The following is a 56955-nucleotide window of genomic DNA, read 5'->3' on the forward strand; positions in this document are numbered from 1 at the left end:
CCCGCTTGCTCTGTCGTCCAGGCATACGGACGCTGATAGGGAGGGATCTCATAATCAAAATCAGAGCTGAATATTTTTGAGAGGGCATATTCTGCCCCCGTAATATTTTTTGACATTTTATAATCCTTTATTTTCTCTGGCTTCTCTTTTCTCTGCCAGCGTCAAATGATGATCATTGATCCTATCACCAAGATTCCCTCCATATTGTAAACCAAGATGATACCACGGTGCAGATTCGACATCGGTACCACGGTCTTTCTTCCAGAGGATGTTAGGTTGTACACGGAGTACACCAGCACCTTTTTTACCAACATCTTTTGCAAGCATAAATGGGCGAATATTTAACCGCACCCCATCATTGAGATCAGGGTTCCAACCAATAGGCTGCTCTTCAAGTGGCTTCCAGCGCACAAAAATATCAAGTCCCTTTTCACCCTCAAGAATAGCCTCTAACTGTACTTTTAGATTTTCTGCCGCAGTTAATCGAATATCAGCTCCATCAACACCATCAGCAATATTGCGTTTTTGAATACTAATCCAGTCATCCAGATAAGTATAAATCAACCGTTCCAGGCCTTTGTAATCCAGCTTATGGTAATTGACAAGTGCAGAGAAACCATCTTTAAGCCCATCCCAAATATGCCAAATGAATGGGCGGTGTTGGAATAACTTACAGTGTTGCTCAAAGAACTTATCGCGCAACCAACTATCCCAATCTTTGGCTTTAACGGATTTAAGCAAGTTATCTTCTACAGAACTGCTCCAGGTATCACCGTAGGATTTGTATAAAATCTCAGCTAAGCGTTTTGCGGCTGCTTTCTCACCACGGACGGCAGGGATGCAGACTATTCCATCACCATCAACTAATTCATTAAAATTATCATTCTCCTTCATTACTTGGCGCATTTCTGGCGCTAACTCCATATCAACATCCAATTCAGCTGGCCATTGATAACCAAGTAAACGGGCTACTGCAACTTGTAATACTGAATCGTCTTGACGTAATTTCCCAATAGAAATCGTTTTGTTTTTTTCATCCCAAATAACATTCACACATGGATGCCCATGAAAAATCCATTGGCTAGGATCATTTGAATATGGCTGAGGGAGACCATTCGGATAAGATTTATTAGCTACATTCACCCACTTTTCCTTATCAAATGAAACTTCTATTAACTGCCTACGAACTTTAAGAGCCTTAGTTATATTTCTTACGTTATCGTGATACTCATCTGAAGAAAGATAGCACCATATAGCCGTAAGCAGATGTATATCAGTAGGATAGATTACAACAGTATTATCGTCATAATATGTACCGCTATACATTGAAACATATAATTTCCCCATAGCACTAACCGCTATACCTTTCTTTCCCCATGCCTGCCTACCACGAATCACTGCAGATGGAGATACAATATTCAACCAATCTTCGCCTTTCCATTTTAATATTGAATTAAGACCTGAATAAATATTTGAATGAGAAACTGTACCTTGGAAATAGTTTAGTTTGTTTGTTGCTTCCAGCTCCCAAAACTCGGAGCTAAATCTAACAAGATCCCCTGTTTGCATCCCATTTGCAAAATTTACATATAAACTAAGCGGAGGCAATCCTTCATCTTTTTCGAAAGAAATTCGTAAGTCCTCTCTAGTTTTAACATTAGAGAAATCACCTTCTAACACTTCTAAGCACTTCAAATTACGAGCTTTCTCTTCTAGCCCATTTATATTAGAAACATCTATAGCCCGTAATGAGTGAACTCTATTTTTACTATTAATCAATGTAAGAAGTTGTATATTAAAATCCCACATTGGAGTACTAAATGATTTTGCCCCTAAAATTGCCGAGAAATTGAACTCTGATTTTGATAAAATGTGCCTACGAAATTCCAAATACGAAGGTTTTGTCAGCCAATCTAAAGGAACAACGATATTTACCATACAATCAGACTCAGCAAATTCCAACAATTTACTTAAAAAAGCAGTTTCTAAGGAAGAACTAGCATAAGGATAAGTATTATCAATAAACTTCTTCAGTAGAAATGTTAAATCACCACTAGTTCTGTAAGGCACATTAGTAATAACCCACTGATACTTACTAGCTAATAGTCCAGCAGCTTTTACTAACCCTTGAGCTACAGTCCTAGATTCAGTGCTTGCATCGGACTTATTCATCATGGCTTGCTGCAACAATTGCCAAGGAGCAGTTTGTCGGTCTTCCAGCGCAATGGTTGGGTCAATCAGACTCCCCAGTGTTGCTGCGTCTTTGAAGGTACGCATCATCCAAGTAATTGCATCAGAAAATGCATCATCCCCTTTAGCAAGCTCCTTCCAATCTTTCTGCGCCTCAGTAATTGACATCCCTGAACAAGCTAATTGCAACTCAGGCAAAATACGGTAGCCACCTGCGTTAGGGTAGCGCCAAGCTTCAAGCGCCAGAGCAAATGCGGCCAGTTCCACGCACCGCTGATCAAGTTCTAAACCATGAATATTGTCAAGTAGTACAGCATCAACAGCATCCCTTGCGGTTAGATCTTCAAGCTGCATACGCATCGGCACCAGCATCAAGAATACCGCTACCAAGAAGTGGCCAGAACCACAACAAGGATCCAACATTTTCAGTTGACTAAGATGTTCTGGCCACCTTTCATAACCACCTACCGCAAGAGTCCATTTATTTCTTTTACCATCAGACTCGTCATTTTTGATAAAGCGTAAATATTCTAATGGCACGCTAGGAATGGATACTATATCTCGCAACTCCTGCTCATTGTTAGAGCGAATATAGTCATCCTGGGTGAGATGTTTAGCTGCCCACCAAGCCCCTAAGGCATTATCAAGTAAGAAGCTCACCATATAGGGTTCGGTAAACAGTTGAGTTACCGGCCCCAACTCCTGGGCACCGATTTTTACGCCGGATTCATTGACCTGCTTTTTCTTTTTGTTTTGCCAGAATTGATAACACCAACCTAAACTATCTTGCGCTTGATAAATAGCAGGCTCAAGTGCTGATATTAAGTTTTCCAGTTCATTGATATAATTGATGGATAGCTTAACTGCAAATACTGGCGAGTCAGCACGGAAAATTTGTGGCAACATTTTTTGCGCTAAACGGCCAGCCAACTCCCAACCATCTTTACAATCTGGTTCTTCTTCAGCCAGTTCAAAACACTCATCAAGCGTAACTGGTGTGTATTCGTCATACATCAATAAATTGTTTTGCTCTAAGTAACGCGCAAATAACATTCGGTGCCAATGCTCATACGCCATCTCATTGGCTAAACGTTCAATTTCTTGCTTACCATCAGTGAGCTTATCCCCCAACTGGCGGGCATGGGCACGTAAAGTATTACGAAGTGCGCGCTGTTCGTCATTGAGGTAACCCGGTGCCTGACTATCAGCAACACCTAAACGCTGTAGAGCTTCATTTACTGCAATTTCAACGATATCGCGAGCTTTAACGACCGTATCTTCTAGTTTTTTACGTAATATTTTATCGAGTGGTTGTCTCATGAGATCTTCTTAAATCGTTGTAAACTTAAACCCGCCGGTCGGCGGGTTATTTTTAGGAATCAAACATTAGCTTGGTACGACTGGACCGTTTTCTAACTGAGAGCGCAATTCTTGCTCAACATAAGCTAACCAGTCTTGTAACTCTTGCTCGGATTTGATGATTGGTTTATTGAGTTTCGCATATCGAGTCTTTGGCTGGAGTTCGCTAATAGCATCTTTCAAAACCTGATTAAAAATACTTGGTAGTCCTGCCGTTTTATCATTCCAACGCGCAAAGCTGATATCATCCAAGGAACTCAAAACAGAATCCAAATCGCTGATATTAATTTCAGGCACGGCATCCAAGTGACGTTTCTGCAAGAAACTATTCCGTTTAGCCTCATCTAGTTGCTGCCAGTTTTCGTCATCCAGCAGTTCAGCCATGCAGGTGCGATATTCTTGCTCGTATTGTTCACGATGGCTGGTGAGAGCATCACGTAATACATTGGTTGCTTTTTTTAACAACGGATCCACCGGGCATGGCTCATCTAACAAGCTACGGTTAGCCAAGATGGCTTCTTTTTCTTTTACGAGTTCGTTATAAATTACCAGACCAGAACAGTAGCCCATTAGGGAGTCCAGCTTTCGCCAAAGTTTGGTACGTAAGCTGGCTTTATGAGCCTGCTCTTTCCAGGATTCAAAATCACTTTTTAGTTGATCTTGATACTCAAATGCTTTTTGCAACTGATCATTGCCTGAATACATTTCCAGTTCAGTAAGCATTGCGGTACTTGGTGCTATCGGTAATGGGGCTGAGCCGCCAGCTTGATTCGCAACATTCTTCGCGTTGATAATTGCCAGAGGCAATTTAGCTGCTTCTTCGCCTGCATTACATGCTTGTTCAAGCAGCGTTGAAACAACACCGCGAACTTTGATTAATTGCATTTTCGAAAGCGTAACGGTTTCAGGACGGAACTTAGTTTGAGTCAAAGAACTACGATCAAGGCTTTTAGCATCAATAGCGCGCTCTTGAATATCAGAAGCTTTTAATACACCGGCTGCTAACATGGCATACAAAGCTCCATCAATCACATCGTTGCCCCATCCATAAGGCGCATCTTTGAAGTTTTCACGGATTTCTTTACCTGTCTTCATCGTACCAATAAAGCGGTAAATTTCGGCACATACGGGTTGTTTGTCCGCTTCGCCGCTGTAACCCACTTTTTCTAACGCATTGGGGTCTGCCAGGCGACTAGCAACTTCGTAAACTTTGGCCCAACCACGATCATCTGCCATTTTAAATTTATGGTACAGACGTTGGCAGGCTATTTCGCCAGCACTTTGAATCTGAGCCGCAAGAGAGTCCCCTTCAACTTCCTGCCCACCTGCCAAACGGACTTGAATCGAACCAAAAATCTCTTTAAGTAAGCTATTCTTTGTTTTCTCCGCACTTTGCAAAAGAGTTTCCATTGCTTGTTTCGCATCTTTACCAGGCCCGGTAGCTGCACTACCGCGAATTTCCAAGGTATTTTCAGCAGCTTTCAAGCTCACTATGGCTTTTTGCAAATCACTACGGTGGTTCGTTGGTACGTAGATATAAATGGTGGCACTATCAGGATCAGAGCCGCGCGATAAATCATTAAATTGCTTTTCTGTTTGTTCTGGGGCCCACGCACAAATACGCTTATCTGCATCAGCAGGTAACTCAGATTCAAAATAGACAGCTATAGGTCTTGGCTCAGCTACGGTCCCTTGAGCAATACGCGCTTGTGCAACCTGTTTACGAATGTAGTTCTGAATCTCTTTTGTTCGATACGCTTCTAAGGTTTGTGGGTTTCCTAGCAAATCATTTTCCTGACGCCTTAATTCGTCATACCACGCCTGGCTTTCTATAGTTTGTAAGCTGAATTCACGCCCGTTTTCTGTGTCACGAGACATGATCAGATGCTCTGCCTCCAGTGCTTGAAGCATCTTTGGAACTAACGGACGCAGCTTATGTTTATCGTTGTTCAGATCTTCCAGAAGTAAATCAGCTAAGGTCTCCACTGTCGGGTGAATGCCATATTCCATCTCCGCAGGCAGTTTTCTGATTAAGAGAATCAAAGCCAATAGACGACCTTGTAATTGCTCATCCTCATTACCGCCGCGTTTACGGCTGATAGTTTCATAAATATCTTTGGAAATGACACCGGTTTGTAGCAAATTAGTGGAGATCTGGTCATAAAGAAAATCTGCAGGGACGACATAACCAAGTTCTTTATCTGCTGTCGCTTTTAATGCCTCGTGGACCACACGCAGTTGGTTTCGTAGCTGGGAACCAGAACCAGTTCTATCTAAGGCCGGTAAAATACGTTCCCAGAAACGACGGCGTACGGGAAGTAACGGATAATCTGGCACGATCCACTTTTCATCATCTCGATGATGTTCAATGGTACTCCCACGCAAATGACGGGAGATCTCCCCTAAGTTATCATCAACCATTGCTCTAACTACTGGCTTAGCCGACTCTTTCTTTTGCAAAATAACTTTACGGATAACTTTATCTACATCAGTATCTTCCAGTTGAACTGGAACCTGAAAACGGCCCATCAAGCGCTGCAAGTTGGTCATCCCAGTTAATGCACTCTGACCTGTTGCAACAAATAAGACTTTGGATTTTAAAGCACTTGCGCCACTACATGTCTCCACCACTTCTTGAACATCAAAAGCCCTTTGAACGTTATCACCAATGTATTGCTGCACTTCATCGAGAACCACTAAGGTTAATGGCAGCTCACCGTTTTTAGATATGGCATCAACAATCGCTGAAACCATTTCATCATTGGTGACATCATCGACAATCTTGTATTGCGCACGCAGCATTTCTCGGACTTCTTTAATATCCGAGCCCATTCCTGGAATTGACTGCAATACTGCTTCATGCAAAATTGGCGAAACATGCAGGTTTTTCAGTTCTTTTGTCCAGGTGTCCACACCATCTTTAGCTTTTGCTTTGCTTTCGACAAATTCTTTAACCTGATCAAATACGCCAGCAGACTTCAACCACATCACAAAGCGAGCTAAGTGATACTGTTCAGGTAGCCCTGCTGATTTGAAAATAATTCCTAATAAAGCTAAGCGAACTTTATCCGCCGTTCCGGCACCCAATGTGCCAGAAGCGGCATACAAACCACCGTTAACTTCTGCGATAGTAGATAATTCGTCTAATTGTTTTGCAATGCTCTCAGGCAAATCAGCAATTGAGCGTGCATCGGATCCATTGTTGAGTGTTTGATTGGTCCATAATGTACGCAGCATTTTAGCAAGGTGAGATTTACCTGAACCAAAAAACCCACTGATCCAGACTCCTGGCTGCTCACTATTCGACTTAAATGCCGAAAGGTAGTTACTCAGAATTTTATCTAAACCTTTTTCGTACGCACCATCACAAACAAAGGTGCGCAGTTCATATTCCAGCGTATCCAGAGCCCCTTTAGATACATCATCTTTAACTTGTGCAACCCCGTTGTTTGCAAGGCGGCTATTGACTGGATCATTGACAAAAATTTCGCGATTAAGCATGGCTATTCCTTAAGAGGTCGCAGAAATGGCCGTGGCGTGATATCCCCAGCCGTCCTTTGCGTCTAATAATTGATAATTGTTGTTTTGAACTTCACCGGGGAAAAAGACAACTAGTCGACCTGACACTTTTTCAGCCAATGCCTCAACGACACCAGAAACGGAAGCAAAACCAAATAACGTTCCACATCCCAATAAAGCAACCACACCATCCTCAGTTTGAGATGCTTCAACTTGAGCAATGAGCGTTTCAACTAACTCTTCCGCAAAATCACCGTACAAACCTTTCAAGTACTCAGGATCTTCAAAATAAGTTTCTTTGTAATCTTGTGCAGCCATCCAGTTTTCGAAACTGAGTGTTAGGTCGAGTAACTGCCATGGATGATTATGTTTTGTACAAGCTTGTTCAAACTCTTCGACACGGGCACGAAGTCTTAACTCATCTTGCTTGTTGTACACCAAAAAAATACTGCGTTCGTCTGCAGAAACTGCTGCTGGCCATGGAATGCTGATATGGCTCTCAAAACTAGAGAGCAATTTCGATATTCTGTCTGACATGCCTACACCTCAGGTAACGCAATATTCGGAAAGGTAACTTCGACGATCTCACTCGCCTGCTTAAAGTTAATCAGTCCTCTTAATGAGGCGCTATGCGCTAATTCAAAGAGTCGCTCTTTATCTTGAGATAGCATCCGACACCACAAGCTATCGAATAAACGCTGACCACTTAAACCATGACAATGACCAAGAAAAAGCGCATAAGCGACATTCACGTAGCTGACATTAGGGTTCTCTCGGTATTTTTTTGCTCTGCCAGATAGGAAACCTGCTTGAGTCCAGGTGCCATTAAGATTTTGAGAAATTGACCTAAGAGATGTAGCACTGAACCGTTCTGGATTGTCCTTAGCCAAAAAAGCTTCCATACACTCCCGGGGTAGATGTTCCCTAGGTTCAAGATGCAAAATGACCTCTGTAGAGGCTCGCAGCAATGGATCTCGAGCGACAGCAAGCTGCAAAGCAAGAATCGCTTGGGTACTTTCGCTCAATCCCCACCATTCCCTAAATACTTTAAAAAGTGGAATATGATTATCTAGCCCATAAAGATCAACAAGATAGCGATATGTTAACTTCCGAGACTTTTCTGTCGGCTTAAGCAAAAAATTAAAGTTTACAATGTTATCTTCATACTCAGCCCGAGTAGCATTTTCATCGTGAGCAATGAGCAATACTTTAAGCTCTTCTATCATCATGCTACGAGCTGAATGCGCACCGCTTTTACCAAACTTGAATCCAAGACAGACTAATTGTTGTTCATTTCTCATTATTATTTTCCTGATAGCCGGGAGCTAAATGAGCGTTTTCGACTCCAAAAAGTGCAGCATTTTCTTTTAATGCTAATTGATAATGAGTCGAATCCAGGTGATAGCTTTGAGAGCAATCGACGTTTAAACGATTCAACAAATAACCTACCAATGCAGCCCGGCACTCTACATCCAGCTGACCATGAGCCATATCGTAATCAAGCTCTATGGCTTCGGGATAGCTGGAATTAGGATGAGGTATAAGGGTTAAATCGACAATTCGGTTCCATTGCTTATCAGCTGAAATAGATTCTTTCCCCACATACATCTCATCGCCCAAAAGTGTGGCCGATTTAATCCGTGTGATAACAAAATCCCTAAATGATGATGTCACTCGATCATAAGCACGAATGTGCCAACGGCTGCCATTATTCGCCAAACTATGTGGCACGATTATTCGACAACTATGGCCTGAAGATAAAGAAACATAGCTTATCTCTAATAACTGCTTTCGTTTAATCGCACGCATAACTTCCGATAGAACATCGACAGAAGGTTTATTGAGTTGTGGCGCGTCAATGCATAATTGGTTTGGTTCAAACAACGAGGAGAAACCATCTCCAAACCCTCTTGCCAGAGTATGCAGAATTTGTACAGGATCATGACCAAAGAGCGGTTTAAACTGACTCTTACGATGATAAGTCTTTGATTGATGGATGAGTTCAAGATTGTCAGGAGCAAGCTCTTTATAAGTGGAAAAATCCCTTGTTGCTGCAGCTAAACCCGTTTGGAATCGATTGTTCAAATCAGAGCGGCTGATCTCACCAAAATAATTCAAACTAAAATCAATAAATGCCAATCGTTCTCTCTGAGCATGGGAGAAGTGCTGGAGGTTTTTCATCTGATCTTTTTAATAAAAACTTTGTTCATGACAATATCAAATCTGTCACAAGATGCAATCAAAATGATTGCATCTTGTGACTAAGTGCAGGATGTAGAAAGAGGCTCTTGTTTCTATCAATTCAGAATTTACGTACAAAATACTAAGATGTAGTACAGTTAAAATGCAGTTCTCTTCCCAAAATCAAACGGACTAACCCCCTTCTCCCGATTTGCATCCAAATAATCAGCCCACCATTGCAACATCAGCCTCCTCTCCCCCAGATGCTCGGCCTTATGAATATAAGCCGCACGCACAGAGTTACGTTCCTGGTGACTCATCTGCCGCTCTACTGCATCCTTCGACCACAATCCAGACTCGATCAATGAACTACATGCCATAGTTCTGAAACCGTGACCGCAAACTTCCACTTTCGTATCGTAGCCCATGACTCGTAGAGATTTGTTAACCGTGTTTTCACTCATCGGCTTACGTGGATCATGATCACCAACGAAAATCAGCTCACGGTTTCCACTCATACTTTTGATCTTTTCCAAAATGGAGAGAGCTTGTCGCGACAAGGGAACAAGATGCGGAGTCTTCATCTTAGAGCCGCGCTGAGAGTGTTTGACTCCTTCCAGCGGTTCACGCTCGCCCGGAATCGTCCACATAGCTGTTTCAAAATCTACTTCTGTCCAGCGGGCAAAACGTAGCTCGCTTGAACGAATGAAAACTAACAAAGTGAGTTCCACGGCCAACCTGGTTAACGGTCTTCCGGAGTAGTGATCAATGCGATGAAGTAATTCAGGAATGCGATTAAGCTCTAGCGCAGCGCGATGCTGCCGTTTAGCCGTAGCTACTGCACCAGCGATCTCTTGTGCGGGGTTGTAATCGATTAAACCGCTCTGCACGGCAAATCGCATAATTGCTGTTGTTCGTTGTTGTAGACGTGCTGCCACCTCAAGACGTCCAGACATCTCTACGGCCTTGATGGGAATAAGTAAATCTCGGGTCTTTAGTTCAGCGATATTCCGCTTACCAATTGTAGCAAAGAGATTGTCCTCCAGGCTTTTCAATACACGAGCACTGTGCGACTCAGACCACTTCTGATTGCTAGCGTGCCAGTCTCTGGCTACCACTTCAAAAGTTATCGCTTCTTGTTCCTGCTCTACCTGAACGGCTTTCTTGTTCTCACTAGGATCTACACCGTTAGCTAGATGCTTACGGGCTTCGTCGCGCCGTGCCCGGGCATCAGCCAATGACACTTCAGGGTATTTCCCCAACGCCAGCATCTTCTCTTTGCCGCCAAAGCGATAGCGTAGCCGCCAGTATTTTGAGCCGTTAGGATGAACCAGCAAAACCATGCCGTCACCATCGGTAAGCTTATAGGCTTTTTCTTCAGGCTTGGCCGTACGAACCTTCACATCACTCAGAGCCATGTTGAGTATCCTTTCAAGGGTTCTGTGTGGGTACAAACATTATCGAACCGGGATATACCCGCATTTGTACCCGCATCAGTAAGTTGATGTAGATTGAATCAGGTTGACTTATGTTGACTGAAAAAGCGAGGGAAGCCTTGCGGGGACTGGATTTTAGACATAAAAAAAGACCTCAGTTGAGGTCCATTTACATACTAATGGTGCCGAAGGCCGGACTCGAACCGGCACGTCTTTCAACGGTTGATTTTGAATCAAAAACAAACAGGTAACTCAACCTACTAACAAATCAGCGTTTTTGCAGTGAAGTGCTTTTCAGACAACGAAAAAGGCACTGGTTATGAAAAACGCAGATGCACCAAGTTTACCCACGCTGATCGCCGCTATTCTCTCCACCAAAGGTGGTGTGGCGAAAACCACCGATACGGCTAACCTCGGCGGCTATCTGGCCGATCGGGGGCTGAAAGTCCTGATGATTGACGCCGATATCCGCCAGCCAACACTCAGCAGCTATTACCCTCTTGATAATGAAGCTCCCGGCGGGATCTACGAACTTATCGCGCAGAACAAACTGGATCCAGCAACGATCATTTCACAAACCTCCGTTGCAAGACTGGATATCATCATCTCCAACGATCCACGCGGCGAGCTGATGAGTCTGCTCCAGGCTGCGCCTGACGGTGTGATCCGCCTGCGCCACCTGGTGCGCCAGATCCCCGGTTATGATGTCATCCTGATAGACACCATTGGCGCACGCACTATTGCGCTGGAAATGGTGCTGTTAGCCAGCGATCTCATTATCTCCCCGGTTCTACCCGAAATGCTCTCCGCACGCGAGTTCCTGCGCGGTACGCTGCAAATGTATCGGGATCTCCAGCCCTTCACCCGCTATGGCATTCCGCTGCCGCCGCTAAAAGCAGTTATCAACAAGCTCGACCATACCAACGACGCCCGTGAAATCCATCACAACCTGCTTCAGGTTCTCCAGCACAAACAAAAAGAACAGGAACTACTAGTACCCACCGAGATCCTGATGACGCCGGTTTACGCAAGCGTGGCCTATCGCCGCGCGGCATCGTTGGGGTTACCGGTACATCGACTCGATGCCTCCCGCGCCAAAGGCCGGGCAACGCCCTGCGCCGCTGAAACCATGCAGATGCTGGCCGAAGAGCTGTTTCCGCAGCTTCTCGCCCTGCCTCACCAGCAGATGGAGGGCATCGCATGAAGCGAAAAATCTGGCGAGCATTTTGCTCCTATTACGCCCGGTATCCATCCGAGAAAGACGATGAGGTGATCGTATTCTTTGAAGCCGCCGATCGTGAAGAAGCGCGGGAAACACTGCCGGTGTTAATGTCGCTGCTGTGGCATATCCCACCGGAAAAGGTGGATTGCTTCAACCTGGAAGATGAGAACGAGTTGCGTGATAACTCCGGCTCGGAGCGCGCGCCCAGAGACTGGCCGCTATTTGAAATCGGCTGGTCCAGTGATAAACCCCTCTACTCCAGCGAGTTACCGCTTTTGCTGTTACCCCCTCATCAACAGACCCGGCTGTGGGAAGCCTTTGTAGCCTGTCAGGAGGGTAATCGGGATGAGTAAGCGCAAGCGGCCACAACCACCCCATTCCGTCGAAGCGGAGCAATCGGTGCTCGGTGGGCTGATGCTGGATAACGATCGCTGGGATGATATCGCCACGCAGATTTCCGCGCAGGACTTCTTTATCTCCGTGCACCGCACTATCTATAGCCATATGCGAAGTCTGGTCGAACAGGGAAATCCCATCGACCTGATTACCCTGAGCGAATCGCTGGAGCAGCAGGAACAGCTTGAACAGGTGGGCGGCTTCGCCTACCTGGCTGAGCTTTCTAAAAACACGCCCAGCACCGCTAATATCATTCCTTACGCGCAATATATTGCCAGCTACGGTGAGCTGCGCCAGTTGCTGTTACTGGGCAATGAACTGAGCGATATGGCAGGCCAGCCGCGCAGCAATGTGGCTGATGTACTGAACTTTGCCGAACAAAAGCTGTTTGCCATTGCGCAGTCGCATCAGGATGGTGGTCTGACCGATATCAGCGCCTGCTTTGACAGCGTGCTGGCAGGCATCGCTCAGCGCTATGAGGCTGAACGCGGCAGCCTCAGCGGCACGCCGTCCGGGCTGGAACAGCTAGATGCCCTGACCTGCGGCTTCCAGCCTGGCGACCTGATTATCGCCGCCGCGCGTCCCTCGGTCGGCAAAACCGCTTTCGCCCTGACGCTGTGCGTAAACGCGCTCATGCTACGCCCCACGCAGCCGGTGCAAATCTACAGCATGGAGATGTCGGCAGAACAGTTGTTGTTGCGGTTGATTTCTCTGATTGGTCGTGTCTCACAAACCCGGCTACGCAGTGGCGATCTCAGTGATGATGACTGGCATCAAATAGGCGTCAGCGCCAGTATCCTGATGAATGAATGGAAAGATCGCCTGCTGCTCGACGACTCCGGGATCCTCACTCCATCGCTGTTACGCAGCCGGGCCAGACGATCGCTGCGCCAGTACGGACTTCCTTCGCTGATCGTGGTTGATTACCTGCAACTGATGCGCAGCGGCGGCGCAGAAAATCGCAATCAGGAGATCTCAACGATCTCCCGCTCGCTGAAAGCACTGGCGAAGGAACTCAACTGCCCGGTACTGGCGCTGTCGCAGCTTAACCGGGCGCTGGAATCGCGCCTTAATAAACGCCCCTGCAATGCCGATCTGCGCGATTCCGGCTCTATTGAGCAGGATGCCGACGTGATCTTATTCCTCTATCGCGACGAACTGTACGATCCCAACACGCTGGCTCGGGGCATTGCTGAAGTCATTGTCAGCAAACAGCGCAACGGCCCGGTTGGCACAGTACGCACCCGCTTTATCAGCGATCAAACCCGCTTCGAATCGCTCAGCCAACAGGGAGTGGGAACATGAACAACAAACTGACTTCGACGGAACTCCAGTCCCGCCTGCTACAGGGCAATTTTGATCGGGAAAGATCGCCCGATGAACGGTTTGCCGACCCGCTGATGGAAACTTCGATGATCGTCACGCTGGAACAGCTTCGCCCTTACGATCACAACCCCCGGCTGATGCGCAACCCCAACTATGACGATATCAAAGCATCAATTCGCAATCGTGGCCTGGACACGCCGCCGCCAATCACCCGCCGTCCCGATCAGGAATGGTTTATCATCGCCAACGGCGGCAATACTCGCCTGTCGATCCTCAACGAACTGTGGCGCGAAACGCATGATGAACGATTCTGGCGCATTCAGTGTCTGTACAAGCCATGGGCCGGTACATCCGATCAACCCATGCTGGGCGAACTGCGCTGTCTGATCGGCCATCTGGCGGAAAACGATATGCACGGCAAACTCAGTTTCATCGAGCGTGCACTGGGGATCAACAAGGCGCGGGAACTGTACCAGCAGGTGGAAAAGTGCCAGCTTTCGCAACGAGAACTGGCGGAGCATCTGAAGAACGACGGCTACCCCATTAACCAGTCACATATCAGCCGAATGGAACAGGCACTGGAATATCTGCTGCCCTGTATCCCCGACGTGCTGTACGCCGGAATGGGGCGCTCGCAGGTGGAAAAACTGCTGTCACTGCGGGCGGCATCATTACATCTCTGGCAGCGTCATGCAGCCGAAGACGCCGATTCCTTTGATAACCTCTTTTCTTCCGCTCTTTCGCTGTTTAACGACCAGCCTGAAGACTTCGCCATCGAGCGGGTGCAGGATGAGCTGCTGGGGCTGATGAGCCAGCAACTGAACGTTGACTACAACCTGTTATTGCTGGATGTCGATCCTTCCGAGCAAAAACGCCGGGCCGTACTCGGCCCCACGCCGGAACCACCGCCCTATATTCCACCGGAAGAACCCGAACCGCGCCCGGTAACACGCAGGCGTAAACCCGAAACTGAGGAAGATGGCATTGGTTCGCCAGCTCCTGTTCCTTTACCTGAGCCAGAAGAAGCACCATCGCTATTATGCGAAGGGACTGAACCCGTTACGGATATCTGGCGTATCCCACAACTGTGGGATACCACGGAGTCCTTACGATCGGTCAGCGATCGCCTGGCGTGGGATCTTGCTGAATATTACGCCATCGATGATCGGGTGAATTCTAATACCGACGTAAATGGCATTGGCTTTCAGGTGATGCCATTTACATCAGATCACCCCATGTTCACCCGGCCACAGTCCCGCGCCTGCTGGGCGCTGCTGGCGGCACTCAACGAGATCCCGCTGACGGAAGAGCTGGCCTCTGCGCTGACGCCTGGACTCTTTTTTCAACGCAATGCGGATGGCTTCTTCTTCAGCGATGAATTCCTTATTAAAGCATTTCGACTGATCCGTATTATCCGTCGGATCAAAGAATTACAGCAGGAGGCACAACATGCTGCCAACGATTAATCAGGCCGTTTTGTCACAGGTGATACAGGCCCTGAAGGACGGCAATTTGCGCTATTGCGAAGCGCTGGGTTTTGACCGCGAGGAGCTGAACGAACTGAACGCCCTGACCTTTGAGGAGCTGATGCACCTGGGAAACACCTCGGCGCAGTTCCTGAAAATCACCATTAACCACGATGTACTACGCAAGATGCTGGTTCAGGTGCGTCAGGAGCAGAAATTCCAGCAACTGGTCGGGCAGGCGGTGCAGCTTGGCGGCTCAATAGCGTTAATCAGCCACTACTTCGGGCTATCGACTGCTGAAATCAGCGCCCGCCGTCGGCTTATGGGGATCCACGTTCGTCAGGGGCGCAACCAGGTTCCCGGCGAAGAAGAGGAAGCCGCGCTCTGGAATCGCTGGCAGGAGATCAAAGTCGATAACATCGACTCTATTCCAGCACTGGAAGCCATGATGTTGCTGGCGCAGGAACGTTCGCTCTCACTGACCGTAGTCTGGAATCTGATCCGCCAGTGGGAAAAAAGCTGAGTGACCGAGGGGAAGATCATGACACCGTATATCCAGGCGCTGATCAACATGACCGGCGACAAACTCCAGCAACGGATGCAAAAGGATCCGACAGCCGCTTCCGATAGCCTGCTGTTTATGGGCAATCAACATGACACGGTTCCGCGTCGCCTTTTGCAGGATCCGCTGTTATCGCCCAGAGATAAATTCGCCTGGCAGGTAATCCGAATGCAGGCGCAGGGCAACGGCGGCGCGGTGTTCCCCTCCTACAGCGAATTGCAAATGCAGCTCTCGAACCGTCCGCAGGATGAAAAAGCCTCGCGCAGTACCGTCAGCCGGGCATTGCTGATGCTGCGCCTGACGCGCTGGCTCAGCCTGTGCCATAAGGCGCGGGATCGGGTATCCGGGCGCATCCTCGGGAATATCTATGCGTTACATGATGAGCCCCTGAGCGTACTGGACGCCGTGCGCTTTGATGCCAGCTATCTTCATTTGCTGGAGCACTGCTCGCGACATGAAAACAAAAGTATTCGCGCTACTGCGCAAGGCATTCTGTACGACATTCGCCAGGATACCAGCCTGCGTTATTTATCCTCGCGCATTGAACTGCTGGAAGAACGCGCCCGCTGGCAGCAGCGCCAGTCTCCAGAGAAGACTAAGCCAGAAACATCCGGTCCCAATACGGTACCAGGCAAAATTTCACCAGGTACCGAATCGGGACTAAGCCGGAAACCGGGGCCTGACGGCGTAGTCTCAAATCAGGACCCGGCTTCTGTACGTACTGTATCTACAGATATTTGTAATAGTACTACCGCGCGCGCGAACGACTCACCTCCGAACTGGCCGCCGGAAATTCCGTTAACCCATCCTGAAAAACAGCTTGTCTTACAGGCTATGCAAAACCTGCCGTCCCCGCTGCGCCAGGAAGTGCTTGATGACGCAGCACAACGCGTTGCTCGTGGCGGCATACAAAACCCGCTCGCCTATCTGCTGGCGACGCTACGAAAAGCGCAGGACGGTGAGTTTAATCAGTATCGGCGCGGCAAAGCGGCGGTACCGGAGTTTGTACCGCCTGTGGTTTCAGAGCCGGAAATACCGGCTGAGCCGCGTAAAAAACGGGATATTAGTAAGTTGGTTGCGGAGATTCGGGCGCAGTGTCTGGGCAGTGGCTGATACCAGCGGCATCGAATACGGATGCGGAGCGCCCGCTTCGCACGAAAAAGCTCACCGCGAATTGAAACCGGATCTTTGTATTATCGACGCTGAATGGATGATCGCTCAAGCGAGCGATCAGGCGGTTTTCAAGCAATTGATGATTTGTGGATCTTGCTCCAGCAACCTAAGCAGCTTCAAAGCGACGCCGGAAGGAATGCGGCGCTTTAGCTCCCATGACTGAACCAATCCAGTGCTGGCTCCGATAGCCGCTGCAAATTCACTTTGTTTCATGCCAAACTCAGTTCGCATCGCCTTTACATCAGGAATGTCATGGCTGTGAACACGGTCAGGGTGCGGCTGAATTTCGCCTTTTTCGATGGCGACCATTTCATTCACACCATCAAGTAATTCATTAAACAGTTTGTCGTCCATAAATTTATCCTCGTTATGGAGAGGTGATAACAACGCAGGCAGTGTTAGGTAAGTTTCTGTACTGCTGCTTTAATCAATGCTTTTTGTTTGTCGGTAAGGTTGTCCTGCACGTTTTTTGGGTACATAACGATGAGGTAAATTCTTCCGCTTTGCGCCGTGACATAATAGATAACCCGTACACCACCTGACTTTCCTGAACCTGGGCGACTCCAGCGAATTTTTTTACACCCGCCAGTACCTGCCACCGTATCCCCCTGGTCGTGATTATCCAGGAGATGGGTTTGAAACTCTCGCAATTCATCATCTTGCATGAGTCCTTCCCTGGTCCGGCTAAAGGCAGCAGTTTCAATAAAAAGGAATTTCATTGCCCAGCCCCTTACCTGATACATTGATAATATGCGTACATGGTACGCATGTCAATTCAAATGCGTACCATGTACGCAAAAACTCAATATACACTGACATGCCGACCGAGACAGCTAGCCATCCCTCACCATAAGGTACTGTTTGAGGCGTAAGCTGAACTGACGGGACGTGAACTATTGAGATAAACAGGAACAACTACTACCACCATACCCCTTATAAAAAACATATCCGGCAGTGGTCCGTCACTTGTCCAGCATCATCTCCATTTTTCTTGTCTGGCAGGTCAATCATTATATTTATCTGAATTTACGATGAATGAAACTAATAGAGAAGAAAGTTCTTTTCCAACTCTCAACAGAATAAAAACTTGAACAACCGTTTAATACTAGCGTTGCCGGCCCCGCTTCCAATCAATAAACAAATGATCATGCTACTTTTCAGTTTAAAGGGGCTGGAATGCTTTCTCACCTGGAAGAGATCCTGCAATGCCTGCCGCAGGAAACTGATGCGATTACAAGAGTTTCGTTTCTGACCAGTCCTGTTCCTATGGATGGCAAAGGTACAGTAAGAACACCGCTTGAGATCCTACAAAAGGTTCCATCGGATCAGGAATTGATGCTCTTACGCCGTGAAGCGAATCTTTTTGCTCGCCACATGGCTTCATAAAAATGGTTCACCGACCTGGGTCAGGTTGATGAATTCTGGCAGCATCAAAGCGTCACGTTGAAGTGCAATACATAACGATGAGATAAATCCTTCGGCTTCGCGCCTAATACAACTTCTCTGCTACGTAGTTTAAAAAAATGCCAATACAGGTACCTTCAGTACCGAAAAACAAAAAAATTTAAACCAGTTAGGTGTTCAAACCACCTTAAAATAGCTTTACTGTCATTAGCATCTATCAATCTGCCATCAATCAATAGGCAAAAGGGTGATGCCAGTGGCATCACCCTAACATCTATCAATCCACTATTAATTAATAGGCAATAAGAATGATTCAACGCAGGTGTACGATTGATTCAGGAGCACCTTCAAAAATAAATGGGTTGAGGAATACTCTCCCCCACAAGAAGTTGCGATCAACTTCGCTCAATGAAGCCTCACGACATACCTCTGCCCAGTTTTCGTGAACCGTTCGGATACAGTGTGTAATAACGTCAATGGCTTCCTGTTCGCTCAGCAGAAATTTAGCCGCTGCCGACAGACAAACCGCAAGATTGCTCATTCGGTTTTCACCAATAATTAGCATTTCCTGCGTTGCTTCATTACCAGAACGGCCCTGAGGACAAATATCATAAGCGGGCGTCAGGCTCAGTTTTTTACCATCCCAAAATGCTGCATGATTTCTGGCGTGATCGTCAGTGTTACCGCAAATAATATTAAAAACCAGACGTTCAAACAGTTCTCGTAATGTCTCTTTAGGTGCATCGAAGCGCTGGCGAATAATATCCGTCAAATCCTCATAGCTCGCATATCTTGCCATCATCTCATCAAGACCAAAAATGGTCAGCGCAGAAACCATCAGGCGGCGCTGCCATCCTGCATGGCTTTGTATACGATCAAAGCGTTCAATAAGTATGACGTCTTTACCCGCTGTATGGTGGAGAAGAACAGGCGCTACATTTAACCCAGCACAGGCAGCCAGTCGCATAGCGATATATTCAGCTTTAACAACATTATAGGTATCTGTGGAGGAGGAGAATTTTGCAATAAACTTACGATTCCCTGACTCAATCATTGCCTTTGGTCGCGCGCCGCCTAATGAACTACCGTGAAAAAGCGCTTGTTCCAGCTCAGGAGTTAGCGGTACGCCACTTTCAACCATTGATGCGGCCTGCATTAACTCTTCAAGAGATGCGCTTTGGGACGCACGCGGCACATACTCCGTTGCGGATCGCTGGAAGTCGAGTCCTCCAATACGGTCTGAACCAGACTCAAGCAAATATGTCATTTCGTCCAGTCTGTCAGGATCCGCATCCCTGCCCTGAGCCCCCATCAACTGGTTAAGGATAACACGACGCCCCTAGGCATTCGGGGCAGCATCACGTAATGCACTTGCCTGCTGTAGACCTGGTGCGGGAAAAATCGCACCTCGTACCAACGGGAGTTCCGGCTCATAGACAGGGATAGCATCTTCCCGTTCCAGGTAACTTCGCCCGTAGTTGAAGATGAACCTGTTACCATCACGAGTTATCGCACCTGCAACAATTGGTTGAGTTGCACCAGGCAACCAGATCCATACATATGCCAGATCGGGACTGTTATCAGAAGTCATCGTTTATCACCTTTTTGGAGTGATACACCGAGCGTGGCATTAGCGATAAAGTTTTCTCTGCGTTCGAGGTATATAACGTCATCAATGACTGGTCAGGTGTAAAGAGTGGAACACCGACAATAGTAGCCAGTTCAAATACCGCGCCAATTGCACACCCCATGTCTCCTTCTTCGGCACGATAAACGAGTCCACGCGATACACCTGCACGTTCAGCCAGTTCTTCAACGGTCAGTTTACGTTCAATACGCGCAGTACGAATCATCAACCCCAGCAGTCGCGCTGCATCACGACTATAACGAGAGTAGGTTCGGGTAGATGGTTTTGCCATTACACGCCTCTTTGTTCCATAAACAGATTATTTCGCCACACTACGATCTATTAATGGAACACGCAAATCTCGCCCACTTGATGCCAGCTATTGAGTATTGCAAGTGGCATCAGACGTCTGATATTGGCTAAGAGCTAAACAAATAGCTTTCTGACGTGTTCCAGAACAGACGGCTGTGGTGGCAACACAGATGAAGCGTCTTTTGTGGAGAGATAACGGCAAGGGTACGATTTGATGTAACAGCCACTGACACACATAAATACCTATCAATGCACCGCCAATCAATAGACAAAAGGGTGATGCCAGTGGCATCAAAATTTACGACAAACAATCTTCCCGCCTGCGTTTTCGTTTTCCCATTGCTCACAATCCCTCACGCTATCACTCTGCGCTGACACCCACCCGCAACAGGAAACAGATATGTCGGACTACACCTTCAACATGGGTCCCCTGCGTAGTGCGATCCATATTCAGCTTCACACCCACAATGCCACCCGGCTGTGGATCGGGCGAAGGGCGACCGAGAACGGCCCTGCGCCAATCATCGGGATGCCGCGCTTTATCGAAATCCTCAACCAGATACGCATTGCCGCAGAGCATAAGGATCCTTACGCCGACCTGTGGATGCTGCGTATGGAAGAGAAACTGGCGCAGTCGCGTAAGGAGATGCAAATGATGCTGGATCAGGCAAAAGCCATGTTCAGCGAATTGCCGGAAGGCATCGATATTGGAAACTGCCTGAATGTTCAGCCCGTCCGTTTTCCCCTGTTTATCAACGTACCGCTGGCATATCAGGGTGTTTATCTGCTGACCGATTTCGACCAGCTCGCCCGTCAGCTTTTGCTGGCCTCGCATATCGCCATCATCTCCCGCAGGGAAATGCACAACCGGTTGAATAACGGCGCAAAGGTTATTCGCAGCGCCTTTGGTCTGGCGCAGAAATATCGGGGTTCCGGTCTGACCCATCAGGACTTTATTGACAATACGCCACAGGCCAGAGCCGCTATTGAGCGTTTAGGCCCACTGCCGGAAGCGATACTGAGCGGCAAGCTGCGATCATCGTTTTCATCACTGCTGCCTGGCAAGGCCGACAATCCCGGAGCTGCCGATGATGAATAACCCCATAACCGGCTATCAGCCGCTGGCTGATGAAGACTATAAAATGCTGGCTTACGTCTCCTCGCTAAAAGGCCTTTTAAAGCCTTTTAAGAGTAAGGGGGAGCTGGAGCTGCTGGAGAGCAATACCCGAAGCGTGCGCGAGATGATGGAACCATTGATGCAACGTCTAATCCGGAGCGCCAGACGCTACCCCGTGCGCCAGCTTCCACTGATATTCACCATCGGACCGGCACCATCCGGTGCAAACTTTCTGCGCTGGCGTAACCAGCAAAACAATAAATCCGGCACCCCGGCATTCTGCAACCTGATTGGCGATCCCAAAATCCCGCAACGCGCCAGAGATGCCTTGCTGGAAATCGAGCGGGATCGCATAGTGTTCAATATGCAGATGTCAGTGCTGACCTTCATTATCCGCCAGGCGCGGGAGTGTCAGGAAAAGATGAACCATGCAGAAATGCTGTATCAGGGGCGGCAAAATAGCTGACGCAGGACATGAATTTCAGCACGACACTAAGCGGCAGCGCGATTACTCTCGATGCACTCCCAACAGCGCAGCATGTTTTGCTGGTTCGCGCTCGTGACGTTCCCGTCGGGCAAAGCATCCTTTACTTCTCTGTTCAGCATCACTCCGGGTGGATAGCCAGGCGACAACCGTCTCGCTATCTGCCCGGCCCCCTGCATTTTTCCGGTGCCCACCGGATAACGATGCACCTTAACAGGCTCCGAGCGGAACACGATTTTTAAGGTGCAGCAAACAGAATATCGCCTCGCAATTTCACTTTTTCCTCGCTTAAATCCCCTTGCTTATCCGGTAGCCGGAACCTGCGAGCTACCCGCCGTATGGCGTGGTTCCATCACCCTTTTATTCGTGCAGCATCATTCAGCACATTTATTTCACCCCGATGCACTCTGCATATCACTAAGCGTCGTGTTTAACCACGCGGGAGGATCCTATGAACGAGAAAACTTACTTCAACCTGTACACCAGCGGTCTGGGTTACGTTAACCGTGTCCGCACCGTCACCCCAAAACGCGGCGAACCCTTTTTATGCTGTGACATTGCCGCATTAAGCGGGGCTGCCGATGACGTGGACTATGTCCGCTTTGACTGCAAAGTCACCGGCAGCGAAGCGCGTAAGCTGATTACCCGCTGCGAGCAGGCGGTCAATGAAAAGCGCAAGGTGCTGATCCACTTCCGCCTGGGCGACTTATACGTCGATATGTTCACCTACAGCAAAGGCGAGCGTAAAGGCGAAACGGGCGTCAGCCTGAAAGCCCGACTGCTCTATATTGGCCTTATCAAAATTGACGGTGAAGTCGTCTGGCAGGCCGGAAATCAGGAGGCAGAAGACGATGCCGCCTGAATCTTTATCATGACGCCCACTCCGGGCGTCTTTTTTCATAACCGAAAAACAATTTCCCGTTGTCTGCCTTCTCACCATTGAGCACCCTCGGGCTATTCCTCAACAGATTCAGAGAAACAATGGTGCGAATAACAGGATGGGTTATCACATTGCTGATGCTGGGTGGCTGCACCGCGCCCCTTCAGCCCGTTGTGCCTGCACCAAAACCAGCCACGTCGCCTGCACCTGAAGTGGTGCCCTATGACCGCTACCTGCTGATTAACACCCGCCCCGACGAAGCCCAGCGCAACCCGCTGCACCAGATCGTCAATATCAACCTGCCGCTGAACCTGAAGCTCACCGTTGGCGACGCCTTCGCCTGGCTGCTGAAACAGAGCGGCTACAGCCTTTGCGTCGATGACCATCCAACACAGTTTCTGGCTGGCAAACCGCTGCCGCTTTCGCAATACCGGCTCGGTCCGATGCGGCTGGAAGAGGCGCTGAAAACGCTGGCCGGACCGGGCTGGCTGATGCAGACCGACGTACTTAACCGAGAAGTTTGTTTTCACCTGAACACGTCGGGAACGGGAGACGATCATGCTTAAACGTCTGACTTACCTGATTGCTGGCAGCGCTCTCCTTCTGCTGGCGGCGACAATATTCTGGTGCCTCAACCGCCTGAATACCCTGACGCTGGCTCAGCAACAGACACAACGCCAGATAACACAGTGGCGCGACCAGCCGCAGCCAGACAGCGATTATCAACAGCTACAGGCTGCCATAAAGAATATCACCGGACGCACGGAAGCCCTTGCCAGACGGCTTAACGATGCCACCAGCTCTCAGGCCGAACGTCTTAAGCCTATTAACGAGCAGCTCAGGGAGCTGGAGCGACAAGTCCGAACCCTGAGCGCCAGTTATCAACACCTGCAACAACAGTCCGCCGCGCGCAGCCGCGCCAAGGCAAAACGCCCCACCCCATCTCCGCTTTGGGCCGCAAAGGCCCCTTTTTCTCTTATCAGCAGCGAGTTTCGCGCCGGACGACAGTTCGCCGTCATTGCCCCATCCGACTATCGTTCGCTTTCACAGCTTCAGCTTGTTGCTCCCGGCAATAGCGTACAGGGCTGGCAACTGCTGCAAATGGACAGCAGTTACGCCACTTTCCGTAAAGGCGGGCAGCGGCTGACGCTGAACGCCGGAGAGTAAAAGCGATGCGCAGATACCTGTTGCTGTGCCTTTTACTACTGCCGCTGTTTGCCAGCCCCCAGCAAACCCGTATTGAAGAACAGGCCATCACTCACACGCAGGCGCAGCAGTGGGGGCTGACCGACAGCGAATGGCAGCGCTACCAGCAACTGCGACAGGGCGAGCGCGGCATCTGGTCGCCGGGACTCGATCCCCTCACCACCCTCGGCGTGGAAGCCAACAACGACGCCGAACGCCAGCGCTACGCCGAGCTGCTGGCCCGTAAAGAGCATCAGCGGGTGGAAAAAGAACTGGCGTTCCAGCGTGCTTACAACCAGGCATGGAAGCGGCTTTACCCGACGCTGACGCCCATCCGTAGCATCGTCCAGCCACGGCTGGCGCTGTTCGTCAGCGAAAAATGCCCGGCCTGCGAGACGCTGGCGCGGGAGCTTATCAACGACGACCGCCCGCTGGACATCTGGCTGGTCAACAGCCGTAACGACGATGTCAGCCTGCAACGCTGGGCGCAGCGCCAGCATATTGATATGCGCAAGGTCGAACGCGGGCAGATAACGCTTAATCACGATAACGGACGATGGCAACGCCTCGGCGGAGGAAAACTACCGTTATTGCTGGAACAACAGGGGGAGCAATGGCGTCCCGTCTCTGCACCCTGACAGTCGGCCTGCTCATCAGCGCTCACGCCTGTGCCGTGCCGCCGCTGTATGCACAAATCGCCCGCCAGCAACAGGTTCCGGCTGAGCTACTCTACGCGGTGGCCCGCGCTGAAAGCGGTACCCGACTGGCGCAGGGGCTGCATCCGTGGCCGTGGACGCTTAATATTGCCGGAACCGGCTACCGCTACCCCAGTCGTTCTTCAGCCTGCCGGGCGTTGCTGGACTTCGCCCGTACCCGCAGCCTGAAACGCATCGATGCCGGGCTGGGACAAATTAATCTCGGCTGGAACGGGCAATGGTTCCCCTCGCTGTGTGCCAGCTTTGATCCGGAAGACAATCTCACCGTCACCGCTTTGCTACTGCGTCAGCACTACAACGCATCCCCCGGAAGCTGGCTGGACGCTGCCGCCCGCTATCATCACCCAGCCGGAGGCAAACCTGCCGCCGTCTATCGCCAGAAAATCAGCCAGCAAATCCGGTTACTCTCCACATCAGGGACGTCGCCATGAAACACCTTATTCCAGCCATGCTGTTGTTTACTGTTGCCGCAATTGCCGGGCCTGCCGTTCCCATACAGGCGCTGGATGAAACCCGGTTATTGCCCGTCGTCACCCACAATCTGCATCCCGGTCAGCAACCTCGTCTGGCACTCAACCTGCCGGGGATGACGCCACTGTTTTTAATCGGCGACGATCCGCTGTCCACAGAATGGCTGCACCAGCACCGGGATGCGTTAAGAACCCTGCACGCCACCGGGCTGGTCGTGAACGTCGCCACGCTGGCGCGGTTGAATGTCCTGAGGGCTATCGCTCCAGCGTTAACGCTGCTGCCGGTCAGCGCCGACGATATGGCTAAACACCTGCCCATCACCGCATATCCGGTACTTATTACAGACAAGGGGCTGGAACAGTGAGGCTTGATTTTATCCTCCGCCCAGCGGTGGAGCTTTACAGCGCCAGCGCGGCCCTGCTGGCGGCGGTATGGTGCGTGACGGCTCCGCAAACGCTGCTGCTGACGCCTTATTCCGGCTGGCTGCTGGCGCTGGCATTGCTTGCACTGTCTGCCCTGCGGCTAAAGCAGGGATTACGCATCCTGCGCTTTCGCCGCCGCGTGTGCCATCTACCACTCTGGACGCTCTCTGCCAGCCGTATCCCATTATTGCCCGACGCATTATTTCTCGGGCGAGGCTTTCGCTGGCTACCCACGCATACCCAGCGGCTGTATCTGTGTCGCCTGCCACAGTGTGAGCACTGGCTGCGGACAGACCGGCCCTCCGCCAGCGGCGGCGATCCGTTGCTGCATGGCGTGGAGCTACGCGAAGACCCCGTCACGTTGCCGCTGCGCGACCGACCGGGGCATACGCTGGTCCTCGGCACCACCCGCGTTGGTAAAACCCGTCTGGCGGAGTTGCTGATTACCCAAGATATTCGCCGTGGCGAAACGGTCATTGTGTTCGATCCGAAAGGCGACGCTGACCTGCTACGTCGGGTCTGGGCGGAGGCGCACCGCGCAGGTCGGGAAAGCGTTTTCTGGCTGTTTCATCTCGGCTGGCCGGAGATCTCCGCCCGCTACAACGCCGTCGGACGCTTTGGCCGTATCTCAGAAGTGGCCAGCCGCATCGCCGGACAGCTTTCCACGGAAGGCAACTCCGCCGCCTTCCGCGAGTTTGCCTGGCGCTTCGTCAACATCATTACCCGCGCCCTGGTGGCGCTGGGCCAGCGCCCGGACTATGCCCGCATCGCCCGTCACGTTATCAATATCGACGAACTGTTTATCGACTACGCCCGCGTCTTTCTGCCCGGTCATGACCGCCAGGCATGGGACAACGTGGTACGGATTGCCGGTGGCATCACTGAAAAAAACACGCCGCGAAACCTTCAGGGACGGGACAGCTACGTCGTGGCACTGGAGCAATATCTTTCCACCACCCGGCTGCATGACCCGATCCTCGACGGCCTGCGCTCCGCCGTACGCTACGACAAAACCTATTTCGATAAGATCGTCGCCTCTCTGCTGCCGCTACTGGAAAAACTGACCACCGGGAAAATCGCGCAACTGCTGGCTCCGGACTACGGCAACCTCAACGATCCTCGCCCGGTATTCGACTGGCAGCAGGCCATTCGCCAGCGGGCGATTGTCTATGTCGGGCTGGATGCGCTGTCCGATGCGGAAATTGCCGCCGCCGTGGGCAATTCTATGTTTGCCGATCTGGTCAGCGTCGCCGGGCATATCTACAAACACGGTGTGATGGACGGCCTGCCGCAGGCGGAAGAAAAAGTGGCAATCAACCTGCACTGCGATGAGTTCAGCGACCTGATGGGCGATGAATTTATTCCGCTGATTAACAAAGGGGGTGGGGCGGGGGTGCAGGTCACGGCCTACACCCAGACGCTCTCCGACATCGAAGCCCGCATCGGGGAACGCGCCAAAGCAGGCCAGGTAATCGGTAACTTCAACAGTCTGATTATGATGCGGGTACGGGAAACCGCCACCGCCGAACTACTGACGAAGCAACTGCCGCAGGTGGATGTGCTCAGCAACAACATCAGCTCCGGCGTCACCGATAGTACCGACGCTCAGGGCAGCATCGGTTTTTCCAGCAACACTCAGGATCGCGTAAGCAGCATACAGGTGCCGCTACTGGAACCCGCGTCACTGGTTCAGCTCCCTAAAGGTCAGGCGTTCGCCTTACTGGAAGGTGGTCAGCTCTGGAAACTACGCATCCCGTTACCGGACGCCGCGGACGATCCGCTGATGCCGAAAAACATCGCGCAAATTGCCCGCTATATGGAAAAGCAATACGACAGTACCCCCGTATGGTGGAACCGCACGGAGACAGTTGTAATGGCGAAAAATGACCCTATTTTATGGCTGAACGACAGCGAAACCACGGAGAAACTTACCGATGATACCCCGGACACACCGCCAGCTCGTAAGCGTTGAAGTGATGTGGCCCACGCAGATGCTGCCTCTTCCCCTGCAACAGGCGGTGGAAGCACTGACGCAGGGAGAAACGCCCGATCAGATTATCGCCCGAATGAATTTACAGGGTTTTCAGGCATGGCGGGAAGCAACGTCACCACAGGATGAAAACGATATTTTTCAGATACGGCTTGATGACGCGCACGAGGCCCGGTTCCTCTGCCGCTACGTCACGCTGCCGCTGCACTGATGCCCGACCATGCACCGCCAGGATCAGTACGCCGTCCCGGACCACTCGGCTGGATCGCATTGCTGCCCGGCGTGCTGCTTGGCTTTTGTCTCGGCGCATGGATGCTGGCGATAGCGCTGGAGTGGCTGGGCGATGCGTTTTTCTGGCAGAACGCCTGCGCCAGCCACAGTGAGCAAGTATTACAGGCAACATGGCAGTGGTGGCGGGGTTCCGCTGGCGCACCGGTGTGGTTAGTAGAAGAGCTGGCGCTTGCCAGTGATATGTTACAGCAAGGGAGCGCGACGCTGATTGCTTCGCTCAACGGGCAGAGCGGCTTATTCTGGACGGAGACGGTCACGACGGTAATCCGCTGCGCGTTACTGTCTGCGGGTAACGTCACTCTCACCTTTTTACTGCGGCTGGCGATTTTGTTGCAGGCGCTTCCGCTGTTTGTGCTGATTATCGTTGTCGGGCTTATTGACGGACTGGTAAGACGCGACTTACGGCGTTTCTCCGCAGGCCATGAGTCCGGGTTTGTTTATCACCACGCCAGGCGTATGATTTCATCCAGCTTGATAGCGACGGGACTGGTGTGGCTGGCGATACCGATTTTTCTTGAGCCGGAGTATGTGTTTATACCAGCGGCAGCAGGGATTGGGCTGGCAGTATCCATGACGGGCGGCTCTTTCAAAAAATACGTCTGATGTCATCATTTCCAGCCCAACTGATACAACTCTCGCTGGCAACATTTATGCTGCGACAGACACCGTACATTGACTTTTCACTCGCCAAATAGTTTACTTTTTTTATTATAGTTACACCCTGAGTGAATCTATGTCATCAAAAATAAACTGGCTGTTGCAAAACACCTCTCCGGGAAGCCTGGTTTTGCAATCCTGGCTAACCCGGAACGGCATATCGCCTTCTCTGGCCTTTAAATACGCGCAAAATGGCTGGTTAATAAAACTGCGGGCTGGCGTTTATGCGCGCGCAGGACGGGAACCGGACTGGAGCGATGCGCTATGGTGTCTGCAAAGTCAGCTTGAAACGCCGGTGCATCTGGCCGGACTGAGTAGTCTCTCCTGGCAGGGCCGTTCCCATTACCTCCAGCTTAAGCAGAGTCAATGCTGGCTTAGTGTTGAAAATAAAATGATATTGCCCAAATGGTTTAAAGAATTTCCCGGTGTTGAGTGGCTGGTGGTATCGGCTCTGAAGCTCCCTGAATTGGATGAAAAATACCGAACTGAGCTTGAGATTAAAGGGAAAAGAATAACCGCCAGTACGCCAGAACTGGCAGCCTATGAGCTGTTAAGCGCAGTCCCTCAGGAAATCTCATTTGAGCACGCTGCCGAGCTTTTTCAGGGACTGGTCAATCTCAACCCACGTAAAGTGGAGAAGCTGCTTACGCTCAGCCAGTCCGTACAAACCAAGCGCCTGTATCTGTTTTTCGCCAGTTTCTATGAACATGCATGGTTCAAACGCGTGGATACCAGCAAAATCGACCTGGGATCGGGCAACCGACAAGTCGTTGTTAGTGGCAAGCTGGACACGCAATACCAGATTACCGTGCCCGAAAATTTTACCAAGAAGGGAATAAGCCATGGATAAAACCTCCCCCTACTACCGCCAGGTCGCCCTGCTGGTGCGAGCATTACCCTATGTCGCTAACGAGACCTGTTTTGCGCTGAAAGGCGGTACTGCGATCAACTTATTTATCCGTGATTTTCCCCGATTGTCCGTTGATATCGATCTGGCCTACACCCCGCTGGAAAGCAGAGAGGTTGCATTACCCAACGTGCGGGAGGCACTCACCCGCATCGCCGGTGAACTGGAAACACAAGCGGGGCTCAACGCAGTGCTGCAAACCAATAATCCCGATGAGATGCGTATCATAGCCACCACGGACGACGCGCAAATTAAAATCGAAGTTTCACCAGTTGCCCGGGGAACATTGTATCCACCGCAAGAACGCGACGTCGTGGAAGCCGTGGAGGAGGAATTTGGTTTTGCCGCGATCCCGGTTGTCTCACTGCCTGACTTATACGGCGGCAAGCTATGTGCTGCGTTAGATCGCCAGCATCCCAGAGATTTCTACGACGTTAAAATGCTCCTTGATACACAAGGAATCGACCGCGCAATATTCAATGGCTTTATCGCTTATTTGCTTAGCCATAATCGTCCATTGTCCGAAGTGCTTAGCCCACGCTGGAAGGATATTACTGAACCCTTTCAAAATGAATTCAGCGGCATGACCTTTGAGGAGGTCTCACTGGAAGCGCTGAGAGAGGTCCCGGAAAGAATGCTCAGAGCGTTGAAAGCGCATTTCACTCAACAGGATTTCGACTTCCTGACGTCATTTAAACGAGGGGAGCCTGACTGGAATTTAGCACCAGAAACCCATATTCAGAATTTGCCAGCCGTTCAATGGAAGCTGCGCAATATTGGACGGATGTCGGAGGAAAAGCGCGTGCAGTCGCTGGAGAAACTGGAAAAGGTCATGACAGAATGGCTGAGCTAGTTTATTAAATTTAGTATAGTTACACCAATAGTGAAACTATATCATTTTTTATAAACCAGCAAAGCCATCTCGGGATCAATTACCTTCCAGCACTTAAAACCAGGATTTCTATTGGCCTCATAGGCGATCTGGTTTATCAGGGCCTGCGGTGCTTTGACGCAAGCCATGAGTCCAGGTTTATTTATCGTCATGCAGGCGGCAACGGGGTTAGCGTGGCTGGTAGTAAGTTTATTTTCACGCAAGAGTATATATTGGTGCCAGGAACGGTAGGGAGTTGGACTAACGGTATCTACGGCGGGTGGGGCGTTCAAAAACATATCTGATCGCCCCATAATCAATAAATCATTCAGATGAATTATTATATTGAGTCTGTAGTATCTTATCTAACAATTTACATTCTCCAGGTCGAGGTATCATTCTCGCAAAAGCAATAAAGAACAGGAACATCATAACAGCAACAAAATACAATATAAAATGCCCCCAGACAGGAATTACCCCCTCCTTATTAATAGATAACACAATGGATGTAATCGAAAAGAATAGGAACTGCAATGAAAATAAACCATACATACCATTCTCAACCCAATAAGATATTCCTTTCTTAAAAACAAGAAAGGAATCCTCCACTACAAGAAATGATCTGAATTTTTTAAAGAAATCAGCAGAAATCAAAAATCTATGCTTTACCAATAATCGGATAATAACTTGCTGTCTGGCGACATCGGCAATGCCTGTCATGCGATATCCGATTATTCTTGTAATTTCATCTTTTATGCAAATACTCTCTTCTTTTGGCAGTTTGTGGCTATTCAAGAGATGCTGCAACTCATTTAATTTAGAATTCCTTACTTCATTAATGAATGCGATAATTTCCCGTATTTTTCGAATGATAATAACTAATGGGCCAGCAATAAAAATAAAGAGAAGAATCTGTTTTATTTCCAGTAGACCACTGGACACACCAGCTCTTAACCATTCGTTCAATATATCCATCACATAATCTCCTGAAAAATAAGGTTATGCATCATAATATACAAACCCAAGTTAAACTTGGCCATCGTATTTTCAATTTCTGGCTGAAATCTTCTTGCGAATCGTTGCATGGTACTCAATAAACCAGAACTGAAGAAATACCGCTTATGCAAGCCATCACAACATTTATCGCCAGCATGTTTATTACCAGCTCCGCTCTCGCAGCCCCCCTCACCGAACGCGAAGAGCTAACCCTGACCCTCAACCAGCTTAACCAAATCGAGGCTTCGCTCCACCGCGCACAGCAAAGCGCCAGAACTGACATCAACGAGCGCTACTACTTCGACTATCCGCGCATTCACAGCGATATCACCACTCTACGTAGCGGGATTGAAAATTACCTCACGCCCACTCGCGCTCAGCCGCGTGATGTGATGACGATGGTCGGGCAATACCGTGAAGAGAAAATCACGCCATGACCCCCGAACAAATCAGCGCTTTCCAGGCTGCCAGCCAAGTAAAGCCTGCCACCGTCAACCTGGTCATACTTGGCCTGTTCAGCGCCTTTTTACTGCTGTGGGTCGCCTGGGTGCTGAATGATGCTTACCGGGGGGTGGCAACAGCGCGGGTGAACTGGCGGACTCTGGGTAGTATTAGCGGCCGAACCATCTTACTGCTGCTGGTCAGCTTCTGGCTGGTGCTGAGCTAACCGCTTCAGGAGGCACAATGAAAAAATGGCTATTCAGATGGCTGCTGGGGTTCCCAGCCTTGTCTGTCCACGCCGATCTTCCAAAAATGGAGGATCCTTCTCGCGGGCAGGGTGGTGGCATCATGCAAACATTGCAGAATTACGGCTACGACATTGTGATCCTGATGACGCTGGGCATCTGCACTATTGGATTTCTGGTCGTCGCCAACAATTGCATCGCCACCTATTCCGAAATTCAGGCAGGCCGGAAACAGTGGAAAGACCTGGGCGCAATGGCAGGCGTTGGCGCGGTATTGCTGGTGATCACCATCTGGTTACTTAACCAGGCCTCGGACATTCTGTAAACCATGAATACCATCCCCTTTCTCCCGGAACGACTGAACCGCGAGCCTGCGGTGTTTCGCGGCCTGACGGTCAGTGAGCTGCTGGTAGCGCTGCTTGTCGGGCTGGCTACTGGCGCTATTGCTGGAACCATTCCGGCAGTACTTTGGCGCAACTGGAGCCTTATCCCCGGTTGCTCCCTGCCTGGCGGTGCGCTGGCGATCCTCTGCGGCGGGCGCTGGCTGGCTCGGCTGAAACGCGGACGCCCGGAGAGCTGGCTATATCGGGCGCTGGAGCTGAAGCTGGCCCGCTTCGGCATCGGCACACAACGTTTTGTCCTGCAGGATGGCGTCTGGACTATTCGCCGGAGTAAGCGATGAGCGCCTTCAAGCACGCCCTGGCCGCACGGGATGCGCATATCCGCACCCTGCATATTGCGCTAGTCGCGTTATTCCTGCTGGCATCAGGCATGGGATTCGGCTGGTACAGCGCACCACGCCAGCTCACGGTGTATCTGCCGCCGGATCTACGCGCTGCCAGCCAGCGTCCGTGGTGGGAGGTACCACCCGCCACGGTGTACGCTTTTGCGTTTACCGTGTTCCAGCAGATAAACCGCTGGCCGACCAGCGGCGAGACAGATTACCCACACAATCTCAATGTGCTGAGGAGTTACCTGACGCCCGGCTGTTACAGGCAGATAGAACAGACATTTCGTCAGCGCCAGCAAAATGGCGAGCTGCGCGACCGGGTACGCGGCGTTTACGAAATCCCAGGTCGGGGATTCAGCGATAAGCAGGTGCAGATCCTCGATCGCGACAACTGGGTTGTGACGCTCGATCTTACCGTCGATGAGTATTTCCACTCAGAACCCGTAAAAAGGGCAACGATCCGTTATCCGATCAAGGTGTCGCGCTATGACATCGACAAACAGAAAAATCCATGGGGACTGGCACTGGACTGCTTTGCTTCACTACCGCAAAAACTGGAGGCGGCAACATCATGAATCTTCGTCCGCTACTCATCCTGTTGTTCACCCTTCCGTTACATGCCATCGAACTAGTGAAATGGGAGCGTATTCCGCTGCCGGTGACGCTGAACGTTGGGCAGGAGCGAATTGTATTTGTTGATCGTAATGTCCGGGTGGGTTATCCCGCCGCGTTGGAAGGCAAGCTGCGCATCCAGAGCAGCAACGGCACTCTGTACCTGTTTGCCAGCCAGCCGTTTGCCAATACCCGGCTACAGCTTCAGGACACGGAGAACGGTGAGCTGATTTTGCTGGATGTCGCTGCCAGCAAGGATGAGCACATCCGGGAGCCGCTACGCATTGTTCGGGAAGAGAAAAAAACGACCGACGCAAAACCCTATGCAGCTCCTGAACCCTTACCCTCCACGCCGCTTCCGGTCACGCTCACCCGCTATGCCGCACAGATGCTATATGCTCCGTTACGCGCCGTGGAGCCTTTGCCAGGCATTCAGCCCGAAGGCGTGCGGCTGGCAAAAACCATCACCACTCTGTTGCCCGCGCTTCCCGTCAATGCCATACCGATCGGCGGTTGGCGGCTGGATCCATATCACCTGGCGGCGATCAGGCTTCAGAATAAAAGTGCCGCCCGGCTCGAACTCGATCCACGCCAGCTTCAGGGGCAGTTTTACGCCGCATCTTTTCAGCATCGCTGGCTGGGTCCCGCAGGTAGCGCCGAAGATACCACTGTGCTCTATCTCATCACCCGTAATCATCGTCCTGAACAGGCGATCCTGCCTGAGCCCGCGCTGGAGAAGAAGAAATGAAACTCCAGGCGAATATCCTGCTGCGGGTTCTGACGCCGCTTATTCTGCTGGCGGGCAGCGTCATGCTGTTTCATGCCTGCCAGGATCGCAAAACTACACATGCAAACCCATCTGCCCCGGGAACTACTCTTAGCAAGGGCGAACTGAAAGCGTTGGGGATCGAAGGCGACACGCCTGCCGATACCGTCGCCACATTGGTCGGCCAGATGAAACTCTGGCGTAAGGAGCTGGCAACGGTAAAAGCCAGCAATACCGCCTTGCTGAAGGAAAATCAGCGCCTGCGTGAACGCGAGCATGATACCGACAGCCGCATCAACGAGGCCATTAACCGTCAGCAAGCCAGTGCCTCACAGCAACAAAACGAAATGTTCAGCACATTGCAGGCACAAATCCGGCAGCTTAAAGAGCGCAGAACAACGGATGAATCGCTGGCCGGGCTGGGTATTGAAGAGCCGGAAGCCATATCCGGAGAGCAGCTACGCTGGATAGCGCCCGCCGATGCTCTGCCAACGGATAAAAACGGTCGCCCGCTGCAACCTGTGCTGGCCTTTCCTTCCACGATGCAGAACACCGCGCCACCGCCCGAAACACCGCCGCCTGCCGTCGTCAAACCGGTCTACACCCTGCCGCAGAACAGTACATTAATTGGCTCGGTGGCAATGACTGCGTTGCTGGGACGCATTCCGCTTAACGGCAGCGTCACCGATCCTTACCCGTTCAAGGTGCTGATTGGCCGCGATAACCTCACAGCCAACGGCATCGAATTGCCCGATATTGAAGGCGCAGTCATCTCCGGCAGTGCCACCGGCGACTGGACGCTCTCCTGCGTGCGAGGCAGCTTAACGTCAATCACCTTCGTCTTCCGCGACGGTACGGTGCGCACGCTCCCCGCTGAAGGCGATAAAACCGGAAACGGCGCGGAAGGCAATATTGGCTGGTTGTCCGATCCTCACGGCCTGCCCTGTATCCCCGGCGAGCGTAAATCCAACGCCGCTGAATATATCGGCTCACAGTTCCTTCTGGCCGGATCGTCCGCCGCCGCACAGGCGCTGGCGAACAACCAAACCACCTCCACCGTGGAGAATGGCTCTGTCACCACCGCGCTGACGGGCGACAGCGGGCAATACGTCCTTGGCCAGGCGCTGGGAGGAGGCCTGAAAGAGAGCGCCGACTGGTTTAAACAGCGCTACGGCCAGATGTTCGACGCCATCTACGTGCCGCCTGGCCGGGCCGTCGCTATCCATATCACCCGCCAACTGGCCATCGACTACGATCCCAACGGACGACGGGTTAACTACCGCACGGCAGGTGAACACACAGGAGATTTAGACTGATGCGTGCACTGATATTGCTGTTATCGCTGCTACTGGTCGCCTGTAGCACCGACCAGAAAACGCTGCTGCCGGTGGATGAAAACACCACCATGCTGTCTATCTGGGGTAGACAGAACGGCGATAAACAGGCGCTGTACGACGCACGTTCCGCTCTGCGCCGTCCACTTGATGACACCACACTAATCGCGCAACAGCAGCAGGCCACACGCAGCGACGACAATGCCGCTCGAGCGCTGTTCCGGCGACTGCCAAACCCGGATCTGGAGCTGTATATTTTCCCCCATCTGGCTGGTAGCGAAGGCGTCCCGGTGCCGGGATACACCACCGTCTTCCCCTTCTATAACCGGGTGCAGTACGCCCTTCCCGGCGAGCGGACCGATCCGCTGTGATGATACGTAGTGGCACGCTGACCGAACGGACGGTGGACAGCCTGTACCAGAAAGGCGCGTCGTTCGTCGATTTTTTGCCGTGGGTGGAGTACCAGCCGGAAAGCAAAACGCTGCTGCTGGATGACGGGCGATCCGTCGGCGCGGTGTATGACATCACACCGTTCGGCACCGAAGGCCGCTCTCCGGCAAGACTGGAAGAACTGCGCGATATCCTGAAAGACGCGCTCCAGGACAGCTTCACAGAATACGATCGCCATCCGTGGGTGGTGCAATTTTATTGCCAGGATGAGGACGATACCGCAGGCTGGCTGGCCACATTGCATGACTACGCTGTTCCTGAAGCGAAGGATTCCGATTTTACCCGCGCCTGGCTGAACGAGATGGAGCGCCATCTGCACGCTGTTTCCCGCCCGGAAGGCTACTTCCTGGATGATGCCGTCAGCCATACCCGCTGGCGTGCTCAGCAGCGCCACACGCGAATGGTGGTCTACCGCTGGCTACCCAATAAATCCCGCGATCCGCTGGAAGACTCCCCGGAAGAGGCGCTGAATACCGTCTGTGAACGAATGGTTTCTGCGTTGGCGGGCGCGGGGATTCACGTTCGCAGGCTGGAGTCTGAGGCCATTCGCCACTGGCTGCTGCGCTGGTTTAATCCGGCCCCGCAGATGGCGGACTCACCCCAGCAATTCTGGCAAATGATGGCGCAGCAGGATGACACACCCGAGCTGCACGACTTTGCCGAAAGCCTGCTATGCAGTGAACCCCGCTCACAGGCCGCGCAGGGAACATGGCTGTTCGACCAGCGTCCGCACAAAGTCATTGTGCTGGACAGGCTGCGCAAACCTCCCACTGTCGGCCATATGACTGGAGAGTCTGCACGCGGCGATGGAGTGAACGCACTGTTCGACGTGCTGCCGGAAGGGGTGATTATGGCGCTAACCATCGTCGTCTGGCCGCAGGACCAGTTGGAGGAACATTTAAGCCGCCTCAGCGACCGCGCCATCGGTGAAAACGTCGAATCGGAGTACACCAAAAAAGACTGTCAGGAGGTGCGCCACTGGCTGAAAGACGGCCATAAACTCTACCGTAGCGCACTGGCGTTTTACCTCTTCGCCCCGGATAACGGTGAACTGACCAGGCGTGTGCGTAGCCTGAACAGCCTGCTACTGAATGCGGGTATGGTTCCGGTGCAGGAGAATGACGAGCTCGCCCCGCTCAGTTCGTGGCTGCGCTGGTTGCCGATGTGCTTCGACCCGGCGCGGGATAAGCGCCAGCTTTATACCCGCTTCAGCTTTGTTCAACACCTTGCCAACCTGCTGCCGCTGTTTGGCCGCGAGAGCGGTACCGGGCATCCTGGCGTTAGCTACTTTAATCGTGGCGGCGGGATGTTGTGCTGGGACCCGCTCAACCGCGAGGACCGCGCCCAGAACGGCCACCTGCTGCTGCTCGGCCCGACTGGCGCAGGCAAATCCGCCACGCTGAACGCCAAAATCGCGCAGCTAATGGCGCTGCACCGCCCGCGTCTGTTTATTGTCGAGGCGGGCAACTCGTTCGGACTGATGGCCGATTACGCCCGCGAACATGGCCTGACGGTGAATAAAATCAGCCTGAAACCCGGCTCCGGCATCACGCTACCGCTGTTTGCCGATGCGTGGAAACTGGCGGAAAGCGATGCACCTCCAGCAGAAGCAGATGATGACGATCCCGAAGAGAGCGATAACGAACAGCGCGATCTGCTGGGCGAGATGGAGATCACTGCCCGGTTGATGATCACCGGCGGCGAGCTGAAAGAGGACGCCCGCCTGACACGCTCTGACCGGGCGCTGATCCGCGAAGCGATACTCCATGCAGCCCGACTTACCGCTCGCGAGAAAAGACAGACGCTGACGCAGGATATCCGCAACGCGCTGTTTGCGCTGGCACAGGATGCGGCACTAGCGGAACCCCACCGCAACCGGCTGTGGGAGATGGGCGAAGCGATGAATATGTTCTGCTCCGGGTTTGAAGGTGAACTGTTTAACCGCGAGGGTGAAGCGTGGCCGGAAGCGGATATCACCCTGGTGGATCTGGCGATGTTTGCCCGGGAAGGGTACGAGGCGCAACTGGCGATCGCTTATATCTCGCTGATTAACCATATTAACAACCTTGGCGAACGTGACCAGCATCTGGCGCGGCCCATCGTCAATATCACCGATGAGGCGCATATTATCACCGTCAACCCGCTGCTGGCGCGGTTTCTGACTAAAGGCTCGAAGATGTGGCGCAAGCTGGGGATTTGGCTGTGGCTGGCAACGCAGAACCTGAGCGACTTCCCGGACGACGCGAAAAAGCTGCTCAATATGATCGAGTGGTGGGAGCTACTGGTGATGCCCCCTGAGGAGGTGGAGCAGGTTAGCCGTTTCAAATTCCTGACGCCGGAACAGCGCCAGCTCCTGCTCAGCGCGACTAAAGCCTCAGGGAAATATACCGAAGGCGTGGTGCTTTCCCCACGCGTTGAGGCACTGTTCCGCGTGGTCTCTCCTGCTCTGTGGCTGGCGCTGGGGATGACGGAGAAACATGAAAAGGCGGAGCGGATGCGGATTATGAAGGACTCTGGGTGTAGTGAGCTGGAGGCGGCGATGAGGGTGGCGGAAAGGTGTTTTTCCAGTGGTTGATTTGTAATGCTATTATGGATTCAACTAAGTGCGATGGGCTGGTTAGTGCCAGCAGCAGACGTTGCTAAGTTCGCACTGCATTAATTATTAGAAATCAGGTCGATACGATTGTGGATTTTTTCGCGAATGATAGCATTGTGCTTTTTCCATCAGGTGCAGGGCAGTGAGCGAAGCGAAAACAATTAAAGGGATTGAGGTTCAGAGAAGTGATAAGGAACTTGAAAACCTCCTAAGCGCCTGGGTCAAAGCAATCGTACGTTATACCACTGCCAATGAGTACGATAACCCCTGGTGGTACAACGAAAGGGCTTCACTAAGCGTATTGGCTGGCGCGGCATGGACCCTCAAAAATTGGCTCGCCCTGGAAGAATTTTCGACATTGAAGCGTCACCGCACCCTTGAGCCAGGTGTCGATAGAGGCTCGCTGCGACACGGTCGTTGCGATCTATTTGTGCAGTCCCCGAACACGAGCTTTGCAATTGAGGCGAAGCAGACAGTGCAGTCGATCGGTGCTCGTTCCGATGGTTATACTTTTACTGAGCGTGCAATGCGAGAGGCCTGGGCAGACTCAGGGGACTTGAGTAACAGGGAGGCATATCGTCGATTCGCTGTCACTTTCATCGTTCCCTATATACCAACGAGCGAAGTGCTGATCAACGAGGATGGCGAGGGGAAGGTGTGTCCGAGAAAAGTGGAGCGAGCGATTAAGGATTGGTTAACCGATCAGGCTGGTTTTTTGGGTGCATCCATGAAACGTACCGACTTCGCCTTCATATTCCCTCAATTAGGTAATCAGCATTATTCGCTGAATGGAAAGCACTATCCTGGTGTAGTCATAGTGTTTGAAGAACGCTACCGCGCGCATCGCCGTCAAACGGTAACTGAGGAGCAAGTCTTCTGACCGATGCTGTTAATTTACCGCATCAACCGGTTTTATTTGAAGCCGAAAGCGTACTTCATCAACATTAATTTTGGACCGCTTGCTGCCTGACATGAAGGGCGGCATCGTGCCAGGAGCGGACGTTCCTTGGTTCTAGAAATGCTCTCATGTCTTGGCCAATTTTTGTCGGCCACTTCAAATTTAAAAGCTATAGCTGCTGGCACTAAATCAGTCCCTTGCGGGCTTTGGTGGTCAAATAATGCGCTAAATATACAATAATATCCAAAGCGTCCTATAGATCAGCACTTGGAAGATAAGAGCCTATTTTTATTTTGAGCATGCATTGCAATCATGAAACATATCAAATATGATTTGTTTCATGATTTTTAAAAACAAAGGTGCGTGCAATGGATATCTCTCTCTCTGACTTTTCTTATAACCGTCTTGCTGCGTTAGCAAAGGGCTTTGAAACCCCTGAACAAGTGATTAATCGCTTAATTGATGCTTTTGAATCTGACCAGAACAAACGGCCAGAACTCTTCTTCAATCCGGTAAACGAAGAAGAGTTTAAACAAGCTCTTTTGGACTCTAAACAAGTTAAAGTTGAAATGTTTAAAGGGGATGGTTCCTGTGAAGTTGGTACTTGGAACGCCCGATCAATCTCTGCTGATTCATCCCTCCGGGCGAATATTTGGAGTGGCTACCTACGCGGCTGGAAGGAAAAAGGGATAGTTCGCGCGGTGTTTACCGTTCAGGAAGAACCGGAACCTACTGGCTCAGTAATAGAAAGCGCGAAATGGCAGGATTATAAAATTAGTAGACTCGAAAGCGGTTCGATTGTTGTAGAACGAGAAGGCCGTCCAGTAACTATCGTTAAGCCTTTCTTGCGTAAGGTAGCGGAGGATCTGAAGGTGGATTTAAATAATGCTAATGGTAATCAAATGAATACCCGCCAGTTAGGGAGCGCTATTATCAAAAAGCTGAAAGGTTAAAAGACAAAAGACGCCTTTGGGCGTGCCTTTAAACATTACTTTAAAAGCCTTAACTCCAAATTCGAATTTGCAATTTCTCGACTTGCTAGTTGTCTTCTCCTCTCCCGAAGGTTACATGCATTACGAGCTGGCCGCATACAGGTGCAGCACGGGCAACCTTCTAAAATTTATAGAGCAGGACCGCTCATATGTAAGTATCCCTTTAAAGTGGCTCATTCACTTTTAGAGTTCTTACGAAAAGCTAATTTTGTGCGTGCGAGGCTAACTTCCGCGGCTCGCTCATAGCTGCCCTTCGCTCCCCATTACGGCAGTTGTGTGCCAAAAGCGGATGTCGGAAACACTAAAATTATTTAAAGAGCATCCACTAAATCCTTAATGGTTGCGTTACTAACACATGATAACAAATTCACCGCGTTACTATTAGGATTTTGATTATATGATATACACTTCTTATCGTTGAATAATCTCCTATTTGAAGTGCATTAAAAAAAATATCACGTTGATATTCGTGATATGCAACCCACCGGAAATGAATTGAAAGTTGGTGCTCGGTCTCGACTCTTGCTTCAATAAGACTTAGTGCGTATCTAAGTTCATTGTTCGAAGCTGAACGTATTAGCGTCTTTGCACCACTATTATGGTCTTGCTTTACAATACACTCATCTCTTAATTTACCAACATCTCTCATTAAGCCTGGGAATGAGTCTTCAAACAACCGAACTCCCTCGTGCCAAAAGCACCAAGAAAGATGAATATACAAAAGATTTTGGTCTATCCACATCATAATTGAATTGTCGATGTTAATATCTTTATTGTCGCCTTTAGCCACATCACTCATGTCAAAGCCCTCATATAAATAAAAACAATGAATAAGATCTGTTAACGAAAGCGTAACACTCCTGTTGCTTTTTGTTAGCTTGCTGACGGTTGGGGAAGTGTTATTCAAATACGCTATCAATACACCTGTGAATTTAACCTTGACGTGGTGTTGAGGTGTAATCAGAAAACTCACTACGGAAAATAAAATTTGAATAATTAGCTTATCGACAGTTAATGATCCAATTGTTACCTGCACAATTAACAGTCCATGACTGACCTAAATTACAAGTGCACCAAAGTCGACCATTTGGAGTGTCTTTGTAAAAATACATCCACTGTCCTCCGCAGCACATTTGTGCATAACATTGCCCGTTAATTGTGATTCTCCTTAAACTTCCGTTGCTTGAGCACGAATCTTTAATTGTTACATCTTGATCATTAGTAACGGTGGAATATACATCTGGATCAACTGGTAAATCAGTTTTTTCAGCTTGTACAGTAGATGATATTTCAATATCCATGCTCATATAACTCACCTCGAATTAATGTGTGATTATAGAAATTTAAACGAGGGATGAATAAACTTCAGTAATGAAAATGTCGTATTTAATGCATGTGTTTCTAATACACTCGGCACCATTAAACATTTATCAATAGGAGATCTTTGTCCACTCTTTTCCTCTATCATCATGATAGCGAGCGGTTTGTTGTGGAGATTAATGCACAAGCAGCAACTGCGCATCAATCTCCTGGGTTTAATAAAGACGTTCTGTCAGCGACCGCTCTTCGCTCTTAGCTGCCTGTCAAACAGGGTCGTGACGACAAGAAACGTAAATTCGTCAAAGAACAAAAACAATAGACTATTCTTTGTTCAACCGCTCCTGCGGCGTTTTCCATTTCAGTAAGCGCTCAACCGCCGTATCCCCAGATAAGAACTGGCGGGCTAATTCCAGACGTTCCATTACCTGATCCTTCTGCTGCTCATCCAGACGCGCCGCATCCTGCTCTGCTTCACAGAAAAACTGTTCCAGCCGTTTGTCTTCTGCCCATTGCACCATAATAGATTTCAGCTCGGTGCGGCTGGCGTTATATGCTTCTTCCTCCCGACGTATCCGCTCCTTTTCAAGATAGATAGCGTGTTCGCGCTCATACTGAATACGCCACTCTTCGGCTTTGATTCTGGCCTCTTCTAACTGCCTGGTAATTAGCGGAACAGCGTCCTGCATCGCCAAAATCATCTTGGGGATCTGGCTTATCAAGCCACATTGCTTTGTCTGTCGGAACTGAACCAACCATTTTGCAGATGAATAAGGCGAGTAAAGCTGCAACAGAAACCGCCCGGTAGGCAGCGTATGCTTTGAAACATGAAGAAAAGGCGCACTGTTTTTTCCACGGATCCACCGCGACATCTGTTCGTCGCGAACATAGCGATTTTTAACTTTCTTCGCAGGGACATACTCCGTCATTTCGGCAAGATTGAACGCAAAGTGCATATCCCCGACGCAGATAATACTTGGTGTATACGGTCGCCATAAATTATCCCAGCGATACCCTTCTCCCTTTGGATCTTCCTTGATATCAATATCTGCCCGATGGAGCCTTTCTCCCGGCACATCCAGCGTTACCCGATAGCTCTGTTTCCCTAAGGCATCAAAAAACCGGCTCAGGAAATCTATTGCGCTATCAAACCCCGTATCCGAAACATTGAGATCCAGGAGCTTCTTTTTCGCAGGCTTGTAGTAACCATCTTCAGTCACATTGGCCTTACGGAGATACGTTTTAAGATCATTGATTAACGCGTAGCCATTGCCTGTGATCGTGGCTTGCTTTCGCGTCGCTGGAGGTAATGGCTTTGGTAAAGTTACGGTAGATGATGGTGCTATTACGCCAGCCTTCTTCGGGATCTTTGCCATTTTGCCTTTTTTCAAGGCTGGCAGAGTTGGCACCGCAGGTGCAGCTCCTTTCGCCAGTGCTTTCCAGTAACCGGCAAGTGGCCTGGGTATCTGTAATTCAGCACATCGCCTGGCAAGCCCTTCGATGCTGATGTTGTGAAGAGAAGCAATACGTTCCGCTGGTTCGCGCCAGACCAGAAGGTACAACGCTTCCCGATCTTCAGGTAAGGTTTGAAAAATACTGGATTGTAAGTTCTCTGACATAACACTCCTCCTTGCGGGAAACATTATCAGAGAATCTGGCTGGCAGGTGGTTGAACGAAATCACTTTAAAAGAAGATTTAGTAACTAAATCTTATCCTTGTATTTTTTATACAAAGTTAATACTTCTTCAGCAAAATCATCGTCAACGGTATAAAAGTAACACTCAGGCACATTCAAAACCCGAGCAAACTCACATACCAGCTCAAATGTTGGCCTATGGGTCCCATTCTCATAATGGGATAAGCGAGAATAAGCCGTGGCCTCTTCAATCCCAGCCAATACACCTAATCTTTCTTGGGTAAGTTTTGCACGCAAGCGCGCCTCTTTGAGTCTCTTAGAAATCATGCCGTATATCCTTTGTTGGGTGTACGGCGATCTTTAGCATTACTCAAGAAACCTTATCTTTAGAGTTCATAAAGATAAGTGCATAATGTATAAACAGGCTGACTAACTTGTCTTGCTTACAGGTTTTTTCCACTGAACAACCTCGCCTGCGTACAGTTTCAATATCGCTTCGGCAAAGCTATCATCCAGCGTGTAGAAATATCCTTCCGGAACGTTAAGTACCTTCGCCAACTGGCACACCAACTCAAATTTTGGGCGATGCCTGCCATGCTCATAATGTGAAATCCTTGAAGACCCCGTATGTTCGGAAACACCAGCGGCTGCGGCCAAATCTTCTTGGGATATATCAGCCAATTCTCTTGCCATTCTAAGACGCTTCGGAACCATCACCTTTTCCTGTAAGTGGTCACATTGACAGCATCTTTAGCATTCCTTAAGATGGGTTATCTTTAGACTTCCTAAAGTCGATAAGATCAATGTCACAGGTTTGTCGAGTTCTTTGAGTGGAGTAATAAGAATGACTAAACAAGACTGGCACCCAGCCGACATTATTGCCGCCCTGCACAAACGCGGCACCAGCCTGGCGGCGCTCTCGCGTGGAGCGGGGCTGGCGTCCTCCACGCTGGCGAATGCGCTTAGCCGTCCATGGCCAAAAGGCGAATGGTTAATCGCAACTGCCCTGAAAGTTCATCCGGCCACTATCTGGCCCACCCGTTACAGCGGCCAGGAAGAGTACCGCCTGCCAAAACAGCCGTTGCCGGGCATGAAAATCGTCGCACCAAGACCCTGTTTTCCGGTTCCGGAGAAACGTTAACGCCCTGTTCCCGGAATCGTTTTTTCGTCTTCAGGCAGGGCATTCTCATCGTGCTATCAAGAGGAGTTGTTTATGCATACCAAAATCCAGGATGTATCACTGCAACCCGCTGTAATACGCTTTCAGACAGGAGGAGCCCATGTTCATTATCTCCCTTGCTGAAGGCTTTATTCATCTGTTCCAGGCCGCCGGTAAGATCTTTCTCGATATGATGAGCGGCATTATCCCTATGCTCATCACCCTGCTGCTGGCAATTAACTTTCTGATGAAACTTACCGGTGAAGCCCGCATGCAGCGCGTGGCGGCACTGTTTGGCCGCTCACGCATTCTTACGTATGGCGTCCTGCCGGTGCTCGGCTGGTTCTTTATGAGCAGCCCCGGGGCACTCACGCTTGGCAAGCTGCTGCCGGAAAAGAGCAAGCCCGGCTATGAGGATGCCCTCGGTACGACCGCCCATCCACTAACCAGTTTGTTTCCCCACGTGGTGCCGTCAGAGCTTTTTGTCTGGCTCGGGGTGGCTGCAGGGTTAAAAGCCCTTCATCTTCCGGTCACCGAACTGGCGTTGCGCTATATCGCTGCCGCCATCGTTATCGGCCTGATCCGGGGCATCATCACTGAGTATCTGTTTCTGCGTCTTAGCCGCAACGATACCAGCGGGAGGGCAACGCCATGATTATCTACAATGCACGTATCGTGCGAACAGGCCCATGCGTGACGGAAGGGCTGGCAGATAATATGCTGATTACATTTGATGCCGCAGGGCCTGCAGACTGCCTCGACTATGCCCTGGTGTTATCCCCCGTGTTTAAGCATCCCACTGTGCAGATACTTCCCGGCGATCGGCTACAGGTGGCTGGGAAGGAATATCTGATAACCGCGATTGGCCGTGAGGCACAGCACAATCTGTATGAACTCGGTCATCTGACCCTGTTGTTTGACGCCAGTCTTTTCGCCCGCCATGCCGGTTGCCTGCATCTCTCCGGCACCTGCCCGGCCCTGTCTGACTTAAAAGATAATCTGGTTATTGTGGAGGCCGTATCATGAATAACCTTCATATTCCTCCCGGCCCCGGCGGCTACGGTAACGGCCTGTGGCTGCCCGTCGGCAGCGGCAAAAAGGTGCTGTCGCTCACCGGCCGGGAAACCCATCCGCTCGCCATCGAAATCGGCGCGCTCACCCAGTCAGAAGTGGTGAACGGTTTCTCCTGCGTGCCGTCAGATGAAGAACTGCTCTGCGTGGTGATTAACTGCGGCGGTTCCCTGCGCTGCGGGCTGTATCCAAAGAAAGGCATCCCCACCATCAACGTGCTGCCCACTGGCAAGGCTGGTCCGCTGGCGGAGTTTATCACGGAGGATAACTACGTTTCAGGCGTTACGCTGGCGCAGCTGCAGCAGCCTGAAATGCAACAGAACGATGACCGTTATGGCTCGCCGTCAGTCAGGGTGACTGCGGTAGAGCGAGGGAGCACCGCAACAGGGCCTGAACATCAGCCGCCGGAACAGGGTATGGCTCGACTGGTGCACCTGGTGGAGAAAACCGGTACTGCGACGGGCCAGGTCATTGCCCTGCTGTTTGCCGCCAGCCGCGAGGCGGTGGATGTCTCTCTGCGCAACGTCATTCCATTTATGGCCTTTGTCTCGGTGCTGATTGCGGTGGTGCAGGAGACCGCGCTGGGTAATCTTATCGCCCACACTCTGACGCCGCTCGCCAATTCGCTGTGGGGACTGGTGCTGCTGTCTTTTATCTGCGGCATTCCGTTTCTGTCGCCGGTGCTTGGCCCGGGGGCCGCTATCTCACAGGTTATCGGCGTGATGATAGGCACCCAGATTGGCGCAGGCAATATTTCCCCGGCCTTTGCGCTGCCCGCCCTGTTCGCCATCAACGTCCAGGTGGGCTGTGATTTCGTGCCGGTAGGGCTGTCGATGCAGGAGGCGAAACCGGAGACTATCGCCAAAGGCGTGCCTGCGTTCCTGCTGTCCCGCCAGCTAACCGGACCGCTGGCGGTCATTATCGGCTGGGCATTTTCCCTCGGACTTTTTTAAAGGTGACCATCATGAACAAAATCAAAACCGCCGTGGTGGGCGTGGGCATCTACGGCAGACACCATATTAATGCTTACTTAAATAACCCCGAAGTCGAACTGATTGCCGTCTGCGATTCTGATGCGGAACGCTGCGATAGTGTGGCAAATGAACTGAATTTGCCGGGTTACGCCAGCCTCCGGGCGCTGCTGGATGAGGAGGATGTAGACGTTATTTCCATCGCCACCTCCGATCCATACCATAAAGAACCCGCTTTACAGGCTATCGCGAAGGGTAAGCATGTGCTGATTGAGAAGCCGCTGGCGACCTCGGTTGCTGACTGCCGCGATATTATTGATGCTGCCGAACAGCACGGTGTGATCGTTGGCGTTGATTTTCACAAACGCTGGGACCCGGCAACGATCCGCGTACGCATGGCTACACACGAAGCCAGCGCCGGGAATATTATCCGGGGCTATATCAGCATGGATGATGTGATTGCCGTTCCCACCACATGGCTTGGCTGGTCGGCACAGAGTTCGCCGGTGTGGTTTCTTGGCTCTCACTGCTTCGATCTGGTGCGCTATATCAGCGGGCAGGAGGTGAAATCGGTTTACGCCGTCGGGCAGAAGCGCCTGCTGGCCACGCGGGGCATTGATACCTGGGACAGTGTGCAGAGCACCCTGCTGATGGAAGATGGCAGCTCATGGGTGGTGGAAAACGGCTGGGTACTGCCGGACGGCTTCCCGAAAGATAACGACGGGCGCATCGCGATAGTCTGCGACAACGCTTATATACGTTCCAACTCGCAGGATCGCGGGCTGGAGATCGTCACCCCGGAAGGGACGAAAACGCCGAACAGCTATTTTATTACCTATCGGGATAACGTCGCCAGCGGCTTTGGTATTGACCCGATTAACGACTTTATCAAAGCAGTAAAAAACGGAACGCCTTATACGGCAACAGCAAACGACGGATTACAGGCCAGTCGGATTTGCGAGGCAGTGCACAAGAGCCTGGAGAGCGGCAAGCCCGTCGCGTTGTGCTGATATTCAGGCTAATACATTACCCGTGGACCGTTTATCCTTACGGCTCGCGTCGCCAGTACAGCGTTTAAGCTGGTCACAGGTGAGATAACGGTCTGAAATTATTCACAGCCAGTATTCAATTTCATAAGGCCTGAGCGATAAAAAAACCTTACACCTGCGGTATTACCCGTTACCGCAGGTGCTTATGTTTATCCCTCTTCAACGGCTTTTGATTGTGCTGGCGCTGAGCTCGCTGCCGGCTCGGGCCATTACCACACCTGAAATCGCCACCTCGGCCCTGTCACCTGCATGCGTGAAATATCAGGTAGTCGGCGTCTGCTACTGGCTGTACTGCACTCCGTTTGGCTGCACGGTCCGCACTTCGGTGAAGGTTCGTCATTTCCGCCCGAATCTGGTGATATCGGCCTACAGCGTCACCGGGAAAAATCCATGGACGGAGATGTCGCCGCTCAGTCCACCGCTGCCCGGTATCGCCGAAGCGGGCGGTGACACCCATCCCCGCGCCGTTGGCCAGCACAGCAAAGTAAGATTTAAAAATGCTGATGCGATTGGTTTCCCTGCCGGTGATGCGCTGGCAAATTTCTTCTCGCAGTTCGGTTACATCTGCGCCCCGTCGTCACAACCTTTTATCCCATACTTTCTCAGCACTCTGGATTCGCTTGCCTGGCGTAGCGGCGTGCCGGAGATGTTTTATCCACAGGCATTAACACCGGGACTGCGTGAAGTGAGTAAAGATGGAGATATGTGGGGCAATATCTATCCGCGAAGTGGGGCGCTCAGCCAGACGCACGATTATAAGGCGGGCGCGGTAATCGCCCAACGCGCCGCCGATCTGGTAACCCGCAGCGGGCAATCTCATGTCTATCTGCCGTTGATCGCGTCCCCCCGTGACGGCTACTGGCCGCCGGGTCCGGTGATGGAAGGCGACAGCGGTAATCACCAGTGGCAAATGCTGGTTCCCAAAAAATCCGCCTCCTGCAACATCTTTCCGGATGGCTCCGTTACGGACACTTACGCCGACAAGCTGGCGGAAGATGGCGCATATGTCTGGACGCTGTGGCGGCCCTATAAATGCTGCCCGCGGCGCGGGCAGACCTTGCTTGGCAGCAGCGGAGGTTAATTATGCGCCCGATAGTGTGTCTTTTATTTGTCGCCTTTCTCGCCCCGGCAGCTGACAAATATCAATACAAGCAGCAGGGGGCGATCAGCGACTGGATGTATTACCGCATCGGTGGCGGCGCGGCCATCTCCCCACCACTAACCCGGCGCAGCACCTTTCCCCTGACGGTTGGTATTAGCTGGAACAGCGACATGATGTGCGGCAATTTCGATATCAATACTACGGTGCGCAACCAACTCAACGGCGTGACGGACGGCTTCCAGCAGCTGATGGGCAACGTTATCGAAAGTGCTACCGGCGCGGTCGCCAGCCTGCCCGCAATGGTGATCCAGCGGGCTAACCCTCAACTCTACGATCTGCTGACCAACGGTGTGCTTCAGGGCCGGCTCGACTTCGATAAGTCACTACTGAGCTGCCAGAAAATGGCAGAGAAAATGACCGATTACGCGCTCGGCCCGGCGTGGACGCAGAGTGCACAGGCAGAGAACTATCAGGGAATTGCCGCCAGCGAAAAAGACGCCGTTCGCGCCGAACAGCGCGCCGCTAAAGAAGCGGCAGAGAAGGGTAAGCGCTGGGTGGGCGGCCAACGCCGGGGCGGCAAGGGCCAGCCGCCTATCAAACTGGTACGTGATACTACGATTGCAGGCTACAACCTTCTCAATAACCGCAGCGCAACCAGTACAAATACCGTTTCCGCCAGCGACTGCCAGGGGGAATTATGCCAGGTCTGGAGTAAACCCGACGACGCGGCGAAATGGCTGACGCGGGTGGTGGGCGAGCAGACCATTAACGTCGCGCCGGATAACGATCGGTCCAGCAACCCGGACCAGCAAAGCGGCGCACAGTCCGGCGTTGGGCTGACACCGCTGATTCAGGAAGAGCAGGAAAAAATCCAGCCGCTGATTATCGATATGGTGAACCGCAGCCAGCCGGTTAATGACGATACGTTAGCGCAGGCCAGCGGTGGAGCATTACGCCTGACGCGCGGGGTGATTGAAGCCTTGCGCGATGAACCGGACTCGGCGGTACTGATCCAGCGGCTTTCCGGTGAACTGGCGCTCTCTCGCGTGATGGAGCAAGCTTTAATGGCCCGGCGCACGCTGCTGGCGGGGATGCGTGAACCCAATATTTCAGGCGAAAAAGAGGCGCAAATCGCGCTGACCCAGACCACCGCCCAGCTAGACCAGGAACTGTTTCAGCTCAAGCTGGAACTGGATATGCGCCAGGCACTGGCGGATAACGCCGCACTGACCATTCTGGAACGCCAGACGATGCGGGCTAAGACGAAAGGGCAGGCGGTCGGCGTGGAAGATGATACCGACAAGCGGGTGAACGATCTGAACAAAGCCCGCGGGGAAGCGTCGCCATGAAGCGGCTGATGCTCTCCGGCATGATGCTGCTGGTCTGCATGGCAGCGACTCTTTACCTGGCAGCAGGTAACACACCGCAGATTAACCGCAGCGATCTGCTGCCCTGGCGCATAATGTTGTACGCCGTGATCTGCGGAGTGGGCTGGCATTTGTATGACCGCTTCCCACCGTATCGCCCGGCGCTCTGTCGCATCACGCTGTGGTTTATTGTGCTGATTGCACTCAATGAGAGTGTACCGGAGGTATTCCGGTGACGGCCAACAGCTACCTGGAATACTTTCTGACGCTGCTCAGTTGGGTGGTCAATAACGGGCTGTGGAATGCGATCGGCGCCACTGGATTATTCGCCCTGCCGTTACTGATTAAGCTGTTGGCACTGTGGCTACAGGCCCGAAGTCAGGGGGCGGATGAAGGCAACAAAGCCGCGCTGTCGCTGATATGGACCGAGCACCTGATGTACACCTCGCTGCTGGTGATTATGTTCTCCTGTATGCCGATGCTGAACATCAATCTCGATACCATCAAATATGACACCACGCGCTCGAAGCAGTGCGGAATGTCAGTACCGCAACCCGCCGATACCGGCTATCAGCCGATTATTAACTCCCTGGGCGGCAAAACCGCCGCCGTTCCGGTCTGGTGGTACTTTATTCATGTGATCAGCAAAGGCATCACCGCTGCGACGGTCACTGCTCTCCCTTGCCAGCCTGACCTGAGGCAGATCCGCTTTGAGGTGCAGCACACTCGCATTAAGGATCCAGCGCTGGCACAGGAACTGCGGGATTTCGTTGAGGAGTGTTATGCCCCCTCCCGCGCCCGGCTAAAATCCCGCGCCGGGGAGCTGGACGATGATACCAGTGATGATACCGCCTGGTTGGGATCGTCATACTTTCTCAACACGGCTGGTTACTACGATACCGACCATGCGCTTTCTCCACGCAGCGCCTGGCCGTACAGCACATCGCGCGATGCCGGGCTGGCCGATACGGGAGCGGGCGGCTACCCCACCTGCAAACAGTGGTGGGCCGACGACACCGTTGGGCTGAAGGCCCGGCTACTGCAACTCCCGGCCCCGGATATCTGGACAGCATTCAAAAAAATCGGCCAGCCGCAGGTAGTATATGAAGAGGCCGTACTGCGCTCGCTGGTCAGTGAACGCAATATGCAGGTATCGCAGAACGGGCGTGTTTATCCCGGTTACGGCGGCAATGTCGATGGCACACTCACCAACGCCGCCACCCGTCTGGCATCCAGCGCCGGAAATATTCTCGGCAGCATAGCGGCGTTCCCGGCATTCGACAGCGTGCGACAGGCGCTACCGATGGTGCAGGCACTGCTGCAAATGGCGCTGGTGATCTGTATTCCGCTGATAACGCTCTGCTCGGCGTGGGATGTGAAGGCGGTGATTACGCTGACGTTTGTGCAGTTTGCCCTGTTTTTCCTCACCTTCTGGTGGGAACTGACACGGTGGCTCGATAGCTGGCTGCTGGATGTTCTCTACAACAGCGATACCCACAGTAGCTGGAATCTGGCCGGGATCCAGAATACGCAGGATGACGTGATTGTTAATCTGGTAATGGGATCGATGTTTCTGGTGCTGCCTACTTTCTGGCTGGGCGCGATGACGTGGGCTGGAGTGAGGGTTGGTATGGCGGTGAATGGGGCGCTGGCGGGTGGAGTTAAGGTGGCGCAGGATAGCGGGGGGAAGGCTGGGGGGATGATTGTGAAGTGATTAATCAACTTCACTTTCCTACACACATATAAAATGTAATGAAATGTCGCTTTTATTGAAAAAATGCATTCCCAATTTTTATGTATAACCCCACCAAACACTCGTGACATCTGATTTCCTAATGATTTTTTGCGCTATCTTTAACCATTTCTGTTTAATTTAAGATCAAAGCATTAACTAAGATTATGATCTATATGGATTAACATCGTTGAACATTGGTTGAATGTTGTTCATAATCCCTTCAAAAGGTCTGGGGATGGCCATGACCTCAGGGCGGTAGCGTGACCAAAGTTTATATCCATACCAACCAATTTTATTTAAAATATCAACTTATTCTAGTTATTCTATTTAGTTCAAAGAAGGTATCAACTTGATAGTTATAGATTTTTTTTGTGGCTGTGGCGGAGCTAGTGAAGGGCTACGTCAGGCTGGCTTTGATATCGAGCTTGGATTAGATATTGACCCACAAGCATCAGAAACGTTTAAAGCTAACTTCCCTGATGCAAAATTCATCCAAGATGATATTAGAAAAATAGAGCCTAAAGATATCTCTGAAATCATTGATATTCAAGCTAAACGGCCTTTGTTGCTGAGTGCATGTGCGCCATGTCAACCATTTTCGCAACAGAATAAAAATAAAACCAGTGATGACTCAAGAAGAAATCTACTAAATGAAACTCATCGTTTTATTAAAGAACTCCTTCCTGAATATATTATGCTTGAGAATGTTCCTGGAATGCAAAAAATTGATGAAGAAAAAGAAGGTCCATTCCAGGAGTTTATTAAACTACTTAAAGAATTAGAGTATAACTATATATCTTTTATAGCCAATTCTGAGAATTATGGGATCCCCCAGAGAAGAAAAAGGCTCGTACTCTTAGCCAGCCGAGTAGGTGAAGTTACTCCACCTGAAATAACTCATGGTAAAAATAAAATTCCATTCAAAACTGTACGGGATTATATCCAAGACTTCAAAAAATTATGTTCAGGAGAAACTGATCCCAAAGATCCTTTACATAGAGCAGGAACACTAACCCCTCTTAACCTAAAAAGAATTATGCACACTCCAGAGGGGGGGGATAGAAGAAACTGGCCAGAAGAGTTAGTAAATAAATGCCATAAAAATTATGATGGCCATACAGACACTTATGGAAGAATGAGTTGGGATAGGCCTGCGCCTACACTTACGACGAAATGTAATAGTTACTCCAATGGTCGTTTTGGGCATCCGGATCCCAATCAACATAGAGCAATCAGCATAAGAGAAGCATCAAGATTACAAACATTTCCTTTAAGTTATGTTTTTAAAGGTTCGCTGAACTCAATGGCAAAACAAATCGGCAACGCTGTACCTTGCGAGCTTGCTAGACTATTTGGGCTACATCTCATAGAAAATTGTACTAATAAGGATTCATAGATATATGGCTAAAATAAAAACAAAAGCCCGAGCTTTGGACATGCTTGGCAGACAACAAATTGCTGGTATACCTACTGCCTTAAGTGAGTTATTTAAAAATGCTCACGATGCTTATGCTGATAATGTTGAAGTTGATTTTTTCAGGAAAGAAAATCTTCTTATCCTGAGAGATGATGGTTTAGGCATGACAGCTGATGAATTTGAAGAGAGATGGTTAACAATTGGTACCTCTAGCAAATTAATTGACGAAGATGCCATCGATAAACCTGTGATAGACAGAAATAAAACTTTCCGCCCTATCATGGGAGAGAAAGGTATAGGTCGTTTATCTATTGCAGCAATTGGGCCACAGGTGCTAGTTCTTACTAGAGCCAAAAGGAACGATGATCTAAAACCTCTAGTTGCTGCATTTGTTAACTGGAGTCTATTTACAATTCCTTCACTTGATCTTGATGACATAGATATACCAATCAGAACTATTAATAATGGTGAGTTTCTAAGTAAATCAATTCTTGATGAAATGCTTACACAAGCAAGAAAAAACGTAGATTCATTATCACACAAAATATCAAAAACAAAAATATCTCAAATAAACACACAATTATCACTTTTCGACTTTGACCCTATTATATGGGAAAGAAAATTGGGCGGTTTAAAGCTCTCTGAAAACGGGCATGGAACTCACTTCATTATCAAACCCACTGATGAGATATTAATTGATGATATCTCACCAAACGAAAGTAGTAGAATGACAGAACAGTCTTCTCGATTAGAAAAAGCTTTACTAGGTTTCACTAACACAATGTATAGTGATTCAAACCCTCCAATTATAGCTCGCTTTAGAGATTATTTAGAGGATGGTGAATGTATTGATAGAATTAGTGAATCCATTTTTTCACACCACAAGAATTCAATATTGCAGATCATCATATTGAGGGATATTTTAACGAATTTGGTCAATTCAGTGGCAGTGTCTCTGTTTATGGAGAAAAACCGATCCAGCATGTTATCACATGGAAAAGCAATAACCAACTTACTCAATGTGGACCATTTAAAATAAAATTAGCATATATTCATGGCCGATTACGTGACTCACGCTTACCCGCTGAATTATGGACTCCATTGAAAGAGAAAACTGATCGATATGGTGGTCTATATATTTATAGAGATGGGCTAAGAATTTTACCATATGGAGACTCAAATACAGATTTTCTAAAAATAGAACAGCGAAGATCAATGTCAGCCTCAGAATACTTTTTCTCATATCGACGCCTGTTTGGAGCAATAGAATTAACAAAAGAAAACAATGCTTCGTTAGTCGAAAAGGCTGGGCGAGAAGGATTCATTGAAAATAAGCCATATAAGCAGTTTAAAGAAATGCTTGAAAATTTCTTTATCGAAATAGCAAGAGACTTCTTTAGAGATGATGGAGACATGTCTGAATTATTTGTTGAGACAAAGCAGCGTAGAAATGAAGAACATGATCTGTTGTCTAAAAGATCCAAACAAACTAAAGCTAAAAAAGACAGATTAAAGAAAGATCTGTATGATTTTTTTGATAAGTTGGATAACGATCACTGGAATATTGAAATAAATAAACTAATAAATAAAAATGAAGAATATTTTTCCAGTACAGAAATAACAGATGCAAACATAGATTATGTATATAATAAAATTAAAGAACAAAATGATACTGTCATAAAGAATCTACGTACTTCTTTAGATATAAGGAAACCGTCTGGAGTTGGATTAACAAAAGAGTTATCTAACTTATGGGATAGATATCAAATAGAAAGACAAAAAATATTGTCATTATTAAATGAACTAAAAGATAACGTTGATAGAAAGCTTATAGAATTAGATAATAAAAATAATGATTTTCTCAACTTACGTAAGAGACTTGAGGATTCTTTGAATCTACAACAAAGTTACTACGACAAAGAACTAGCTAAACTATATAATGATGCAAAAAATGCTTTGAAAGACGTTCAATCTAAAACAAATAAGCTAATCTCTGATAATAAGAAAAAACATAAAAGTGGGCTAAAAAATATTTCTTATGAGTTCCAATCAACTAATCTCAATGGCAAAGATACTGCGTATATATTGGATGTCAAAAGAAATCTAGAAAGTAAAATTGAGAATACTTCTAATGAGGTCATTAATGAAATAAAAAAACTAACTGACCAAATTGCTATAATTAGCGATAGTACTACTCCAGAAAATTTATCATCAGCTCAAGTAACCGAAGCAATCGAAACTGAACTTGAACATTTACGAGACCAACAAGCAAATAACGCTGAGTTAATACTACTTGGCATGGCTCTTTCCGTAGTACATCATGAATTTAATGGTAATATAAGAGCAATTAGAAGCGCGCTTAGAGAATTGAAAGCATGGGCAGATAGAAGCCCTAAGCTTGATATTATCTATCAGAAAATCAGAACTAGTTTTGATCATCTGGATGGTTATTTAAAAACCTTTACACCATTAACAAGGCGCTTAAGTCGATCTAAAACGAATATAACTGGAACTGCTATTTTAGAGTTTATCAGAGATGTATTCGATGATCGTTTTGAGAAAGAAGGAATTGAGCTTTTCACTACCTCTAAATTTGTTAGTCAAGAAATTGTAACTTACACATCAACTATTTATCCTGTCTTTATAAATCTAATTGATAATGCAATATACTGGCTTGGAAAAACAACTGGAGAAAAAAGACTTATACTTGATGCTACTAACACAGGCTTTATTATTGGTGATACTGGCCCTGGGGTTTCAACCAGAGATCGAGATATAATATTTGATATGGGATTTACAAGAAAAACAGGAGGTCGTGGAATGGGATTGTTCATTTCGAAAGAATGTTTATCCCGAGATGGGTTTAGTATAATATTGGATGATTATACACCGGATCAAGGTGCCTTCTTTATTATTGAACCATCAGAAGAAACAAGTGAATAACGGGTATAAATAAATGACAAGCTCTACTGATTTTCATAAACTTTCTGAAGACTGCGTTCGCCGTTTTTTACATTCTGTAGTTGCTGTAGATGACAATATGTCTTTTGGAGCAGGTAGCGATACTTTCCCTACAGATGAAGATATTGATGCTTTAATTGATCCCGACGATGAACCTATACAGACAATAACACCATTAGCATTCCAAGGGGTAGAATCAACTAAATCAAAAGCAAAGATAAAAAACCATCCTTTTGATTACCAGGCTCTAGCAGAAGCTTTCGCCAAAGATGGTATTGCTTGTTGTGGATTATTAGCTAAGAGCTTTAATGTTGAAGAAAGAGATATAATTACAGCATCATCCCGCAAAGCAGATATAACAATACTTGACTGGGATATGCAAAGCGATAGTGGGCAATTTGCTATTGAAATAATAAAGTCGATTATCGTGTCAGATATAAACTCTGGTGGACGATTACGTCTTCTTTCAATTTATACCGGTGAACATGTTACTGCGGTTATAACTAAGCTGAACAATGAGTTAAAGAAAACATATTGTAGCGTAATAAAAAATGATGATAGTATTTTTATTGAAGATAACTATGCACTCGAACAATGGTGTATAGTTGTTATTAGTAAAGACGTTTTTGAAAAAGACCTTCCAGATGTGTTAATAAGAAAATTCACTAATCTTACAGCTGGATTGTTATCCAACGCCGCACTTTCGTGCATTTCTGAAATAAGAGAAAAAACCCATGGGATATTAACAAAGTATAATAATAAATTAGACACTGCATACGTCTCCCATATTTTAAATTTAATGAACTCCAGAGAATCAAGGCCATATGCTTATGAGAACGCTCATGATTATGCGGTAGATTTAATTTCTGAAGAAATAAGATCAACATTACAAATAAGTGAAAATCTGAAGAAATCTTTAAGCAAAGATTCCTTATCCCACTGGCC

61 protein-coding genes and 1 pseudogene (2 of these 62 running past the window's edge) are annotated in these 56955 nt (G+C 49.7%); 44 read left to right on the top strand and 18 right to left on the bottom strand.

All coding sequences use genetic code 11. The annotated features are described in order from the left end of the window. The 7 genes from EHN07_RS06340 to EHN07_RS06370 form a co-directional block, all read right to left on the bottom strand. Window positions 1-116: the 5' portion of a DUF262 domain-containing protein gene (locus EHN07_RS06340; protein WP_124023335.1), read on the bottom strand. Its footprint begins 1576 nt before the window's first position; the window shows 116 of its 1692 coding nt (coding positions 1-116); it begins with the start codon at window positions 114-116; the stop codon falls past the left edge of the window. Window position 117: 1 nt separating this feature from the next. Continuing rightward, window positions 118-3510, bottom strand: a complete 3393-nt coding sequence (locus EHN07_RS06345) for a DNA methyltransferase (RefSeq protein ID WP_124023336.1) — start codon at window positions 3508-3510, stop codon at window positions 118-120. A 66-nt stretch (window positions 3511-3576) separates the two neighbouring features. Beyond that, a complete protein-coding gene (gene brxC / locus EHN07_RS06350; protein WP_124023337.1) occupies window positions 3577-7050 on the bottom strand; it encodes a BREX system P-loop protein BrxC in 3474 nt (1157 codons plus the stop codon). 9 nt (window positions 7051-7059) lie between these two features. After that, window positions 7060-7605: a BREX protein BrxB domain-containing protein gene (locus tag EHN07_RS06355; protein WP_124023338.1), complete on the bottom strand. Its 546-nt coding sequence runs from the start codon at window positions 7603-7605 to the stop codon at window positions 7060-7062. Between the two features lie 2 nt (window positions 7606-7607). After that, the gene (locus EHN07_RS06360) at window positions 7608-8369 is read right to left on the bottom strand and encodes a hypothetical protein (protein WP_124023339.1); all 762 of its coding nucleotides are present in this window, start codon (window positions 8367-8369) and stop codon (window positions 7608-7610) included. After that, complete coding sequence (locus EHN07_RS06365) at window positions 8359-9249, bottom strand: WYL domain-containing protein (RefSeq protein ID WP_124023340.1); 891 nt, start codon at window positions 9247-9249, stop codon at window positions 8359-8361. Before EHN07_RS06365 ends, EHN07_RS06360 begins: the two co-directional genes overlap by 11 nt. A 158-nt stretch (window positions 9250-9407) precedes the next feature. Beyond that, complete coding sequence (locus tag EHN07_RS06370; RefSeq protein ID WP_124023341.1) at window positions 9408-10667, bottom strand: tyrosine-type recombinase/integrase; 1260 nt, start codon at window positions 10665-10667, stop codon at window positions 9408-9410. 337 nt (window positions 10668-11004) lie between these two features. On the opposite strand from EHN07_RS06370, the gene EHN07_RS06375 reads away from it, so the two are divergent. Genes EHN07_RS06375 through EHN07_RS06400 form a run of 6 tightly spaced genes read left to right on the top strand, consistent with a single transcriptional unit; the run spans window position 11005 to window position 16770 of the window. Further along, window positions 11005-11889, top strand: a complete 885-nt coding sequence (locus tag EHN07_RS06375) for a ParA family protein (RefSeq protein WP_124023342.1) — start codon at window positions 11005-11007, stop codon at window positions 11887-11889. Then, window positions 11886-12260 carry a hypothetical protein gene (locus EHN07_RS06380; protein ID WP_124023343.1) on the top strand — a complete coding sequence of 125 codons (375 nt, stop codon included), beginning with the start codon at window positions 11886-11888 and terminating at the stop codon, window positions 12258-12260. Before EHN07_RS06375 ends, EHN07_RS06380 begins: the two co-directional genes overlap by 4 nt. Further along, window positions 12253-13608 (top strand): replicative DNA helicase, encoded by a 1356-nt coding sequence (dnaB, locus tag EHN07_RS06385; RefSeq protein WP_124023344.1) that lies wholly within the window; start codon window positions 12253-12255, stop codon window positions 13606-13608. The genes EHN07_RS06380 and dnaB overlap by 8 nt, the downstream gene beginning before the upstream one ends. Next, window positions 13605-15095: a ParB family protein gene (locus EHN07_RS06390; RefSeq protein ID WP_124023345.1), complete on the top strand. Its 1491-nt coding sequence runs from the start codon at window positions 13605-13607 to the stop codon at window positions 15093-15095. Before dnaB ends, EHN07_RS06390 begins: the two co-directional genes overlap by 4 nt. Then, window positions 15079-15618, top strand: a complete 540-nt coding sequence (locus EHN07_RS06395) for a DUF2857 domain-containing protein (RefSeq protein ID WP_124023346.1) — start codon at window positions 15079-15081, stop codon at window positions 15616-15618. Before EHN07_RS06390 ends, EHN07_RS06395 begins: the two co-directional genes overlap by 17 nt. Before the next feature lie 18 nt (window positions 15619-15636). Continuing rightward, window positions 15637-16770: an STY4528 family pathogenicity island replication protein gene (locus tag EHN07_RS06400; protein ID WP_124023347.1), complete on the top strand. Its 1134-nt coding sequence runs from the start codon at window positions 15637-15639 to the stop codon at window positions 16768-16770. Between the two features lie 117 nt (window positions 16771-16887). Here EHN07_RS06400 and nadS read toward each other — a convergent pair whose 3' ends face one another. Together nadS and EHN07_RS06410 are read right to left on the bottom strand one after the other, a co-directional pair. Beyond that, window positions 16888-17184, bottom strand: coding sequence for a NadS family protein (gene nadS, locus EHN07_RS06405; RefSeq protein WP_002955114.1), 297 nt, complete (start codon window positions 17182-17184; stop codon window positions 16888-16890). Between the two features lie 44 nt (window positions 17185-17228). Further along, the gene (locus EHN07_RS06410) at window positions 17229-17549 is read right to left on the bottom strand and encodes a type II toxin-antitoxin system RelE/ParE family toxin (RefSeq protein WP_124023348.1); all 321 of its coding nucleotides are present in this window, start codon (window positions 17547-17549) and stop codon (window positions 17229-17231) included. 457 nt (window positions 17550-18006) lie between these two features. Here EHN07_RS06410 and EHN07_RS06415 point away from each other — a divergent pair, with 457 nt between their 5' ends. Beyond that, entirely contained in the window at window positions 18007-18216 is a 210-nt protein-coding gene (locus tag EHN07_RS06415; protein ID WP_124023349.1) for a hypothetical protein, read from the top strand. Window positions 18217-18547: 331 nt separating this feature from the next. Here the strand turns inward: EHN07_RS06415 and EHN07_RS06420 are convergent, their stop codons facing one another. After that, window positions 18548-19501 carry a type II toxin-antitoxin system HipA family toxin gene (locus EHN07_RS06420; RefSeq protein ID WP_244202369.1) on the bottom strand — a complete coding sequence of 318 codons (954 nt, stop codon included), beginning with the start codon at window positions 19499-19501 and terminating at the stop codon, window positions 18548-18550. A 313-nt stretch (window positions 19502-19814) separates the two neighbouring features. Then, window positions 19815-20153 carry a helix-turn-helix transcriptional regulator gene (locus tag EHN07_RS06425; protein ID WP_124023350.1) on the bottom strand — a complete coding sequence of 113 codons (339 nt, stop codon included), beginning with the start codon at window positions 20151-20153 and terminating at the stop codon, window positions 19815-19817. 420 nt (window positions 20154-20573) lie between these two features. On the opposite strand from EHN07_RS06425, the gene EHN07_RS06435 reads away from it, so the two are divergent. From EHN07_RS06435 to EHN07_RS06495, 13 genes are all read left to right on the top strand, one after another. Further along, window positions 20574-21272, top strand: coding sequence for a PFL_4669 family integrating conjugative element protein (locus EHN07_RS06435; protein WP_124023352.1), 699 nt, complete (start codon window positions 20574-20576; stop codon window positions 21270-21272). Continuing rightward, on the top strand, window positions 21262-21756 hold the full coding sequence (locus EHN07_RS06440) for a DUF3158 family protein (protein ID WP_124023353.1): 495 nt from the start codon (window positions 21262-21264) through the stop codon (window positions 21754-21756). The genes EHN07_RS06435 and EHN07_RS06440 overlap by 11 nt, the downstream gene beginning before the upstream one ends. A gap of 469 nt (window positions 21757-22225) precedes the next feature. Next, window positions 22226-22636: an STY4534 family ICE replication protein gene (locus EHN07_RS06445; RefSeq protein ID WP_124023354.1), complete on the top strand. Its 411-nt coding sequence runs from the start codon at window positions 22226-22228 to the stop codon at window positions 22634-22636. Window positions 22637-22755: 119 nt separating this feature from the next. Further along, window positions 22756-23220 carry a PFGI-1 class ICE element type IV pilus protein PilL2 gene (gene pilL2, locus EHN07_RS06450; protein WP_124023355.1) on the top strand — a complete coding sequence of 155 codons (465 nt, stop codon included), beginning with the start codon at window positions 22756-22758 and terminating at the stop codon, window positions 23218-23220. Next, on the top strand, window positions 23213-23821 hold the full coding sequence (locus tag EHN07_RS06455) for a hypothetical protein (protein WP_124023356.1): 609 nt from the start codon (window positions 23213-23215) through the stop codon (window positions 23819-23821). The genes pilL2 and EHN07_RS06455 overlap by 8 nt, the downstream gene beginning before the upstream one ends. Before the next feature lie 5 nt (window positions 23822-23826). Beyond that, window positions 23827-24477, top strand: a complete 651-nt coding sequence (locus EHN07_RS06460) for a TIGR03759 family integrating conjugative element protein (RefSeq protein WP_124023357.1) — start codon at window positions 23827-23829, stop codon at window positions 24475-24477. Continuing rightward, a complete protein-coding gene (locus EHN07_RS06465; protein WP_124023358.1) occupies window positions 24453-24986 on the top strand; it encodes a lysozyme family protein in 534 nt (177 codons plus the stop codon). The genes EHN07_RS06460 and EHN07_RS06465 overlap by 25 nt, the downstream gene beginning before the upstream one ends. Then, window positions 24983-25390, top strand: coding sequence for an integrating conjugative element protein (locus EHN07_RS06470; RefSeq protein ID WP_124023359.1), 408 nt, complete (start codon window positions 24983-24985; stop codon window positions 25388-25390). Before EHN07_RS06465 ends, EHN07_RS06470 begins: the two co-directional genes overlap by 4 nt. Continuing rightward, complete coding sequence (gene traD / locus EHN07_RS06475; protein ID WP_124023360.1) at window positions 25387-27420, top strand: type IV conjugative transfer system coupling protein TraD; 2034 nt, start codon at window positions 25387-25389, stop codon at window positions 27418-27420. Before EHN07_RS06470 ends, traD begins: the two co-directional genes overlap by 4 nt. Then, entirely contained in the window at window positions 27383-27649 is a 267-nt protein-coding gene (locus EHN07_RS06480) for a hypothetical protein (protein WP_124023361.1), read from the top strand. The genes traD and EHN07_RS06480 overlap by 38 nt, the downstream gene beginning before the upstream one ends. Continuing rightward, complete coding sequence (locus tag EHN07_RS06485) at window positions 27649-28332, top strand: TIGR03747 family integrating conjugative element membrane protein (RefSeq protein WP_124023362.1); 684 nt, start codon at window positions 27649-27651, stop codon at window positions 28330-28332. Before EHN07_RS06480 ends, EHN07_RS06485 begins: the two co-directional genes overlap by 1 nt. A gap of 130 nt (window positions 28333-28462) precedes the next feature. After that, on the top strand, window positions 28463-29236 hold the full coding sequence (locus tag EHN07_RS06490; protein ID WP_124023363.1) for a type IV toxin-antitoxin system AbiEi family antitoxin: 774 nt from the start codon (window positions 28463-28465) through the stop codon (window positions 29234-29236). Further along, entirely contained in the window at window positions 29229-30146 is a 918-nt protein-coding gene (locus tag EHN07_RS06495) for a nucleotidyl transferase AbiEii/AbiGii toxin family protein (RefSeq protein ID WP_124023364.1), read from the top strand. The genes EHN07_RS06490 and EHN07_RS06495 overlap by 8 nt, the downstream gene beginning before the upstream one ends. Before the next feature lie 41 nt (window positions 30147-30187). On the opposite strand, the gene EHN07_RS06500 is transcribed toward EHN07_RS06495, so the two are convergent. After that, a complete protein-coding gene (locus EHN07_RS06500) occupies window positions 30188-30463 on the bottom strand; it encodes a hypothetical protein (RefSeq protein WP_124023365.1) in 276 nt (91 codons plus the stop codon). A gap of 25 nt (window positions 30464-30488) precedes the next feature. Beyond that, the gene (locus EHN07_RS06505) at window positions 30489-31139 is read right to left on the bottom strand and encodes a hypothetical protein (RefSeq protein ID WP_124023366.1); all 651 of its coding nucleotides are present in this window, start codon (window positions 31137-31139) and stop codon (window positions 30489-30491) included. A 146-nt stretch (window positions 31140-31285) separates the two neighbouring features. Between EHN07_RS06505 and EHN07_RS06510 the strand changes: the two genes are divergently transcribed. The 11 genes from EHN07_RS06510 to EHN07_RS06560 all read left to right on the top strand — a co-directional run bounded on the left by EHN07_RS06510 (window position 31286) and on the right by EHN07_RS06560 (window position 40185). Further along, window positions 31286-31597 (top strand): integrative conjugative element protein, RAQPRD family, encoded by a 312-nt coding sequence (locus EHN07_RS06510; protein WP_124023367.1) that lies wholly within the window; start codon window positions 31286-31288, stop codon window positions 31595-31597. Beyond that, a complete protein-coding gene (locus EHN07_RS06515) occupies window positions 31594-31827 on the top strand; it encodes a TIGR03758 family integrating conjugative element protein (protein WP_124023368.1) in 234 nt (77 codons plus the stop codon). Before EHN07_RS06510 ends, EHN07_RS06515 begins: the two co-directional genes overlap by 4 nt. A gap of 17 nt (window positions 31828-31844) precedes the next feature. Beyond that, window positions 31845-32171: a TIGR03745 family integrating conjugative element membrane protein gene (locus EHN07_RS06520; protein WP_124023369.1), complete on the top strand. Its 327-nt coding sequence runs from the start codon at window positions 31845-31847 to the stop codon at window positions 32169-32171. A gap of 3 nt (window positions 32172-32174) precedes the next feature. Then, on the top strand, window positions 32175-32528 hold the full coding sequence (locus EHN07_RS06525) for a TIGR03750 family conjugal transfer protein (RefSeq protein WP_124023370.1): 354 nt from the start codon (window positions 32175-32177) through the stop codon (window positions 32526-32528). Continuing rightward, the gene (locus tag EHN07_RS06530; protein WP_124023371.1) at window positions 32525-33151 is read left to right on the top strand and encodes a PFL_4703 family integrating conjugative element protein; all 627 of its coding nucleotides are present in this window, start codon (window positions 32525-32527) and stop codon (window positions 33149-33151) included. Before EHN07_RS06525 ends, EHN07_RS06530 begins: the two co-directional genes overlap by 4 nt. Then, entirely contained in the window at window positions 33148-33936 is a 789-nt protein-coding gene (locus tag EHN07_RS06535; RefSeq protein ID WP_124023372.1) for a TIGR03749 family integrating conjugative element protein, read from the top strand. The genes EHN07_RS06530 and EHN07_RS06535 overlap by 4 nt, the downstream gene beginning before the upstream one ends. Next, window positions 33933-35270, top strand: coding sequence for a TIGR03752 family integrating conjugative element protein (locus EHN07_RS06540; RefSeq protein WP_124023373.1), 1338 nt, complete (start codon window positions 33933-33935; stop codon window positions 35268-35270). The genes EHN07_RS06535 and EHN07_RS06540 overlap by 4 nt, the downstream gene beginning before the upstream one ends. After that, window positions 35270-35659, top strand: coding sequence for a TIGR03751 family conjugal transfer lipoprotein (locus EHN07_RS06545; protein ID WP_124023374.1), 390 nt, complete (start codon window positions 35270-35272; stop codon window positions 35657-35659). Before EHN07_RS06540 ends, EHN07_RS06545 begins: the two co-directional genes overlap by 1 nt. After that, window positions 35659-38313, top strand: coding sequence for a conjugative transfer ATPase (locus EHN07_RS06550; RefSeq protein ID WP_124023431.1), 2655 nt, complete (start codon window positions 35659-35661; stop codon window positions 38311-38313). Before EHN07_RS06545 ends, EHN07_RS06550 begins: the two co-directional genes overlap by 1 nt. A 163-nt stretch (window positions 38314-38476) precedes the next feature. Then, a complete protein-coding gene (locus EHN07_RS06555) occupies window positions 38477-39214 on the top strand; it encodes a hypothetical protein (protein ID WP_124023375.1) in 738 nt (245 codons plus the stop codon). Between the two features lie 386 nt (window positions 39215-39600). Beyond that, window positions 39601-40185, top strand: a complete 585-nt coding sequence (locus tag EHN07_RS06560) for a hypothetical protein (protein ID WP_124023376.1) — start codon at window positions 39601-39603, stop codon at window positions 40183-40185. A 1040-nt stretch (window positions 40186-41225) separates the two neighbouring features. Here EHN07_RS06560 and EHN07_RS06565 read toward each other — a convergent pair. The 5 genes and pseudogenes from EHN07_RS06565 to EHN07_RS06580 form a co-directional block, all read right to left on the bottom strand. Further along, the gene (locus EHN07_RS06565) at window positions 41226-41531 is read right to left on the bottom strand and encodes a hypothetical protein (RefSeq protein ID WP_124023377.1); all 306 of its coding nucleotides are present in this window, start codon (window positions 41529-41531) and stop codon (window positions 41226-41228) included. Between the two features lie 123 nt (window positions 41532-41654). Next, window positions 41655-41792 (bottom strand): annotated as a pseudogene (locus EHN07_RS20630) (integrase); the annotation flags it as partial. A 72-nt stretch (window positions 41793-41864) separates the two neighbouring features. Next, entirely contained in the window at window positions 41865-43160 is a 1296-nt protein-coding gene (locus tag EHN07_RS06570; RefSeq protein ID WP_124023378.1) for a hypothetical protein, read from the bottom strand. Window positions 43161-43244: 84 nt separating this feature from the next. Next, on the bottom strand, window positions 43245-43505 hold the full coding sequence (locus tag EHN07_RS06575; RefSeq protein WP_124023379.1) for a helix-turn-helix domain-containing protein: 261 nt from the start codon (window positions 43503-43505) through the stop codon (window positions 43245-43247). Between the two features lie 102 nt (window positions 43506-43607). Further along, window positions 43608-43892: a helix-turn-helix transcriptional regulator gene (locus tag EHN07_RS06580; RefSeq protein ID WP_124023380.1), complete on the bottom strand. Its 285-nt coding sequence runs from the start codon at window positions 43890-43892 to the stop codon at window positions 43608-43610. Between the two features lie 130 nt (window positions 43893-44022). Between EHN07_RS06580 and EHN07_RS06585 the strand changes: the two genes are divergently transcribed. From EHN07_RS06585 to EHN07_RS06640, 13 genes are all read left to right on the top strand, one after another. Beyond that, the gene (locus EHN07_RS06585) at window positions 44023-44319 is read left to right on the top strand and encodes a helix-turn-helix domain-containing protein (RefSeq protein ID WP_124023381.1); all 297 of its coding nucleotides are present in this window, start codon (window positions 44023-44025) and stop codon (window positions 44317-44319) included. Window positions 44320-44458: 139 nt separating this feature from the next. Continuing rightward, complete coding sequence (gene srlA / locus EHN07_RS06590; RefSeq protein WP_079822053.1) at window positions 44459-44992, top strand: PTS glucitol/sorbitol transporter subunit IIC; 534 nt, start codon at window positions 44459-44461, stop codon at window positions 44990-44992. After that, window positions 44989-45363 (top strand): PTS glucitol/sorbitol transporter subunit IIA, encoded by a 375-nt coding sequence (locus EHN07_RS06595; RefSeq protein WP_124023382.1) that lies wholly within the window; start codon window positions 44989-44991, stop codon window positions 45361-45363. The genes srlA and EHN07_RS06595 overlap by 4 nt, the downstream gene beginning before the upstream one ends. Further along, complete coding sequence (gene srlE, locus EHN07_RS06600; RefSeq protein WP_124023383.1) at window positions 45360-46361, top strand: PTS glucitol/sorbitol transporter subunit IIB; 1002 nt, start codon at window positions 45360-45362, stop codon at window positions 46359-46361. Before EHN07_RS06595 ends, srlE begins: the two co-directional genes overlap by 4 nt. A gap of 11 nt (window positions 46362-46372) precedes the next feature. Then, the gene (locus EHN07_RS06605) at window positions 46373-47389 is read left to right on the top strand and encodes a Gfo/Idh/MocA family protein (protein WP_124023384.1); all 1017 of its coding nucleotides are present in this window, start codon (window positions 46373-46375) and stop codon (window positions 47387-47389) included. Window positions 47390-47573: 184 nt separating this feature from the next. Then, window positions 47574-48509: a TIGR03756 family integrating conjugative element protein gene (locus tag EHN07_RS06610; RefSeq protein WP_124023385.1), complete on the top strand. Its 936-nt coding sequence runs from the start codon at window positions 47574-47576 to the stop codon at window positions 48507-48509. Between the two features lie 2 nt (window positions 48510-48511). Continuing rightward, complete coding sequence (locus tag EHN07_RS06615; protein WP_124023386.1) at window positions 48512-49879, top strand: integrating conjugative element protein; 1368 nt, start codon at window positions 48512-48514, stop codon at window positions 49877-49879. Continuing rightward, window positions 49876-50133 carry a hypothetical protein gene (locus EHN07_RS06620; RefSeq protein ID WP_124023387.1) on the top strand — a complete coding sequence of 86 codons (258 nt, stop codon included), beginning with the start codon at window positions 49876-49878 and terminating at the stop codon, window positions 50131-50133. Before EHN07_RS06615 ends, EHN07_RS06620 begins: the two co-directional genes overlap by 4 nt. Further along, window positions 50130-51611, top strand: coding sequence for a conjugal transfer protein TraG N-terminal domain-containing protein (locus tag EHN07_RS06625; protein WP_124023388.1), 1482 nt, complete (start codon window positions 50130-50132; stop codon window positions 51609-51611). The genes EHN07_RS06620 and EHN07_RS06625 overlap by 4 nt, the downstream gene beginning before the upstream one ends. A 370-nt stretch (window positions 51612-51981) precedes the next feature. Continuing rightward, a complete protein-coding gene (locus EHN07_RS06630; RefSeq protein ID WP_124023389.1) occupies window positions 51982-53028 on the top strand; it encodes a DNA cytosine methyltransferase in 1047 nt (348 codons plus the stop codon). Between the two features lie 4 nt (window positions 53029-53032). Further along, a complete protein-coding gene (locus EHN07_RS20635; RefSeq protein WP_244202370.1) occupies window positions 53033-54088 on the top strand; it encodes an ATP-binding protein in 1056 nt (351 codons plus the stop codon). A 62-nt stretch (window positions 54089-54150) separates the two neighbouring features. Continuing rightward, complete coding sequence (locus EHN07_RS20640) at window positions 54151-55992, top strand: ATP-binding protein (RefSeq protein ID WP_244202371.1); 1842 nt, start codon at window positions 54151-54153, stop codon at window positions 55990-55992. 13 nt (window positions 55993-56005) lie between these two features. Continuing rightward, a protein-coding gene (locus tag EHN07_RS06640) for a response regulator receiver domain (protein WP_208646983.1) crosses the window boundary here: on the top strand, window positions 56006-56955 show its 5' portion. 718 nt of this gene lie beyond the right edge of the window; only the first 950 of its 1668 coding nucleotides appear in the window; its start codon is at window positions 56006-56008; the stop codon falls past the right edge of the window.

Source organism: Buttiauxella warmboldiae, assembly GCF_003818135.1.
Taxonomy (GTDB): domain Bacteria; phylum Pseudomonadota; class Gammaproteobacteria; order Enterobacterales; family Enterobacteriaceae; genus Buttiauxella; species Buttiauxella warmboldiae.

Coding starts and splice junctions, on each gene's coding strand:
- EHN07_RS06345 (WP_124023336.1), bottom strand. CDS start 3,510: ATGAGACAACCACTCGATAAAATATTACGTAAAAAACTAGAAGATACG.
- brxC (WP_124023337.1), bottom strand. CDS start 7,050: ATGCTTAATCGCGAAATTTTTGTCAATGATCCAGTCAATAGCCGCCTT.
- EHN07_RS06355 (WP_124023338.1), bottom strand. CDS start 7,605: ATGTCAGACAGAATATCGAAATTGCTCTCTAGTTTTGAGAGCCATATC.
- EHN07_RS06360 (WP_124023339.1), bottom strand. CDS start 8,369: ATGAGAAATGAACAACAATTAGTCTGTCTTGGATTCAAGTTTGGTAAA.
- EHN07_RS06365 (WP_124023340.1), bottom strand. CDS start 9,249: ATGAAAAACCTCCAGCACTTCTCCCATGCTCAGAGAGAACGATTGGCA.
- EHN07_RS06370 (WP_124023341.1), bottom strand. CDS start 10,667: ATGGCTCTGAGTGATGTGAAGGTTCGTACGGCCAAGCCTGAAGAAAAA.
- EHN07_RS06375 (WP_124023342.1), top strand. CDS start 11,005: ATGAAAAACGCAGATGCACCAAGTTTACCCACGCTGATCGCCGCTATT.
- EHN07_RS06380 (WP_124023343.1), top strand. CDS start 11,886: ATGAAGCGAAAAATCTGGCGAGCATTTTGCTCCTATTACGCCCGGTAT.
- dnaB (WP_124023344.1), top strand. CDS start 12,253: ATGAGTAAGCGCAAGCGGCCACAACCACCCCATTCCGTCGAAGCGGAG.
- EHN07_RS06390 (WP_124023345.1), top strand. CDS start 13,605: ATGAACAACAAACTGACTTCGACGGAACTCCAGTCCCGCCTGCTACAG.
- EHN07_RS06395 (WP_124023346.1), top strand. CDS start 15,079: ATGCTGCCAACGATTAATCAGGCCGTTTTGTCACAGGTGATACAGGCC.
- EHN07_RS06400 (WP_124023347.1), top strand. CDS start 15,637: ATGACACCGTATATCCAGGCGCTGATCAACATGACCGGCGACAAACTC.
- nadS (WP_002955114.1), bottom strand. CDS start 17,184: ATGGACGACAAACTGTTTAATGAATTACTTGATGGTGTGAATGAAATG.
- EHN07_RS06410 (WP_124023348.1), bottom strand. CDS start 17,549: ATGAAATTCCTTTTTATTGAAACTGCTGCCTTTAGCCGGACCAGGGAA.
- EHN07_RS06415 (WP_124023349.1), top strand. CDS start 18,007: ATGCTTTCTCACCTGGAAGAGATCCTGCAATGCCTGCCGCAGGAAACT.
- EHN07_RS06420 (WP_244202369.1), bottom strand. CDS start 19,501: ATGACATATTTGCTTGAGTCTGGTTCAGACCGTATTGGAGGACTCGAC.
- EHN07_RS06425 (WP_124023350.1), bottom strand. CDS start 20,153: ATGGCAAAACCATCTACCCGAACCTACTCTCGTTATAGTCGTGATGCA.
- EHN07_RS06435 (WP_124023352.1), top strand. CDS start 20,574: ATGTCGGACTACACCTTCAACATGGGTCCCCTGCGTAGTGCGATCCAT.
- EHN07_RS06440 (WP_124023353.1), top strand. CDS start 21,262: ATGATGAATAACCCCATAACCGGCTATCAGCCGCTGGCTGATGAAGAC.
- EHN07_RS06445 (WP_124023354.1), top strand. CDS start 22,226: ATGAACGAGAAAACTTACTTCAACCTGTACACCAGCGGTCTGGGTTAC.
- pilL2 (WP_124023355.1), top strand. CDS start 22,756: ATGGTGCGAATAACAGGATGGGTTATCACATTGCTGATGCTGGGTGGC.
- EHN07_RS06455 (WP_124023356.1), top strand. CDS start 23,213: ATGCTTAAACGTCTGACTTACCTGATTGCTGGCAGCGCTCTCCTTCTG.
- EHN07_RS06460 (WP_124023357.1), top strand. CDS start 23,827: ATGCGCAGATACCTGTTGCTGTGCCTTTTACTACTGCCGCTGTTTGCC.
- EHN07_RS06465 (WP_124023358.1), top strand. CDS start 24,453: ATGGCGTCCCGTCTCTGCACCCTGACAGTCGGCCTGCTCATCAGCGCT.
- EHN07_RS06470 (WP_124023359.1), top strand. CDS start 24,983: ATGAAACACCTTATTCCAGCCATGCTGTTGTTTACTGTTGCCGCAATT.
- EHN07_RS06480 (WP_124023361.1), top strand. CDS start 27,383: ATGATACCCCGGACACACCGCCAGCTCGTAAGCGTTGAAGTGATGTGG.
- EHN07_RS06485 (WP_124023362.1), top strand. CDS start 27,649: ATGCCCGACCATGCACCGCCAGGATCAGTACGCCGTCCCGGACCACTC.
- EHN07_RS06490 (WP_124023363.1), top strand. CDS start 28,463: ATGTCATCAAAAATAAACTGGCTGTTGCAAAACACCTCTCCGGGAAGC.
- EHN07_RS06495 (WP_124023364.1), top strand. CDS start 29,229: ATGGATAAAACCTCCCCCTACTACCGCCAGGTCGCCCTGCTGGTGCGA.
- EHN07_RS06500 (WP_124023365.1), bottom strand. CDS start 30,463: ATGTTTTTGAACGCCCCACCCGCCGTAGATACCGTTAGTCCAACTCCC.
- EHN07_RS06505 (WP_124023366.1), bottom strand. CDS start 31,139: ATGGATATATTGAACGAATGGTTAAGAGCTGGTGTGTCCAGTGGTCTA.
- EHN07_RS06510 (WP_124023367.1), top strand. CDS start 31,286: ATGCAAGCCATCACAACATTTATCGCCAGCATGTTTATTACCAGCTCC.
- EHN07_RS06515 (WP_124023368.1), top strand. CDS start 31,594: ATGACCCCCGAACAAATCAGCGCTTTCCAGGCTGCCAGCCAAGTAAAG.
- EHN07_RS06520 (WP_124023369.1), top strand. CDS start 31,845: ATGAAAAAATGGCTATTCAGATGGCTGCTGGGGTTCCCAGCCTTGTCT.
- EHN07_RS06525 (WP_124023370.1), top strand. CDS start 32,175: ATGAATACCATCCCCTTTCTCCCGGAACGACTGAACCGCGAGCCTGCG.
- EHN07_RS06530 (WP_124023371.1), top strand. CDS start 32,525: ATGAGCGCCTTCAAGCACGCCCTGGCCGCACGGGATGCGCATATCCGC.
- EHN07_RS06535 (WP_124023372.1), top strand. CDS start 33,148: ATGAATCTTCGTCCGCTACTCATCCTGTTGTTCACCCTTCCGTTACAT.
- EHN07_RS06540 (WP_124023373.1), top strand. CDS start 33,933: ATGAAACTCCAGGCGAATATCCTGCTGCGGGTTCTGACGCCGCTTATT.
- EHN07_RS06545 (WP_124023374.1), top strand. CDS start 35,270: ATGCGTGCACTGATATTGCTGTTATCGCTGCTACTGGTCGCCTGTAGC.
- EHN07_RS06550 (WP_124023431.1), top strand. CDS start 35,659: ATGATACGTAGTGGCACGCTGACCGAACGGACGGTGGACAGCCTGTAC.
- EHN07_RS06560 (WP_124023376.1), top strand. CDS start 39,601: ATGGATATCTCTCTCTCTGACTTTTCTTATAACCGTCTTGCTGCGTTA.
- EHN07_RS06565 (WP_124023377.1), bottom strand. CDS start 41,531: ATGAGCATGGATATTGAAATATCATCTACTGTACAAGCTGAAAAAACT.
- EHN07_RS06570 (WP_124023378.1), bottom strand. CDS start 43,160: ATGTCAGAGAACTTACAATCCAGTATTTTTCAAACCTTACCTGAAGAT.
- EHN07_RS06575 (WP_124023379.1), bottom strand. CDS start 43,505: ATGATTTCTAAGAGACTCAAAGAGGCGCGCTTGCGTGCAAAACTTACC.
- EHN07_RS06580 (WP_124023380.1), bottom strand. CDS start 43,892: ATGGTTCCGAAGCGTCTTAGAATGGCAAGAGAATTGGCTGATATATCC.
- EHN07_RS06585 (WP_124023381.1), top strand. CDS start 44,023: ATGACTAAACAAGACTGGCACCCAGCCGACATTATTGCCGCCCTGCAC.
- srlA (WP_079822053.1), top strand. CDS start 44,459: ATGTTCATTATCTCCCTTGCTGAAGGCTTTATTCATCTGTTCCAGGCC.
- EHN07_RS06595 (WP_124023382.1), top strand. CDS start 44,989: ATGATTATCTACAATGCACGTATCGTGCGAACAGGCCCATGCGTGACG.
- srlE (WP_124023383.1), top strand. CDS start 45,360: ATGAATAACCTTCATATTCCTCCCGGCCCCGGCGGCTACGGTAACGGC.
- EHN07_RS06605 (WP_124023384.1), top strand. CDS start 46,373: ATGAACAAAATCAAAACCGCCGTGGTGGGCGTGGGCATCTACGGCAGA.
- EHN07_RS06610 (WP_124023385.1), top strand. CDS start 47,574: ATGTTTATCCCTCTTCAACGGCTTTTGATTGTGCTGGCGCTGAGCTCG.
- EHN07_RS06615 (WP_124023386.1), top strand. CDS start 48,512: ATGCGCCCGATAGTGTGTCTTTTATTTGTCGCCTTTCTCGCCCCGGCA.
- EHN07_RS06620 (WP_124023387.1), top strand. CDS start 49,876: ATGAAGCGGCTGATGCTCTCCGGCATGATGCTGCTGGTCTGCATGGCA.
- EHN07_RS20635 (WP_244202370.1), top strand. CDS start 53,033: ATGGCTAAAATAAAAACAAAAGCCCGAGCTTTGGACATGCTTGGCAGA.